Here is a 57,671-nt window from a genome sequence, read left to right as displayed (position 1 = left end):
GCCTTGCGGGCTTCCCGCTCCAGGAAGGCCACCTTGGCGCTCATCTCCGGCAAGATGTGGGGATCGGTGTCCACGAAGCGCACCTTGACCATGACCGAGGCCTTGGTGCGGTCGGCCGTCGGGACGATGGTGTGCACGACGCCGCGGAACCGGGTGTTGGGCAGCGCATCCAGGGTGACCTCGCAGGGCTGCCCCGGCTTCACCACCGCCAGGTTTGATTCGGAGACATCGGCCTCCACCTCAAGCGACCCGAGGTCCGCTATGGACACCACGGCCGCCTTGGCATTGGCCGCCGCCCCCAGGGGGGTGATGATGTCACCCACATCGGCATTCTTGGTCAAGACAACGGCATCGAACGGCGCCCGGATCAGGCTGTAATCGTAGCTTACGGTCGCCCCTTTCAGCGCGGCGAGGGCAACGTGGATGCCGGCTTCCGCCTCCGCAACGCCGGCAACGGCCTTCTTGTAGCGCGCGTAGGCCGCATCGTATTCGGACTTGGCGACGATCCCCTGGCTCAGCAACTCCTTCTCACGCAGGTACGCCTGTTTGGCGTCGACCAGCTCCGCCTTGACCTGGTCAAGTGCAGACCGGGCGCTCTGCACGGCCGCCTTGTTCTGCCGCACGGCCGCATCCAGGTCCTTGTTCTCCAGCCGGGCAATAACCTGGCCGGTCGTAACCCGGCTCCCCTCCTCGACCCCCAGCCATTCCAACCGGCCGGTGGTCTTGGCGGCCACCGCCGCCTTTCGTTGGGCCACCACATATCCACTGGCGTTCAACAGGGTAAATGACTGGGTCGGAAATACCTGGGAGACATTGGTGGTTTCGATGGAGACGGAGCGCCTCTGCACTGCCAGCAGTACGACTCCGGCGGCGATCACGACGAAAACAACGCCCCAAAGACGCGTGCGCTTGCCCGCGCCCCGTTTGTGAGAGGGGTGGCGGGATTTGTCGATGGTGAGACGATCCAGGGAATCTGACGGCATGAATGCCTTCTCCGCTAATCAGGGGGATTCCATCCGCAAACAATGGGCAGGTATTTCATACCATTATTACAACATAATGTGAATATCTGTATGCCAAACCGATGGGGATATTTCCGGGCAGCCACACATTTTTTCTCGGCATATCTGTATTTATTGAAAGTAATATGCTATAGAAATGCTGTTTTGCGTTTACGGAGACAGTGTATCTCCATACCAACTAATTCCATGCAAGGGGGCAGCAATGAGTGAAATCGTAGATGTCTATGCTCGGGAGATCCTGGATTCCCGCGGAAATCCGACACTGGAAGTGGAGGTGTTTCTCGAATCCGGGGCCTTTGGGCGGGCCGCCGTTCCCTCCGGTGCATCCACCGGCGAACGCGAGGCCCTGGAACTGCGCGACGGCGACACGTCCCGGTACCTGGGTAAAGGCGTGCTCAAGGCGGTGGACAACGTCAACAATCAGATCGCCGATGAGATTGTCGGCATGGAGTCCGACGACCAGATCGGCATCGACATGAAGATGCTGGAACTGGACGGCACCGAATACAAGAGCAACTTGGGCGCCAACGCCATCCTGGGCGTGTCCCTGGCGGTGGCAAAGGCGGCCGCCGAGGAGGCGGGACAGCCGCTGTACAAATACATCGGCGGCGCCGGCGCCCGCGAACTGCCGTTGCCGATGATGAACATCCTCAACGGCGGCGCCCATGCCGACAACAACGTGGATATCCAGGAATTCATGATAATGCCGGCTGGCGCCAAGAGCTTTGCCGAGGCCCTGCGCATGGGCGCCGAGGTCTTTCACGCCCTCAAATCCGTGCTCAAAGGCAAAGGGTACAACACCGCCGTCGGCGACGAGGGCGGTTTCGCCCCCAACCTGAAATCCAACGAAGAGGCCTTGGAAGTCATCATGGAAGCCATCGCCAAGGCCGGCTACAAGCCGGGCGAAGACGTGCTTCTGGCCCTGGACGTGGCCTCGTCGGAACTGTTCGAGGACGGCGTCTATACCCTGGAGAACGAGGCCGAGCCGAAGAAGAGCTCCGACCAGTTGATCGACTTCTACGAGAACCTGGTCAACAAGTACCCGATCATCTCCATCGAAGACGGCATGGCCGAAAACGATTGGGACGGCTGGAAAAAGATGACCGAGCGTCTGGGCAAGCGCATCCAGATCGTGGGGGACGACCTGTTCGTCACCAACCCCAAGATCCTCAAGGAAGGCATCCAGAAGGGTATCGCCAACTCGATCCTGATCAAGCTCAACCAGATCGGCACCCTGACCGAGACCCTGGAGGCCATCGAGATGGCCAAGCGGGCCGGCTACACCACGGTCATCTCCCACCGCTCGGGCGAAACCGAGGACACCACCCTAGCCGACCTGGCCGTGGCGGTCAATGCCGGCCAGATCAAGACCGGCTCCCTCTGCCGCACCGATCGTGTTGCCAAATACAACCAGTTGCTGCGTATCGAGGACGAACTGGACAACGTGGCCCTGTTCAAGGGACACGACGTATTCTACAACATCAAGAAATAATATGTAACCCATCAATAAAAAACGAAAAAGGCGGGGTTAGCCCCGCCTTTTTCGTTCCCGTTCCCCTACCCGCTCAAACCTCTATCCTGAATTCCGCGCCATCGGCGATATTGCGTGCCGTAAGCCTGCCGTTCATGTTCTTTTCTATGATGGCTTTCGACATGAACAGCCCCACCCCGGTCCCCTTATCCGGCCCCTTGGTGGTGAAATACGGCTCGAAGATCTTGCCCATGGTGTCCCCGGCGATGCCGCCGGCGTTGTCGGTGATGGTCACAATGGAGCGCCCCTCTTCCATGCCGATGGTCACCACCACCTTGGCGTCGTCGGGGCGCTTGTCCAACAAGGCATCCCTGGCGTTCAGCAGGATGTTCAGCAGAGCCTGGGAGTACTCGTTCGGATAGCCGGAGACCATGGGGTTGGCGTTCGCCTGGGTCTCAACCGCAACCTGCTGGTTTTTGAAACTCTCCTCTACCAGCGCCAGGGTCTTGACGACCACATCGCGGATCGCAAATTCGACCTTTTCCTTGTCGGGTTTGAAAAAATTTCTGAAGTCTTCGATGGTCTGGGACATGTGGTTGACCAATCCCATCGCCTTGCCGACGGTTTCGTCCAGAAACTCCTGGTTGAACTGATCCATGCCGTAAAACAGCCGTATCTGTTGAACCAGAAGCCCCAGCACGTTCAGCGGCTGGCGCCATTGGTGGGCGATGTTGTTGATCATCTCCCCCATGGCCGCCAGACGGCTCTGCTGCAGGAGCATCTGTTCCTTTTTACGCAGGGCCTCCAGGGCGTGCAGCCGTTCACTGGTCTCTTTCCGCAGGGATGAAAGCGCCGTCGCCAACTCCTCGGTGCGTTCCGCAACCCGGTGTTCCAACTCGTCGTGGGCACGGAGCAGTTCTTCCTCCGCCCGCTTGCGTTTGGTGATTTCGTGGGCATACATGCGCACGGCATTGAAACGGGGGATCAATTGGATCGTCTCGCCAAAGACCCTCTCCTGGATGGTAATCTCCCGATACAGGGTCGACTCGCTGCTCCTGTCCCACTCCGCCAGGATTTCGTCGACATCCGGGGGGAGGAAGCGAACGGCATCCTCCCCGGCCAGCCCAACGGTCTCCAGAAACCGTTGCGCGGCCGGATTGGCAAAGACAATGCCGCCCGATGCATCCGCTTCCAGGACCGGGTGCGGATTCAATTGCGGAAACGAGGCGAGATGCCGCGCCTGTTCCTCTTCTTTCTTTCTCTCCGTGATATCCCGGACGATCTGTGATGCCCCGGTGATGCTGCCCGAATCGTCCCTGACAGGCGAGGCGGTCAGGGAGACATCTATGCGCCGCCCATCCTTGGCCAGGCGCACGGTTTCCAGGTGATCAATCCGCTCGCCCGCCTTCAACCGGCCAAGTATCCGCTCCTCTTCGGCCAACAACTCAGGAGGGAAGAGCAGCGAGATCGGTTTTCCGATAACCTCTTTCGCCGGATAGCCGAACAGCCGTTCGGCGCTGCTGTTCCAGGTACTGATGCGGCCGTCCAGCCCCTTGGAGATAATGGCGTTATCCGATGATTCGACAATGGCCGCCAGCCGGGCCCGCGTCTCTTCGGCCTTCTTGTGTCCGCTGATATCCACAAAGGTGATGACGATACCATTGATGGCTCCTTCGTGGTTCCGATAGGGGAGTACCCGTTTGAGGTAACAGCGCCCCTCTTTCAGGGTGGTGACCTCCCGCTCGGCAATGGGATGCCCACCCAGCACCTTGAGGGCATCGCGGGAAAGCGCCGGCCAGTCGAGCTTTCCCGCCAGATGCTGGAAGGGCCGCCCCAGATCGGCCGGGATCAGGCTGAAGATGGCGGCCATGGCCGGGGAAAAACGCTTGATGGCAAGCTGCCGGTCAAGAAAGATGGCCGCGATCCCGGAACTGGCGAAGAGATTTTCCATGTCGCTGTTGGCCAGATTGAGCTCTTCCACCTTCTGCTGCAACTCGGTGTTGACGGCAAGCAGTTCCTCATTGAGCGCCTGCAACTCCTCCTTCGAGGTTTCCAACTCCTCATTGGTCGCCTGCAACTCTTCGTTCATCGACTGGTATTCTTCGTTGATCGTGATGAGTTCCTCGCTGGAGGACGTGAACCCCTCGCTTGAGGTGGCGAGCTGTTCGACGGTGACCTGGAGCTGTTCGTGCGTGATGCACAGCTGCTCTTCCAACTGGCGTAGCAAGGCATCCTTGGAGGAGTCGTCGCCCGGGGCGATTTCGGTTCCGGGAGCCGGCGGGGCCGTAAGTGGCGCACGTATCGGTTCAAAGATCACCATGGCCTGGGGTACGCCAAACGATGCCGTAACAAGGGGCTCCACCAGCACATTGACCGTAGATTCCCCATCGCCGTCAGCAACCCTCACCCCCCGGAAGACAACCTGCCTCTGTTCGCCGAAGGCCGTATGGATCGCTGCCCGCAGCGATGGCCGCAGGGACTTCCGTGCCATCTTCAGGATATCCCGAGACGGTTCGCCGACCGGCACTTCGAGGAAACGGCCGGCGTGGGGAGAGACATGGACCACTTCATATTTCTCGTTGACCATCACCCAGGGAGGGGCATAACGCTCCACGAGGATCTTCTCGGCCCGCTGTGCGGAGACATCCCCCGGGGCGTCGGCAGACTTCGAAGGGCGGGTTGCTCCGGCAGGTTTGGGAACGGGAACGGAAAAAGGGAAGACCGTTTCGCCGGACCGACCGCTCTCCCGACGCTGGAAGATCTTCCACTTCTTATGAACCGGGATGAACATATCGGTGTACTGGCCGATCGTTTCCGACGCTCCCAGAAACAGAAACCCCTCCGGCTTCAGGATTTGATGGAAGAGGGGAATAAGTCGCTTCTGCATGTCGGAGGTGAGATAGATGAGGCCGTTGCGGCAGACGAGCAGGTCGAGGCGGGAAAAGGGAGGATCCTTGATCAGGCTATGGTGGGCGAATACCACCATCTCACGCAGGCGCCTGACCACCTGGTAGCCGCCGTTCGTCCTGGTAAACCAGGTCGCGAGCCTCTCCGGCCCCACGGACGCTTCGATGGCCTCGGAGTACTGTCCGGCCCGGGCCTGGGCAAGCGCCTCCTCGTCCAGGTCGCTGGCAAAGATCAGCACCTCGGCGGTGCGATTCCGGCTCTCCAGATACTCCCTGATCAGAATGGCCATGGAGTATGCCTCCTCGCCCGTGGAGCAGCAGGGGTGCCAGATGCGCACCGGGTCGTCGGCATTCCGCCCCGCAAAGAGACGCGGGACCACCTCTCGGCCAAGAATTGCAAACGCCTCCGGGTCGCGGAAGAAGCCGGTCACCCCAATCAGGAACTCCCGGCAGAGGTCATGGGCTTCCCGGGGGTTAGCGTTCAGGAGGGCAAGGTAGTCCGCAACGCCACGCGCATTGTTCATCGCCATGCGCCGCTCGATGCGTCTTCGGATGGTATTGATCTTGTATGAGCTGAAATCGTGCCCGGTCCGGGACTGCACCAGATCCAGTATTGCAGTTAAGTGTTCATCTGGTTCGGCAGAACACGCCGGAAGGGAGGTATCGGTCGCGGACTTTCTACTCATAGCAGACCCCTATCCTGAATTCAATCCCGTCAGAACGGATGTGACCTCATCCTGATTGCCCTGGAGAGAGGTCGGGTGACGGGCCGCGGCCTCTCGTGCCTTGAACCTAATAAAAACCCCGTGATGTTACAAGATAAAAGTAAACATTCCCTGCATATTTTTTGTCCGGCCGCAACAAATCAGCGGGCAAACGGTCTGGCAACTTGACAAACGGTGCGGACAGGGCAAAATGGCTCTGACGTTTACGACCACAACCGGAGGTTATCATGGGCGATCTTACACTTTGGAAGCGTTATACTACCTATCTCTGCCTGTGTCCAAAGCTGGGGTTGTCTCTGGATATCAGCCGCATGGGGTTCCCTGAAGCGTTTCCGGATCACATGGAACCGTCCATGCAACGGGCCTTCACCGCCATGAAGGAATTGGAGGCCGGCGCCGTGGCCAATCCGGACGAACAGCGCATGGTGGGGCACTACTGGCTGAGAAACACCGCCCTCGCTCCGACCGGCGAGATCCGGGACCAGATTGCGTCGGCCCTCGACCAGATCAAAAACTTCAGCCAACGCATCCACTCTGGCACGATAACGTCGCAAAATAACGAGATATTTAAAAATATTCTCATCATCGGCATCGGCGGTTCGGCCCTGGGACCGCAGTTCGTGGCCGAGGCCCTCGGCACGTCCGGTGACCGGATGAAGCCCTCGTTCCTCGACAACACCGATCCCGACGGCATGGACCGGGTGTTCGCCGAACTGGGGGACGACCTGGGTCGCACCCTGGCCATCGTCATCTCCAAGAGCGGCTCTACCAAGGAGACCCGCAACGGCATGCTGGAGACCCAGGCCGCCTACCGGCGCGCAGGGTTGGAGTTTGCCCGCCACGCCGTGGCCGTGACCGGCGCCGGAAGCGAACTGGACAGGCTTGCCGCCGCAGAAGGGTGGATTGCCCGCTTCCCCATGTGGGACTGGGTCGGCGGCCGGACCTCCGTGACCTCTGCGGTCGGCCTGCTCCCGGCAGCCTTGCAGGGGCTCGACATCACGGCCCTGCTGGCCGGTGCCGCGGCCTGCGACGCCGTCACCCGCCAGACGGAGACCCGGCAGAACCCCGCCGCGCTCATGGCCCTGATGTGGCACTACGCCACAAACGGGCACGGGGAGAAGGATATGGTCATGCTCCCCTACAAGGACCGTCTGCTGCTCTTCTCCCGCTACCTGCAACAGCTGATCATGGAGTCCATCGGCAAGGAAGCGGACCTGGGGGGGAACATCGTCACCCAGGGTATGACGGTCTACGGCAACAAGGGGTCCACCGACCAGCACGCCTATGTGCAGCAGCTGCGTGAGGGGGTGGCCAATTTCTTCGTGACCTTCGTTGAGGTATTGTACGACCGGGAAAAGCCCTCGATGCAGGTGGAAGAAGGGGTTACCAGCGGAGATTTCCTGTTCGGCTTTTTCCAGGGGACCCGCCAGGCACTGTACGAGAAGGGGCGCGAATCCATGACCATCACCGTGGAGCGGATCGACGCCTTTACGGTGGGCGTCCTGATCGCCCTGTTCGAGCGCGCCGTCGGCCTGTACGCCAGTCTGATCAATGTCAACGCCTACCACCAGCCCGGGGTCGAGGCGGGGAAGAAGGCGGCCGGTGCGGTCATAGCCCTGCAAAAGGAGATCGTGGGACTGCTCGGGAAGGGGCAAAACGCCATGACTGCGGGCGAAATTGCCGCAAGCCTCGGCAAACCGGAGGCGGTGGAGCAGGTCTTCGCCATCCTGCGGCACCTGGCGGCCAATCCTGATCGGGGTGTTGCGGCGGTGTGCGAGGGGAATGTCGGCGAGTGGCGATTTAGGGCGAAGCAATAAACAAACTAACTTCTGCCACAGAGACACGGAGACACGGAGAAAGTCAAAAACATAAATTCTCGAAATAAGTTGTTCATGGACCCAAAGCCTGTGTTTTTATTTTCTCTGTGAACCTCTGTGAACCTCTGTGTCTCCGTGTCTCTGTGGCAGATTTTTGTTTTCAAATCTAGCTACCCCGTGGTTTCGTCCGCCGCGTCGGTTGGGCGCTCCAGGGGTCGTCCGGCCAGGGGTGCTTGGGATACCGCCCCTTCAACTCCTTTTTCACCTCATGGTAGGCGCCGTTCCAAAACCCCTTCAGGTCCCGCGTGACCTGTATCGGCCTCCCGGCCGGCGACAGGAGGTGCAGCAACACCCCGGCCCTCCCCCTGGCAATGGCCGGCGTATCCGCCAACCCGAACAGCTCTTGCAGCTTCACTGCCAGTACCGGCCATTCCCCGGCCGCATAATCGAGCCTGATGCGGGAGCCGCTCGGCACCTCCAGATGTGTCGGGGCCAGTTCGTCCAAAAGCCGCTGGCGGCGGTAGTCCAACAGCCCGAGCAGCAGCGGGGCGACATTCAGCGCCCGCAATTGCTGGGCGGTGCGCACCCCTGCCAGATGCGGCCCCAGCCACTCCTCCAGCGTCTCCAGCAGGTTTTCGTCCGACAGGTCCGGCCACCCCTCCTCCGGCAGGGCCTGGCGCAGAAGCGCCACCCTCCCCTGTACCCGCCGGACCGCATCATCCATGTCGAGCAATTCCAGACGGGATGCCCGCACCGCCTCCAGGATTACGGGGCATAACTCCTCATTGCCGGGGGTGTAGGGTACAGACGCAAGCCTGAGCGCCCCGATACACTCCTCCCTGGCCGCCACCACACGTTTTTCCCGCTCGTTCCAGGCGATTGTGTTCCGCTGGACGATCAGCCCGGCGCATTCCTGGCGCAGAAGGTCCTCTCCAACCTCCGAGGCCAGGTGGATGATCCCCTCACCCTGACCGCCGCCGTCCACATCCACCGCCACGATGTATTCGGCCTTCCGCGCCACACTGCGGGGCGAGAGCCGGGCGCCCCGGCCGCTCGCCAGCAGATAGCGCCCCTCCCCGTCCCCGCGGCGCCGGGCCAGCCGGTCGGGATAAGCGGCCAACAGCAGCCGGGCTGTCGCCTCATCCGCATCGACCGACCGTTCCTTGCCGGCGGCTGGCTTCAACAGGCGTTCCAACTGGCGGCTCACCCGCTCCACCGCCTTCAGACTCGCCGCGTCGGCCCGTCCTCCGCCGGAACCGCCGCTGCGCCAAGCGTGCAGGCATTCCAGGCGTTCCACCATGTCCGACGGCCCCACACGGGGTGCGCGCTCGCCTCGGGCCGTGCGGAAGATATCCCGCTCGGAGACCAGGGCCGCCAGGTCGCAGCCGAGCCGCGCGCAGCCCAGCTCCTGGGCCCGCAGCAGCAACCTGCTCAGGCGTGGGTGGAGCGGCAACCGCATCATGGACCGCCCCTGGGGGGTGATGCGCCCCTGGATATCCAGGACGCCCAGGTCGGCCAGCAGGTGTCGCCCTACGGCCAGGGACGCAGCGGGGGGCGGATCGAGCCACGCCAAGTCTTTGGGATCGTGAACGCCCCAGGCAGCCAGTTCCAATACCAGGGGCGACAGGTCGGTATCCAGAATCTCCGGCGGGGTGTGGGGCGTCATGGCGCTCAGGGTGTGGCGGCTGAACAGGCGATAACAGGCCCCCGGCCCGAGCCTGCCCGCCCTCCCCTTGCGCTGTTCGGCGGAGGAGGCGGATTCGCGCACCGTGACCAGCCGGTTCATGCCGCTGGCCGGGTCAAAGCGGAGCCTCCGCGAGAGGCCGCTGTCGATCACCGTCCGCACCCCCTCGATGGTCAGGCTGGTCTCGGCGATGCTGGTGGCCAGCACCACCTTGCGCAGCCTGCCGGGTTGAACGGCCCGCTGCTGTTCATCGAAGGGGAGATCGCCGTACAGTTGATGGACCGCAATCCCCCTCTCCCCTAAGCCGCATCCGGCAAGCAGGGAGGCGCAGATGCGGATCTCGCCGCTGCCGGGGAGAAACGCCAGCAGGTCCCCTTCGGTCTCGTGCAGCGCCCGCTGGATGGCGGCGACCATACGGTCGGGAAGCCGCGCAGGCGAGCGCTCGTCCAGGTAGACCTCCTCCACCGGAAAGGAGCGGCCGGCGGAACTCAGCACCGGGGCTTCCCCCATGAGACGCGCCAGGGGGTCCACGTCCAGGGTGGCCGACATAACCAGAATCTTCAGGTCCGGCCGCACCTGGCGCTGCACATCCAGGCAGAGCGCCAGCCCCACGTCGGCTTGAATGCTCCGTTCGTGGAACTCGTCGAAGATCACCATCCCCACCCCTTCCAGCAGGGGATCGTTCTGGATGCGGCGGGTCAGAATCCCCTCGGTGACGACCTCGACCCGGGTGGCGGACGATACCCGGCTCTCGAAGCGGATCGAATAGCCCACCGTCTGCCCCGCCTCTTCCCCCAGGGTGCGCGCCATCCAGCGGGCAGCCGATGCCGCGGCGATGCGGCGCGGTTCGAGCATGACGATGCGGCCCGCTTCGGGCGGGATGATGTCCAGCAGTGCCAGGGGAACACGGGTGGTCTTGCCGGCGCCGGGCGGGGCGTGCAAAACCATGCACGGGGACGTGCGGGCGGTCTGGAGGAGGCGGGGAAGGATGTGGTCAATGGGGAGCGGTGTCGTCGTCACAGCCTGATCAAGTCCTCATGTTCCTCGTCATGGGGGTTGATGTGGATCATCACGTCGCCCACATTGGGAAATCCCTGGAAGATGAGCTTCTTCACCAGGGTGGCCACATCGTGGGACTCCTTGACCGTCATGGCGGGGTCCATATCCAATTTGAGGTCAATGATCATGTACTGGCCGGAACGGCGGGCGCGGATGCCGTGGACATGCTCCACCCGGGCTACGCTCTCCGCCAGGCGGGTGACCTCGCTCACAAAATCCGGCGGGGCGGCGCCGTCCATCAGATCGTTGGCCGATTCCCGGAAGGTCTGAAAACCGATGTGCAGGATGAAAAACGAGGTCAGGCCGGCCGCCAGGGGGTCCATGATCCCCCAGCCGAAATAGGCCCCCCCTACGCCCGCCAGGGTCGAGATCGACGTGATGGCATCCTTGCGGTGATCCTTGGCAACCGCCAGAAGCGCGGGGCTCTCCAGGCGTGCGCCGGTTTTTTGCGAGAAGCGGTAGAGCCATTCCTTGATGATGATGGTGATAAAAGCCGCAAAAACGGCGATCAGCCCGGGCGATTTGAAGTCGCGGTCGATGACGGCATGGACCGATTCAACCAGGATCCAGGCGCCGGTTGCGACGATAACCATGGAGACAAACAGGGCCGCCAGACTTTCGGCCCGGCCATGGCCGTAGGGATGCTTCTCATCGAAGGGTTTGCGGCCCAGCTTGAGCGCCACCATGGTGGAGAAGAGGGCGACGAAATCGCAGGCACTCTCGATACCGTCGGCGAACACGGCGTCAGAACGCCCCCAGTAGCCGGCGGCCAGCTTGAAGACCATCAGCACCGCATTGACCCAAAAACCGATGCGGATGATACTTTCCGCCTGATCAAAACGCTCATTGCGCTGCATGCATCACTCCGTGGGACGTAAGTCCTTCACCCGCAACTGCAGGGTGGAGTTGCCGTTCCATTCGTTCATCTCCGGGAAAAACGCTATATCAACCATACCAGGGAGTTCCCGGGACGCAAGACGGAAGGCGATGGCGTTGAAGTGGCACCCTCCCCCGGCCAGCCGCAGCTTCAGATGCCCGTCCCCCACCACGCGATGCTCCATGACCCGCAGCCCACGCATGAGCAGCACCGGTTCGGGATTGCCGGCGCCGAACGGTTCCAGCCGTTTCAGTTCCCGTGCCAGTTCCGGTGTGATATCTCCCGGCTGCGCCTCGGCATCCACATCCAACTGCGCCACGAGATCATCCGCCGTCAAGAGCCGGGCCGCCTCGGCCTCGAAGGCGGCGGCAAAGGCGGGGACCGCGTCTGCCCGCAGACCGACCCCCGCGGCGTACCGATGACCGCCGAAACGCTCCAGGAAAGGAGAGCAGGCCGTGACGGCGTCCAGCAGGTGAAAGCCGGTGATGCTGCGGCCCGACCCCTTGGCTCCGCCCTCCTCGTCAAGACTGATCAGGATCGTCGGCCGGTGATACCGTTCCACCAGACGCGAGGCCACAATACCCACCACCCCCTGATGCCAGTTTTGGGAGGCCAGGACAATGCTGCGGCAATCGGGGTACGCCCCGGACGTCTCAACCATTTCAACCGCTTCATCCAGGATGCGCCGTTCGGTGGCCTGGCGCTCGGCATTGGCGGCATCCAGGTCCTCGGCGATTCCTTGGGACTCAGTTTGATCAATGCTCAGCAGCAGATCGACCCCCGGAACGGCGCTTTCCATACGGCCTGCGGCGTTCAGGCGTGGAGCGAGGCGGAAGCCGACCTGTCCGCAACTCACCCCGCCCGTCACCCCGGCGACCCGTTTGAGCGCCTGGATGCCAGGCTTCGTGGCTGCGGAGAGCTGTTTAAGACCGTGAAAGGCGAATATGCGGTTCTGCCCGGTGAGCGGGACCACATCGGCGATGGTGCCCAAGGCCACCAGATCGAGCCATTCCCGCAGGTCCGGCTCATGCCCCCCCGTGAAGGCTCCCTCGTCACGCAGGGCCATGCGCAGGGCCACCAGCAGGTTGAAGGCCACTCCGACCCCGGCCAGGGACTTGAAGGGGTAGGGACAGCCGGGTTGCATCGGGTTCACCACGGCAGCGGCATCCGGAAGCGTTTCCTTGGGCAGGTGGTGATCGACGACGATCAGGTCAATCCCCTGCTCACGGCAGAACAGCGCCTCTTCAACCGCCGTAATGCCGCAGTCCACCGATACGATCAGGTTAGCCCCCAGGGCAATGATCCCCTGGATGGCCTCCCGGTTCAGCCCGTAGCCGTCATCGAAACGGTTCGGAATGAAATAGCGGCAGGAAAAGCCGGTCTGCCGCAGAAAGGAGACCAGGAGGGCGGTGCCCGAGATGCCGTCCACGTCGTAATCGCCATAGATGCAGATGGTGTCCCGGTTGCGGCGCGCCGCCAACAGTCGCTTGACCGCCGCCGCCATCCCCCGCAACAGAAGCGGATCGAGCATGTCCGAGAGTGACGGTGCCAGGAACGGGCCTGCTTCCCTGGCGGTTTCGATCCCCCTGGCGGCAAGCACGGCGGCCGTAAGCCGGTGCAGGGCAAGGTCGGTGCCGAGACGCTCGACCGTTGCCGTAGCTATCTTTTTCGTATTCCATTTTTTGTGCAAATCAGGTCATCCTTGCCCGGCGCCTCGACCGATGCCGGGGTAAAAAAAAATCCCCCGTCAGGCGGGGGATTTTTTTGTCTATTTCGTGGCCGGCGGTGTTCCCTTACTGTACTGCTCGATCATGCCCTTGATCTGAATGGCGGTGGCGCTGGTCGGGTCGACCTCGATGTATTTTTTCCAGTACGGCAGCCCCTTTTCCGGCTGTTTCATGTCGACGGCGTAGACGATTCCCATATTATACAAGCTCTGGAGATGCTTGGGGTCAAGCGTCAGAGCCTTGCCGAAGTTGACAATGGCCTTGTCGTACCACCCCACCCTGCGGTACATGACCCCCTGGTCGGTAAGAACGTTGGGGTTGTTCGGGTCCAGTTCCAACGCCTTGGCGTAGGCGCCGATAGCTTTCTGCGCCTGGTCGGTATCAAAATAGTCGTTACCCAGAGAAATCCAGACCGTCACATTTTTGGGGTCCTGGGCAACGACTTTCTCCGCTTCGGCAATACGGCGGGCGTAATCGGTCGGACTGCCGGAGCCGGCCGGGATAGCCGGCATGGCCTGTTCTTGTTTATGGGTGGAGCTGATACTGAACACGAGATAACCACCTAAAAGACCGGCTATCAGCGCCACAACAGCTATGATTATATTTTCGTTTTTCAATGGCTGTTTCTCCTTCAGAATTTCAGTCCCTGAGTTGGTCAGGCCTTGCCGCCCTGTTTTGCCAGAGCGCGGTTTTCCAGCAGGACCACGATGGGGCTGGCCACGAAGACAGACGAATAGGTGCCGACCAGTACGCCGACCAGGAGGGCAAGCGAGAAGTCGTGGATCACTTCGCCGCCGAACAGGAACAGCGATGCTGCCGCGAGAAAAACGGTCGTGGAGGTAACGATGGTACGGGAAAGCACCTCGTTGATACTCTCGTTGAAGATATTCTGCATCGCCCCTTTGAGGTTTTTGTGCAGATTCTCGCGAATGCGGTCGAACACGACCACCGTGTCGGTCAGGGAATAACCGGCAATGGTCAGTACCGCGGTGATGAACAGCAGGTTTATTTCCTTGTTGAACAGGTAAAAGACCGCAAACATGGCCAGACAGTCGTGGATGGTCGCCACGGTGGCGCCGATGCCGAACTTGAAGTCAAAACGCCAGGCGATGTACAGGATGATGCCCAGAAGCGAAATGGCTACCGCCACCAGGGTGTCTTTGCGCAGCTTGTCGCCGATGGAGGGACCGATCTCGGTGGTGCTCTCCACGACAAATGGATTATCGGCAAACTCGCTGGTGAAGGAGGTCTTGACCGCATCGGCGGACTTGCCGACGGCAGCCCCGGCGTTCTTGTCGATCTTGATCAACAGCTTATTGCCTTCCTTGATCTCCTGCAGATCGACCCGGGCGATGCCGTGCTTGTGCAGCGCCGTACGCGCATCCGCCATTGCTATCGGCTTGGCGAACTTGAGCTGCATGGAGGTGCCGCCGGAGAAGTCGATCCCCATGTTGGCCGCACCGCGGGTAATCTGAATGAGGCCGATAATGCCCAGAACGGCGATGATCGACGATATGACGAAGGAAATGTTGCGTTTTCCGATAAAATCTATGTTGGTCTTGCCCAGAAGATGCAAATGCATGTGCTCCCCCTATATGCTCATATTCTTGACGGTCCCCTTGTGCAGGAACAGGTCGAAGGTCACCTTGGTGCCGATCAGCGAGGTAAACAGGTTGATGATGACACCCAGGCTGAGGGAAACGGCAAATCCCTTGACCGGACCGGTGCCGAACTGGAACAGCACCGCCGCCGTGATCAGGGTGGTGATGTGGGAGTCCATGATGGTCAGGAAGGCCTTGTCATAACCCGCATCCAGAGCCGCCTTGGGGCTTTTTCCCAACGCAAGCTCCTCGCGGATACGCTCGAAGATCAGAACGTTTGAGTCAACCGACATACCGATCAGAAGAACGATAGCGGCGATGCCCGGCAGGGTCAGGGTTGCCCCCATGGCCGCCAGCGCCCCCATCAGGTAGATCACGTTCAGCACCATGCCTATGTTGGCCACCATGCCGGACAGTTTGTAGTAGATCGCCATAAAGACGACGACCAGAACCACCCCGATCAGGCCGGCCATCAATCCCTTGTTGATGGAATCCTGTCCCAGGGAGGGGCCGACGGTCACGTTCTGAATGATCTTGACCGGCGCGGGGAGCGCCCCGGCGCGGAGCACGATGGCCAGGTCGGAGGCGGTTTTCTCGGTGAAGTTGCCCGATATCTGGGCGCTGCCGCCGGAGATGCGTTCCCGAATGACCGGGGCTGAATAGATGTTGTTGTCCAACACGATGGCAAAGCGCTTGCCCACGTTGGCGGCGGTCACCTGATCGAACAGCTTGGCGCCCAGGGCGTTGAAGTCAATGGCCACATAGGGCTGGTTGAACTGGGAGTCGATGCGTACCTGGGCGTCGGTCAGCAGGTCGCCGGTGATGAGCGATTTTTTCTGCAGCACGTAGGGCACTTCGCTGACGGCACCGGTGGCCGCGTCCACGGACTTCTCTTTCATGATTTCAGCATCGTCGGGAATGGTGACCGCGGAGGGAGGAATATCCTCACGAACCATCTTGAACTCAAGCCGCGCCGTGCGCCCGATCAGTTCGATGGCGCGCTGCGGGTCCTTGATGCCGGGAAGCTGCACGACGATATGATTGATACCCTCGCGCTGGATGATCGGCTCGGAAACGCCGAACTGGTCTATCCTGTTCCTGATGGTCTCCAGGGCCTGCTGAACCGCCTTGTCCTTGCGGTCCTGGGCGTCCTTTTCGTTCACCCGCAGACTGAGGGCGACGAAACCGCCTTCATCGTGGAGAGGGCTCTGCTCATAGGTGGGGTACTTGTCCTTGAGAAGCTTCTGCACCGCATCGGCAGTTCCCTTTTCATACAGAACCACTGTTACCGCGTCGGAGCCGGTCCGGCTGATTCGTTTGAAATGGAGGTTCTTTCCGGTCAGCGTGTCCTCCAGATCGGTGGCCACGATATCCAGGGTACCTTCGACCGCCTTCTGGGTGTCCACTTCGAGCACCAGGTGCGTCCCGCCCTGAAGGTCAAGGCCCAGATGGATCTTGTCCTTGGGAAGCACACTCCACCAGGATGGCAGTTTGGATACCAGGGTCGGGGTCAGGTAGAGAAACGACAGCAGGACGAAAATGCCTATAAGGCCAATACGCCAGCCAATTCCTTTCGGCATGAGGCTCATTCTCCCTTCGATGTAATTGCATTATATACCGTGTTGCACTTCGTGCCCTGTTACGGTTGTAACATTCTATCTAGTCTTTCTTTATGGTCGCGACATAGCTTTTGGTGATCTTGATGTTGACGCCGGGCGCAACCTCCATGGTCACAATGGTGTCGTCGACCGAGGTCACCTTGCCGTGCACCCCGCCGGCAGTGATGATAAGATCGCCCTTTTTGAGGGCCTCCAACAGGGTTCTGTGTTCCTTGGCCTTCTTCTGTTGCGGGCGGATCAGCAGGAAGTAAAAAATGCCGAACATCAAAACCAGGGGAATAGCCTGCTGAAAGGCGGCCATTCCACCCGCCTGCCCTGTTGCTCCCCCTGGGGGCCCTGCCATCGCAAACGCTAATCCTAACATCTAGCTCTCCTCCTTTTTTTGAACGTGATTATCCGTTTGGCTGCCGTAAAAGTCCCGGCGGAACTCGGTGAAGCGGTTTTCCCGAATCGCCCCGCGCATCCGGCGCATCAGGTCGAGATAATAATACAGATTGTGGTAGGTATTCAACTGGGAAGCCAAAATTTCTCCGGCCCGGTAAAGATGCCGCAGGTAGGCGCGGGAATAGGTGCGGCACACATGGCAGCCGCATGCCGGATCGAGGGGGCCCCCGTCCTCCTCGTACGCCTTGGCCTTGATGTTGATCCGCCCCTGGCTGGTAAAGAGCATGCCGTTTCTGGCATTGCGGGTCGGCATGACGCAATCGAACATATCGAAGCCGTGCCAGACCGCCTCGACCAGGTCTTCCGGCGCGCCGATCCCCATGATGTACCGGGGCGCATCCTGGGGCATGAGCGGGGCGCAAGACTCCATCACCCCGTACATCTGCTCCTTTTCCTCCCCCACCGAAAGCCCGCCCAGGGCGTAGCCGTCAAAGCCTACGGCGCAGATTTCGTTCAGGCTGCGGGCGCGCAGGTCGTGATGCATGCCCCCCTGGATAATGCCGAACAACTGCTGCCCCTCCCGGCTGTGGGCCTCCTTGCAGCGTTTCGCCCAGCGGGTCGTCATCTCCAGGGAGCGGCTGACGTAGTCGTAATCGGCAGTTGCCGCAGGGCACTCGTCGAAGCACATGATGATGTCCGCCCCCAGCGCCTCCTGGATCTTGATGGAAAGCTCCGGCGTCAGCACGTGATAGGAGCCGTCCAGGTGTGACTGGAATTTGACCCCCTCCTCGCTGATCTTGCGCAGTTCCCCCAGACTGAAGACCTGAAAGCCGCCGCTGTCGGTGAGGATCGGCCCCGACCAGTTCATGAAGCGGTGCAGGCCGCCCAGCGTCTCCACCAGCCGGTGGCCGGGGCGCAGATACAGGTGGTAGGTATTGGCCAGGATGATCTGGGCGTGAACCGCCCGCAGATCCTCGGGGGTCATGGCCTTGACGGTGGCGTTGGTGCCCACCGGCATGAAGATCGGCGTTTCAATATCACCATGGGGTGTTTTCAAAGAGCCGAGGCGCGCCCCACACGAGGCGTCGCGGTGAATAACGGAAAAAGTGCCGGACACACGCCCTCTCATATCAGTAACATTGCATCGCCGTAGCTGTAGAATCTGAAACCGCGGGTAACGGCCTCCCGGTAGGCGTCAAGAACGAACTCCCGTCCGGCAAAGGCAGACACCAGCATGAGCAGCGTCGATTCCGGAAGGTGAAAATTGGTTATCAGGCCATCTACCACCCGGAAGCGATAACCGGGGTAGATGAAGATATCGGCCTCACCGGCACCGGCCCGAATGCGACCGTCGTCATCGGCGGCAAATTCCAGCGCCCTGGCGCTGGTGGTGCCGACCGCGACCACCCTTCCCCCCCGTTCCTTCGTGGAACGGATGGCGTCGGCGGTTTCAGGGGAGATTTCATACCATTCCCGGTGGATGCGGTGTTCTTCCACCTGTTCCACCCGCACCGGTTTGAAGGTCCCAAGACCGGTATGCAGGGTCAACCGGGCGCTGCCCACCCCCGTGGCCGCCAGCGCAGCCAGCAGTTCACGGGTGAAATGGAGCCCGGCCGTGGGTGCGGCCACCGCCCCAGGGGTGGAGGCGATCACCGTCTGATAGCGCTCCCGGTCCTGCACATCGTCATCGCGCTGCAGATAGGGGGGGAGCGGAATGTGCCCCTCCCGATCGAGCCACGTATCGAAAGGCTCGGCGCCCGAAAATGCCACCCGCCACGACTCCGGCCCCTGACGGGTGATCACCCGTGCGCTCATTCCGGCGGCAAGCAGGATCGGTTGCCCCTCCCTGAAACGTTTCGAACCGCGCAGGAGGCATTCCCACTCGTCTCCCTCGGCGGTCAACCGTTTCACCAGGAAGAGTTCCACACTCCCGCCGGTTACCTTGGTTCCGAACAGCCGGGCAGGAATGACCCGCGTGTCGTTCATCACCAGCAGGTCGCCGGGACGCAGATACTGCCCCAGATGGGCGAAAACATCCTCACCGATCGTTTTTGAACTGCGGTCCAGCAGCATCAGGCGCGACGCATCACGCTTGGGAGCGGGGTAGCGGGCGATCAGTTCCTGGGGCAGATGGTAAGTAAAATCTTTGACGAGCATAGCAGTTACGACCGTTCAGCGAATGCCAGAGAGCTTTTTCAGTTCTGTGCCGGGATAGTAGTAGGAAAGGATCTCGGCGTACGAAAATCCTTCCAAGGCTCGTTGCTTGGCGCCCCACTGGCAGAGCCCCACGCCGTGTCCATTGCCTAAGCCGGAAAAGACCGCATCACCGTTAACAACCCTGACGGTGAAATTGGTGCTCTTGATGACCCCGTAACCGACAGCCTTGCGGAACTGGTCGCCGGTTATGGCGATATCGCCCCGTTGAGCCACGGCGATGACGTTTTTCAACCGGCCCCGATTGTTGCGGGCCCCGCCCCGGATATCCGTCAAGCCTGCCGCCTTGAAACCGGCAGCCCTGAGCCTGCCCTCCAGCTCTTTCAGGGGCAGCCTCTGGTCCCAGGAACTGGACGACGACAGCAGGCAGTACTGGCAATCGACACCTTTGAGATAGGGGATGCTTGCCCCCCACACATTCTCCGCCGCCTCGGTTTTGCCGCCGCAGTTGGAATGATAGAATGCCTGAATGACGGCGCCGTCGTATGTCAGCACCTCACCGGTCGTTTCGGAAACCCCTCGCCGGGCACGACTGTCCTCGATCTCGCAGCCGTTATACACTTGGTCGATAACCGATGATTCGAGATGGTACAGCGCATTGCGCCGGGCCTCTCTCCGGTTGATGGCATAGGTTCTGGCGATCACCGCCTGGGCCTTGATCGCTTCGATCGGCCAGGCGGAGGATATCTCGCAGTTGATCAACCCGACGAGGTAGTCTTCGAGGGGCAACTCGTTGACGACCACCAGCCCCTTATCGCTGAAACTTATCTCGGCTATCCCGCGGTACGGTTTCCCATTGATACGGACTGCCGAAGCTGCCGAGAAGACCAGCCGGCGATAGGTGACGCCATCCACCGCCACCTCGCCACGACTCGCCTTGACAGTCACCGGGGCTTTCACGGCAACCGCGGCGCCGTTTTCCCTCACCGCCAGGAGGCCTTCGCCGTCCACGGTGACACCTTGGGCGTTCTTGGCGATTGCGACCCTGATCGTATCTGACGAAAGCGCGGCATCACTCTTGCGCCCCGCTGAAACAACAAAGGCCGAGACAATCAAAAATCCGACCAGAAATATGCGTATCTTTATCAGTTGCAAAACTCGATGATAAGACCACATAAACGGGCTACCTGTCAATTTGTTTTAATGCCCGGCCACTGCAGTCGAAAAGTGGGGCAGTTCCGAAAATTTACCGTTGTAAAGTGGCCGGAGACTGGTTACACTGACGCCGCAATGACTCGTCACGACACCACCATATCGCCGTTTCGTCCATCACGGCCCCAGTCACCTTCCGGCAGGGGGCGATGGTGAGCACACTGCTCTCGATCAAAAACCTGAGCACCTGTTTCAGAACCCCGCACGGAGTCCTGCCGGCGGTCAACGACGTCAGCCTGGAGGTCGACAGGGGAAGCACCGTTGCCCTTGTGGGCGAATCGGGCTCGGGCAAGTCATTGACCGCCCTCTCCATCATGCGGCTCATCCCCTCGCCGGGCTTCATCCGTTCCGGCGCGATCACCTTCGACGGGACCGATCTCGTCCCGCTCCCCGAGGATGCCATGCGCTCCATCCGGGGCAGCAGGATATCCATGGTATTCCAGGAGCCCATGACCTCACTCAACCCGGTCCTGCGCATCGGGGAGCAGATTGGGGAACCGCTCCGGCTGCACCGGGGCATGTCTCGCCGCGAGGCGGCCGAATACGGCGAGGAGCTGCTGCGCAAGGTGGGGATACCGTCCTCCGGCGACCGCATGCGCGACTATCCCCACCAATTGAGCGGCGGCATGCGCCAGCGGGTGATGATCGCCATGGCCCTGGCCTGCAACCCGGCACTCCTGATAGCCGACGAGCCGACGACCGCCCTGGATGTCACCATTCAGGCCCAGATTCTTGAACTGATCGATTCTCTCCGGCAGGCGGCGGACATGGGCATCCTGCTGATCACCCACGATCTGGGCATTGTGGCCGAGCGCTCCGAGAGAACCTGCGTCATGTATGCCGGCCGTATCGTGGAATCGGCCCCGACGGCGGAACTCCTCGGCGCCCCCCGGCACCCCTATACCGCTGCACTCTTGGCATCCCTTCCCCAGAACGCGCAACCGGGACAGCCGCTTGCCACCCTTCCGGGGCAGCCTCCCGGCCTGACGAAGGAACTGCCCGGATGCGGTTTCTGCGAACGCTGTCCCGTGGCCTCCCCCCCATGCCGCACCCAGGTCCCCGGGTTGGAGGAGGTCGCTCCCGGCCACTACGTACGCTGTTGGAAACGCCTATGACACCGAATCCGCCACTTCTCAGCGGAATAAAGCTCCGCAAACAATTCCGGGTCAGTGCCGGACCCGCCTCGCAAACAGGGCTGCTCACCTCGGTTGACGGGGTTGACGTGGAGATCGCCAGGGGTGAAACCGTCGGTATTGCCGGTGAGTCCGGGTGCGGGAAATCGACCCTGGGCAAGATACTGGCCGGCCTCATGTCCCCCGACGGGGGGGAGGTCCGCTACTGCGGCAGGGCGATCCACTCGCTCCCTCCGGCGGAACGGGAACGATTCCGGCGGCGGACTCAGATGATCTTCCAGGACCCCTTCTCCTCCCTGAACCCGCGCATGCGCATCGGCGACTCCATCGCCGAGCCGTTGATCATTGACGGAGGCAGTTCGCGACAGGCGATACGCGCAACAATGCTGCGGCTCTTGGAAACCGTCGGCCTGAAGGCGGAGCACGCCAACCGCTTCCCCGACGAATTCTCCGGCGGTCAGCGCCAGCGCATCGGCATTGCGCGCGCCCTGGCCTCGTCGCCCGAGATCATCATAGCCGACGAACCGGTTTCCTCCCTGGACATCTCCATCCAGGCCCAGATCATCAATCTCCTCCAGGCCATGAAGTCCGAACACCACCTGACCATGGCCATCATCTCCCACGATCTTTCGGTCCTGCGGCATATCTGCGACCGGGTGCTGGTCATGTACCTGGGGGTGATCGTCGAGAGTGCGCCGGCAGCCCAACTCTTCCAGCAGTATCAACACCCCTACAGCGAGGCGCTGATCGCAGCCATCCCGCGCATCAGCGGCCAACCGGGACACACGGCGGTCGTCCTTGCCGGCGACCTCCCGTCTCCCCTGGCCATCCCCTCGGGATGCCGTTTCCATCCCCGCTGCCGTTATGCCGTCGAACTCTGCCGCACCACACCGCCGGCGCTGGAAGAGAAACGGGACGGCCACTTCGCGGCCTGCCATCTGAGCAGGGACATCTTCCCCGGCTGACCGGCCCTTTCTTTGGACATTATCAATGTTCTCCCTTTTGCCCTTGACAGCATAGAAATCAATATATATATTTTTTCAATATTTATTCATACGAGGCACACTGATGGAATTTAATATCAATAAGCAATTTGCCGCTGAGGCGGAGGTTTTGAAGGTACTGGGCCATCCGATCAGGCTCAAGATCGTGGCCGGCCTCTGCACCCAGGAATGTAATGTGAAACATATCTGGGAGTGTCTCAACCTGCCCCAAGCCACGGTATCCCAACACCTGGCCCTGTTGAAGCATAAGGGGATCATCGAGGGTAAACGGGAAGGGGTCGAGGTGCACTACAGCGTCATTCACCCCCTGGCCAAGAAGATCATCGCCGCACTGTAGCAACTTGGTTTCAAGCCGGTTTTAGTATGAGGTAGATCACCTCATAGGTGGCAGGGATTTTGCCGTCCACAAGGAAACGCCGCCGATAGGCCTCGGACATATCCTTGAGAATACCGCGCCACCCGAGCCCCCCGGCACCGCCCCGTGACGCCGTTCCGGCGCCGATGCCCTTGATGGACGAGAGGAGCCCCTGCACGTCGGGGTGATACTCCATCTCGATCTCGCTGGTCACCAGCGCCTCCCCGGCGCCGAACCGCTCCACCGCCTGCCGCGCCGCCTCAATCGCCATGAAACGATGCAGACGCCCCATACGCGGGTCGTCTCCCGGCGTACGCCGGGAGAGCGCCTCGCGGTAGCACTCCTGCAATTCCCACAGCGTCGTGCCGCCAAAAAAGGCCAAGGCGATCACCCCATCCCGCTTGACCACCCTCCGGCATTCTTCGAGACAGCCATCCAGGGAATCGAGCCATTGCAACGTCGATGCGGAGACCACAAGATCGAACGTCCCCCCCCGGAAAGGGAGATGCTCCGCGTCGCCATTGACAAGCAGGCACTCCTCCCCCCCCTTGGCGCCGGCGTGGACGAGCATGTTGAAAGCCAGGTCGAGCCCGCAGCACATGGCGTCTGGGTAGCGCCGCTTCAGAGCGCCCGCCAGCGCCCCGGTGCCGCACCCGATATCCAGCGCGGCGCGGGGTGCCGCTGCGATATGTGCCTCCACCAGCTCCATAAGGCGCCGCACCACCCGCTGCTGCACGGAAGCGAACCGGTCGTATGCGTCAGCATGCCGGTGAAATGATCTGCCGACCTTGCGCCTGTCAAACACGGCCCCGCACCTCCCGGCAGTAATCCGTAAGAAGGGCATTCACCGCGTCGCAACGGGTCAGGAAGGGCGCATGGCCGCAGTCGTCATACGACGCATGGCGGCAGGCGGGTATACGTTCCGCCATGTAGGCCGAAGCCGGAGCGGGACAGATCGGATCGAGTCCGCCGCTGATCACCAGGGTCGGCAGGTCGATGGCGGCAAGCTCTGACCTCACGTCGGCCTCCGCGAGCGATGTCAGGGATTGAAGCGCCACCTCCGTTTCCGGAGCCGGTATCCCCGCCACCAGGGCACGAATCTCGTCCGCGCGGTCATTCCCGGCCAGTTCGCCGGAGGCAAACATGCGTGCGGCAAACCCCTCAAGGGCCCGTTTCAGGTTGCGACGGACCTTGAGGGCCATGCCCGCGGCCTCAACCGGCGCGAGCCCATGGGGAAAATCCGCCTGGGAGGTGAAGCGGGGCGTGCCGCAGATCAGTACCAGCCCGTCCAGCCGTTCCCTGAGCAGGGGAACAGCGCTTATCGCCACCTGGGTGCCCAGGGACCAGCCCGCCAGGATGGCGCCATGCAGGTCGAGATGGCGGAAAAGCGCCGCAAGGTCGGCAACGTAGGTCTCACGGCGGCATCCGGCGGAGCCGTGCGGGGAATCCCCGTGACCGCGCAGGTCCGGGGCGATCACGCGGAAACCGGCAGAGAGCCGGTCGAGCTGGAAGCGCCATATGGCAGAGGACATGCACCAGCCATGGATCAGTACCAGGGCAGGTCCCTGCCCCTGCTCCCGATACCAGAGGCGGTCACCGCCACAACCTTCATACCACGGCATCAGATAACCCCCAAACGCCGGCCGACCGCAATGATCCGCTCCGCAGCCCAGATCAGGTCGTCGCTGCCATGGGTCGCCATGAGGGTAAAACGGAGCCGACAAGCACCGGCAGGTACGGTGGGGGGGCGTATCCCCTGAACATACACCCCTTCATCCAACAGCATCTCGGAAAACCTCATGGTGGTGTCGGCCTGCCCGGTCACAAGTGGTACGATCTGAGTTGTGCCGTCGGGGAGATTGAACCCGGCCGAACGCATGCTGTTTCTGAACAGGTCGCTCTTGCGGCGGAGCTGATCCCGCCGGTTCGCCCCTTCCGGCGACTGCACCAATTCGATGGCCGCAAGAGACGCCGCCAGCACCGACGGCGGCAGGGAGGTGGAAAAGATAAAGCTGCGGGCCCGATTGAGCAACAGCTCCCGCAACTCCTGCGAAACCGCGGCATAGGCGCCGTAGCTCCCCAGGGCCTTGCCGAAGGTCCCCATGAGGACATCCACCCCCTCCGTGACGCCCAGCATCTCGGCGGTCCCCCTCCCCTGCTCGCCGAGGACCCCGCCGCCGTGGGCGTCATCCACCATCAGGAGCGCCCCGTGGGCGGCCTTGAGCCCGGCCAGTTCCCTGAGGGGGGCAATATCGCCATCCATGCTGAAGACGCCGTCCGTAACGATCAGGGCGCGTCCTGAACCGCGCTGTTTTTCCAGCAACCGGGCCAGGGCGTTGTGGTCGTTATGGGGGTAGCGCACCAACCGGGCACCGGACAAAAGCGCGCCGTCAATGATGCTGGCATGGTTGAGCCGGTCGGAAAAGATGGTGTCGCCGCGCCCGACCAAAGCCGAAATGATGCCGGTATTTGCGGCATAGCCGCTGTTGAAGAGCAGCGCAGCCTCGGTCTGCTTGAAGCGGGCAACCGCGGCCTCCAGGCGCTCATGCAGTTCCATGGTGCCGGACACGAGCCGCGAGGCGCCGCTCGACACGCCGAACCGTTCCGCTGCGTCGGCCGCGGCCGCGATCAAGGACGGATGGTCGGCAAGCCCCAGATAGTTGTTGGAGCAGAGCAGCAGCAGCTTTTTACCGTCCATCTCCACCCACGCCGATTGGCGTCCCTGGATGAGATGCGTCGTGCGGTACAATCCCCGCTCCCGGATCTGTTCCAATTCTTGCTGAATGGAGATTTCCACAGCACCCCCGAATAGTCAACCGATGCAAGCGCATGGGTTGACAAATGTGACAAAAAAAGATGGAAAACAATGCGGCCGGTTCACCTTCCCCATGAACCGCACCGGGCTCTAACCAAGGGGCAGGGCAAACGTAAAGGTCGTCCCTTCGTCCTGACAGCTTGTGAAGGAAACCCTGCCCCTGAGATAGCGTTCTCCGAACAGCTTCATGCTGTACGTGCCGATACCGCGGCCCGACAACGATTTTGTGCTGAAGGAGCGCTTGAACAGTTGCAACTGCACCTCCGGCGGGATGACACCCCGGTTGTGCACATCAATGGTTACCCAGGCGCCGTCCGTAACCGCCGAAAGGGTCACCACGCCTCCCACCGGCGTTGCCTCAAGGGCATTCAGCGTCATGTTGCCGATGATCCGCCGCAGGATGGCCGCGTCGGTGGCAACGGTGCAATCGGGCCCGTCCTTCAGCACCAGGCTCCTGCCGGGCGTTTTGTCGTGGTAGTCGAACAGCCGGGTGGTTTCCTGCAGTACCGCCCGGATGCTCACCGGGGAGACTTCCGGTACAAACTCCCCCTGTTCCGCTTCCAACAGGTTGCGCTGTCCCCGAATCTCGTCCAGCAGATTTTCCGATAGTGCCACAAGCCAGGCGACATACTCAGTCCGCACGCGCTCCGGCACATCCTCCTGTTCCGCCAGGAGGGAGGCCAAACCGTGAATGCCACCGGTCGTATTGATGACGTCGTGGAAAAAAAGGCGCTCCAAGACCTGACGACGCTTTTCGCTGCTGATATCCTGGAGCACCACGACGGTGAACTTCTGGTCATGGATCTGCAGTGGCGTTGCCGTTGCCTGCATATCGAGGGCAAGGGTCTGGTGACCCTGCAAGGTGACCAGGCACTCCCGTACGATCTGCCCGCCGCTCTCCTGGCTGTTTAAAAGGGCGAGCACAACGCCGCATACGGAACAATAGTCCCCAGTACCGCACCCGCCGGGAAAATCGCCGGCATGGGCACAGTTAAGCGCTTCGCCGAGGCGCTTGCCTACCAGCACCGTATCGTCGGCAGTCCCGATAAGCTTGAGCACGTTACGGTTCAAAGCCACGACCTGCCGCTGTTCGTTCACCAGCATCGCGTAGCCCGGCATGGCCTGGATGAGGGCATCCACAATCCCTTCACCGAGAACGGCGCGCCGCTGTTCCGCCATAACCTCGTTGGAAGCCCGTCCGGCAGGGGCAAACCGGGTCACGGAAAGAACCGAATGTTCGTCTGTCATGAACCGCCCTCCTACAGACAGGAAGTAAGTCCGCGCTCCGCCAGTTGCTCGACGACCTTTTTCACGTCCTGAGCCCGCTGGCGGTCACACACCAACAGGGCATCGGGGGTTGAAACCACCACCAGCCCCTTGACCCCGACCGTGGCCACGACCTTGCCATCGACATAGATCAGGCAATCGGACGAATCGATCGCCACATGACCGGCGGCATTGATGCACACCGTACCGGAGGTATCCGGGGTAACCACCTCGGGCAGCGCGCTCCAGCTCCCCACATCGCTCCACCCCATTTCGACCGGCACAACCTGCACCTTGGAGGACTTTTCCATAACGGCATAATCTATGGAAACACCTTCAATCGAGTCGTACATCGCCCTGATCTGCGCTGCCAGGTCGGAGAGTTCCCACACATCGCTGGTAAACGAGATTCCCGACAAGGCCCTCCCCAAGCCGGGCAGATAAAAGGCAATTTCACTCAGTATCGTATCGCAGCGCCAGATGAACATCCCGCTGTTCCAAAAAAAATTTCCCTCTTCCAGATAGCGGATCGCCTGTGCAAGGGGCGGTTTTTCCACGAAGCGGCGCACCGGGAACGGTCCGTCGCCGCGCAGTTCCAGATCGGCCTCGATATAGCCGTAGCCGGTCTCGGGGCGGGACGGCATGATACCCAGGGTCACCAGGTAACCGTTGCGCGCCGCATGGCCGGCGTGGACCAGGGTTGCCCGGAGGCACTCCTCGTCCTTGATGAAGTGGTCCGCAGGCAAAACCGCCATGATCCCGGTCGGGTCATGGGCGGCAATGATGGCGGCGGCCAGCCCGATGGCCGGGGCGGTATTCCGTGCAGACGGCTCGGCGATGACATCGATGGGCACATCCCGGTACCGGGAGAGTTGCAGTTCGGTCTCTTCGGCCTGAATCTGGTTGGTGATCACCAGGATGCGTTTGGGAAGGAGCGGCAGCACCCGTTCCACCGTCCGCTGGAGCATGGTCCTGTCCCCGGTGAGGGAGATGAGCTGTTTGGGACGCGCAGCCCGGGACAGGGGCCAGAAACGGGTGCCGGAACCTCCGGCAAGGATCACGATGTACACGAAGAGCCCCCTCCTTACTTGTATTGAATGCGGTCTATGAAGTCGGCCACTTCCCGGGCCAGGCTGCTGAGAGTCTCGCTGGTGTCGAAGACATCCCACAGGGTTTGGCGGAAATAGGCGACCTCCTGGCCGGTTGCGCCATCGTACAGTGTTGCCGTGATGGATATGCGGAAGCGCCCGATCCTGGTAAAACGTCCCTTCAGCACCAGCGTCGTCCCGGTTACCTGACCGTCGCGAGCCACGTCCTGATAGGTATGCCGTGAGCGGACGTAACGTTCTATCTGCTCGGCAAATTCCGCCGGCATTTGGGCGTAGCGCCGTTCGCGCTCGCCCATGCGCCCTTCCGGGACGCTGGTGTACAATTCGCGATTCAGTTCAAAGTTGCGGATGACCAGGGATTTATAGGTTGCCATCGGTTGCTTGTTGGTGACCACCTCCTCGTCCACAACCGTCGTGGAGGTGGTGGCGCAGGCCGGCAGCACCAGCAACAAAACGATGGCAGCAATATATTTCGTATAGTTAGACATACATAACCGCAGCAGAGCTTTAAGATGCATCGGGCAGGGTGCAGCGATTGTAATCATCATCGAAACGGACGATATCGTCTTCGCCGAGATACTCGCCGCTCTGCACCTCGATGACTACCAAGGGAATCTTCCCCGGATTTTCCAGGCGGTGATTCTTTCCGATCGGGATAAAGGTGGATTCGTTGACATTGATGAAAAGCACATCATCGCCACAGGTGACCTTGGCAATGCCGGACACGACGATCCAATGTTCGCTGCGGTGGTGGTGTTTCTGCAACGACAAACGTTGTCCCGGCTTGACCTCGATGCGCTTGATCTTGTAGCTGGTGTTCTCGTCCAGCACGACGTATGAACCCCAAGGGCGCTCTCCCCGTTCCATATCCTCTCCCTTACCCTGGCTGTTATTTTCTCAATTTCAAATACGACCGCAGCGCATCCCGCCACGGCTGCAGCCGATAGCCGCCGTCATGGGCCAGCTTGCCGCACTCCAGCGTTGAATAGAGCGGACGCCTCGCCGGACGGTTCAACTGCTCGGTGGTCATGGCGGTGACCTTTACCGTCATACCCGCCTCCTGAAAGATGGCGCGGGCAAAATCGTTCCACGAACAGTACCCCTCGTTGGCGGCATGGTACACGCCCCGGCACCCCTTTTCCAACAGAGCCACAACGGCGTGGGCCAGGTCCACGGTCCAGGTGGGCGAGCCGATCTGGTCGTCCACCACCGAGAGTTCATCCCGTTCCGAGCCTAAGCGCAGCATGGTTTCGACGAAGTTCTTGCCGTGGAGGCCGTAGAGCCATTGAGTGCGCACGATCAGGTGATCGGGGTTGACGGCCGCGTTCATCTCGCCGGCCAGCTTGGACTCGCCATAGACGCTGAGGGGGTTGGGGGCGTCGTCTTCCCGGTAGGGTGTGCCCTTGCTGCCGTCGAAGACGTAATCGCTACTGATCTGGACCAGACGCGCTCCGATCGTGCGGCTCGCCATGGCCAGATGGCCCACCCCTTCCCCATTGACCTGCATGGCGGTTTCCTGATTGCTCTCGCAACCGTCCACGTCGGTGTATGCGGCGCAATTGATCACCACCGCCGGACGCACCGCCGTGAGAACGCGTTCCACGGACTCCAGGGAGGTGATGTCGATCCCGTCGATATCCACCCCCCGCCCCCTATCGCCGAGCAGGGTCATCAAATCCCGGCCCAGCATGCCGTTGGCTCCGACAACCAGAATCATTGTTTGCCCCCGTACTGCTGCGTGTAGTATTCGCGGTACGCGCCGGAGGTGACCTCGGCCACCCACTCCTGATTGGCCAGGTACCAGTCGATGGTCTCGGCGATGCCCTGCTCGAAGGTGTAGGCAGGCCCCCAGCCCAAATCGCGCTTCAGCTTTGAGGCGTCAATGGCATAGCGACGGTCATGGCCGGGACGATCCTTGACAAAGGCGATCAGGCTGCGATTCTCGCCGGCGGAACGGCCCAGCCGCGCATCCAGCAGGTCGCAGACCAGGTGGACGATATCGATGTTCTTCCACTCGTTGTTGCCGCCGATGTTGTAAACCGAGCCGGGGGCGGCATGTTTCAGAACCGTCTCCACCGCCGCGCCGTGATCGCGCACATGCAGCCAGTCACGCACGTTGAGACCGTCGCCGTAGACCGGCAGCGGTTTTTTAGTGATGATATTGTGGATCATGAGCGGGATCAGTTTCTCGGGGAAGTGGTAAGGGCCGTAATTATTGGAACAACGGGTATTGAGGGTCGGCATGCCGTAGGTTTCGTGATAGGCCCGCACCAGCAGATCCGCGCCGGCCTTGCTGGCCGAATAGGGAGAGTTGGCGGCCAAAGGGGTCTGTTCGGTAAAATAACCGGCGTCCCCCAGGGAGCCGTAGACCTCGTCCGTCGATATCTGGAGATAGCGGAAGTCAGGCACCGCCCCGGACTGCCAGTGCCGGCGGCTCTCCTCCAGCAGGATCTGCGTTCCCAGCACATTGGTGCGCACGAAGATCTCGGGACCGGTAATGGAGCGGTCCACATGGGATTCTGCGGCAAAATGAACTACCGCATCGACCGCCCGCTCCTTCAAGATGGTCGCCACCAGGGAGGCATCGCAGATGTCCCCCTTGATGAAACGGTAGCGGGGATTGTTCTCCACTGCGGTCAGGTTCTTCAGGTTGCCCGCATAGGTCAGGCAATCCAGGTTGGTCACATCGCAGTCGGGGTTGGCGGCAATGAAGGAATGGATGAAGTTGGAACCGATGAAACCGGCGCCACCGGTCACGAGAAGGGATGTGGGCTTGAATGGCATCTCGGCGATTCTCCTCAGGGACAAAAGGTATTAACCGAAAAAATGTACCATATTTGCCGACGGTCTGCGAATAAAAAAACGCTCGCCGGACCGGCGACAAAGTCCGATGCTTGCCCGTATGATGAAGTTGGTATATAAAACCGGAGTCACTATCTCAATAAAGGAGGAAAACATGACGACAGCAACCTGCCGTTGCGGCGCAACCACCCACAGCCACATGTGCATGCTCAGAAGCAACGGGAAAACCGAGGAGATCGCGCGCATCACCACCGATCCCAAATTCTACTGCTTCACCTGCGGCGCCGAGGCCAACTGCGCCGAGAACCTGTGCGAACCGGCTCCCATCACGGCTTAGGATTCGCTCCACTCGTTCTTGCCGCAGCAGGAAGGAAGCACTCCCGTGGCAGTCAGCAGAACGGTTACGGCGGTGCAGACCTCATCGGCCGTAATGTCGTTCATGCACCGGGCAGCGATAGGGCACGGAGGCGTGGTGCCGAAGGTCGTGCAGGGCGAACAGGGCAACCCCTTGTCGATCACCAGATGGCGATCCCCCCGCGGCGCCCATTTTTTCGCCCTTCCCGGCCCGAACAGCGACACGGTCGGCACCCCTAATCCCACGGCAATGTGCAGCACGCCGGAATCGCCGCTCACCAGCAGGGCGCTTTTCCGAATCACCGCCGCGGTCTCGGACAACGAAGTCCGGCCCGCCAGGTTTACCCCCGTCCCACCGGCAACGATCATCTCCCCCTGCCCTTCGTCCTCCTTGCCCCCCACCACGACAACCGCTACCCCCAGGGCAGCCAGCATCTCAGCCACTTTCCCGAACCTCTCCGCCCCCCAGCGCCGTTCCGGGATGCTGGCACCGGGAAAGATCGTCACAAAGGTTTTCCCTTTGATCTCTCTAAGAAGCGCGCCCCCCCGTTCCGCCGCCTCGCGGGGAATGGCGAGAAAAGGGAAAGAAACCTCGCGTTGCTCGATGCCCAACGGCGCGAGCAGCCTAAAAAAGCTGTCGATCTCATAATAGTCCTGGGAATACGCTATTGGGTGGGTGAACAGGCGCGCACGCTCGTTGGTGGCAAAGCCGATCAACACAGGCGCGCGGGTCAGGCGGGCCACCACGGCCGACAGGCGGTGCCACTGTTCGGTGTCGATGACCACGTCGTAGGTGGTACGCAGGGTGCGGAACAACTCGGCTGGCCTGTCGTAATGGAAGACACGACGAATCTGGGGGGAGAGTCTGAAGATGGCGCTGTTGCGTTTTTCGGCGAGGACATCAATGGTTGCATCCGGGTATGCGGTCTTGATGGCGCTGATTGTGGGTATCAAGTGTACGGCATCGCCGATGCCGCCGGGACGAATGAGGAGGAATGAAGCGGGAGGCCCAGCCGGCAATCGTTGTGGAATGAACGCAGCAATCCAGACGGCAATCCTGCCGACGCACGAATCAAGCCCTTTGAGAAGTCGTAACTGGCCCACCGGCTCAAGCCCTGTCAACCCTTTCCATTGATAACCTTTTCTTCTGTTCCTGCCAACAGCCGGTCAACCACTTCAACCCCCTGCATGAAGGAGTGATCCATATTGCCGACCTCGTATTTCCAGGCGCCGAAACGACCGCGAGAGTAGACATCCCGGGATTCGAGATATGGCTGGATCAGACTGAGAGCCCTGTTCCGCCCCAGCGCCGGCACTGGATATGAGTAGGGTATATCGATCAGATAACGACTGACTATATCCCTATTCTCCCGGTGCGTGATCATTCCGTTGTTGATCAGCCCCAGGACCGTCTCGTCCACAATGGTCGCCGGAGACTCCGGCTTGTGTGGCGAGTAGGTAGTCTCGCACATGACGGAAAACGAGCGTTTCGCGTCGCCGTTTGGCACGTTGTGGGGAGAATAGTTGTGGAAGTTTGTCACCCGGTAGAACGGGCTGTTGCTTTCCGGGAAGTACATCCAGCACTTTGTATCCGCCCGGCCCCCGTCAAACCCTAGCCCAACGATCAGGCCGCCGTTATGGACCAGATCATCCGTGGCGGTAACAACCGCTTCCGGCATGGAGTTGCATGACCTGACAAACACGTCCAGAGGAGCCGTGGTGATCAGCACATCGTACGACTCCACCCTGCCGTTGGTAAACCTGACCTGTTTTGCTTCCAGATCGACCGTCTGCATTTCGTGGTTCAGATGAATCCTGTCCCTGAACGGCTTGGCCGCTCCTTCGTAGATCGCCCCGGTCCCTCCCTGCTTCGGGAACTTGAAGGTATTGTTCGGCCCCCAACTCAGGTCGTCCCGCTGTTCGGCTATGTTCTTCTCGATGCGTGCCAGATCCACCACGCTGACCCGTTCGGCGATCCATTCCTTGCTCATGGTTTCCAGCGGCACGCCCCATACCTTGCGGTTGTAGGGTTCCATAAAATAATTGACGATGCCGCTGCCAAAGACCGTGTCCATCCATTCGCGGAAGTTGTTTGTGTGCGCCGGGCTCCCCTTAAGATTGCGCAGGCCCTCGACGCACGCATGCAAGGCGTCATCCGGAAGATGCCGGACATTGTTCTGGAACGGGTACGGCACCCAGGTTTGCAGGATGCGGACCCAACTCTCCCGTTGATGTTCGTAGTATGAGTCGCCCAGCGCTTCGGCGACCGCCTTGTCGAAATAGTTATAGTGGGAAAAGAGGACGTGACCGCCGATGTCCCAGGTAAAACCGGCATCGTCGAGGAATGAGGCGGAAAGGCCGCCGACGTGGTCGTTGCGCTCGAAGAGCTGCCAGTCTTTATGGCCAAGCTTGTTGAGGTGGTAGGCTGCACCCAGCCCCGTGGGACCGGCGCCGAGGATGAGGATGGTCATTTTACCAGTCCGATCCGCATGTTAATAAACCTATTTAACGTATCAATGAGCCTCTGTTTGCCCAGTTTTGGCATCCAAACACCCACGTAATATATTCTTATGATACCTACCAAGGGATACAGAAACAGCTTTATCAGAAATGGTGAGCGGACCCAACTACCAAAAAACCAGCTTGAAACTGTTGAGCGCAATGCATATGAAGATTTGATCAGATAACATAATGATGAGAACAAGGTGAGGGGGGGAGCCATCCTGTGGACATTATGTCCAGCCTGGTCAGCTGAGAAACTTATTTCGCCTAATGCCTCTGCTTCTAATCGGTCAGGGTAAAAGAAAATCTTCAGTAAGATTGAAAGAATCTGTGGTCTAATGTGCTGATAATTGCAGCATTCGAGACTTGATGCGTCAATACATCTGAGAAATTTACTTACTCCATTCCGAAGAAATTCAATAAACTTTATGTTTTGGTCATGTTCCACGGGCCGACAGACAGGCTCTACATCTCCATGGGAATTGATACCGTAGGTGCGTACCATACCATGCTGGCCGGTACATAGTATTTCCATCAAAACTCTAAAAACATGGCTATATTTCGAGCCATAACTTCCATCATATTCAAATAAATACCCGAATTTTCTATTATCACCGGTACTCGCCCGATCAATTCCAAAATAGAAACCCGTGATACAAGAATCTTCAAAACGGTCCTGAAAGCATTTTAAGAACACATCTTGAATGCTACCGTGCCATCCAAGATCAACCAAAGCGAATCGAGTTCCATCGAAAAGCCCCTCCTGTTCCAAATATCCGCCTAGACTTGACATTCTCTCAGCTCCAAGCTTTCTAAGCATACCCTTCAAAACGGGGTCAGTCAGCAGCACGTCACAGATATCTTCGACCGTATTTTTCCCAAGTGGTGCATCAGGACTTTTTGGCTGTATTCCAGCGTGAAGCAACAAAACGTAGAGAGAAGCGGGGTCAAAACCGAGTCGGTCTGCCAAAATTTTTACAGTGAGTACAACATTATCTTCTTTAAGCCATTCTATGTTTCGAGGTGTAAGTTCTTCTTTTAACAAGGCCGAAAAAGTTGAAGAACGTGAGACGTAGAGATAGCGCAACTCAATTTTGATGCCCAAACAGTCGGCGAGGAATTTGGCAACATCAAGCATGACCTCACCATCACGGGAGAGAAAGTAAAGACGTTGAATCCCCATTTTTGAAGCCCGCTCCAATACCCAGAGCATGAACCCTATCAGAATTGGGCCAAGCACATTACATCCCAGGTTGTAAAAGGCCTTTTCAAGTGGCGTCACCTCTCCTGCCAGTGCAACCCTCGCAGCCCGACTAGCTCCTGCTATGGAGCTACAATATAAACAGGAGCAAGGCTCACCTAACAAATTTTCATATATGTTGTTTCTAGCTGTTCTAAAAATTATAGACTCAATTCTCTGACTAAATTTAGGTACTAGATAATCACTTAAAAGATAATCTCCTATATGCAGTATTTGTTTTTTTGGTATTTTTAAATCTTCAACAACGTGTTTATATAATAATCCTGTAGATTTTTTGCAACCTGATAAGCTTGAAACATATAATTTATCATCATTATCAAAGGCACCAATTTTGATAAGCATTTTTTTAATCACATCATAATCAAGATACATGTCAGAAATAAATACTATTTGTGTGCCATCTGAACGTAATTTTTTCAGTAGAGACAGCGTCGGCTCAATAGGATAAGCTGCCTCGACTTCTTCTTTGATTTCATAGGCGGAAATGGAAGAAGCTGCTTCATCGTTAAGTCCAAGTTGTTGTGCCATTGTAGCCATTATTTCATTATGGGAAACCTCTTCCTTCCCCATCAGGGCCAGCCGTGCCTTTTTCTCTGCAGCAACTCTCTGTGCTGCAAAATCAGGCAACGATGTGGAAACAATATCTGTACCGGTAATCCGCTTATAAACGCGTGCAAAAACATCCTCAGGTCGATACGTGTTTCTAATAACAACTGTATCGAAAACGTCGAATGAAACAACCTTTTTTTGGGGCAAAATAGTTCGCATATGCCAGTATTTTTGGTATGTTATACTATTATTAAGATAGATTTAACGTTAACAAAATACTATTTACTGATTCTACAATATCGTCTGGATTTATTGCTTCCATGCAGGGGGCCGGTGGTTCACTGAAACATTTATCTGCACACCCAGAGCAACCTAATTCTTTTTTGACAATCTTATAATTATTTGTAAGCGGATGACAACTTTCAACGAGTCCGGCTCCATAAATAGCAACGATAGGAACCTTAACGGCAGCTGCCAAGTGCATAATTCCAGTATCTACAGTTATAATCAAACTGCAACGTGATATAAAAGCTGTAAGCTGATTGAATGTAAAAATTCCTGCTGAATTAATAGGCCAACCATCAGAAAGTGTTGCTATTTCATCTGCCAAAAACTTCTCACTTTCCGAACCAAGTAACACGATAGTTGCAGAAAATCTCTTGCGGCAATCGCTAATAACTTTTGCAAACTTTTGAGCGCTAAGAATTCTGACTGGATTTCGTGCGCCAACATTTACCGCGATAAGTACCCCTCCCATATAACCATGTGATTTCAAGAATTGATCAATAAATGAAGAAGCCTCGTTATCAATCCGAAGATCACAGGAATTATTAAAACCTCTCTCAATATTTAAAGCCCTCAATGTTTCTTCCACATAATCTTTCATATGATAAATTCGACTCTGATCAATTATAACCGGATCTGTCAAAAGTGGCTTTAGTGCTCGTGAAAGGGGAAGGCCTAAGCTTATGGCAGCAAAAATTCTTTTGCCTAAGGAAAGAAGTGCAAATGCAACCCCAGTCCCAAATATGACCGGTTGAATTACGACATCAAAATGCTTTCGCCACAATTGAGGAAGTAACCCCAACATTTCAAACAGCTCCCGAACGCCAAAAACCTGGCGAGAGGAAAAATGCCAAGGAGCATTCCATACTATCAACTCGTTATAAAGGCCTTTTACATGAAGTTTATGCTGCTCTTCGAGAAAACCAGCACCATGACGAGATGCTATTATGGTTATCTCGGCCTCCGGATAGGCATCGCGCAATGCTTTAATATAAGGTATTGTTACAATCATATCCCCCAAGACATCCAGCTTGAGAAAAAGAATTCTGGAAACGCTCCCCCCCCCTTTAACAAATAATTTTCTAAAAAACCGTATAGGGGAAATGATCGCAGCAATTACCAAGGAGAACAGAAATACCTTAAAATGTATTTCCCTTTCTTTGCGTATTGTTTGCTCTATAAGAGGCTTTATAAGTTTTCCGTCATCTGTGCTACTTTCAAAAAAATGTTGTAAATTAAGGCAATTTCTCATAACTAGATAACGTTTTTCCTCGCAAATAAACTTGGAAAGTCTATAAAGTTGGCAATCACAAGTAGAAGGAATATGGCTGAACAAAAACAGAATATTACTCTGAGTGAATCGAGATATTTGCCCAAAAGCATCTTCACAACCTAAGGGAAAGATCATGTCGTCGAACAATTTGTCAGTAAATACAGGTAGGTTAAAATCAACAAAGCGGACAAATATACCAATTATTCTTGAAGTTGGATTATTTTTTCTGATGATATCCGCAAGGGGTGTAAATCTTTCAACAAAATTAAGTGAAGCTTCAGCAACAATTACTAATTCTTTATTCATTGAATTCAACTCTAAATTATAAAAATCATCTACAATCAATTTTTTATACCTTTATCAGAGTGATTCAGGCTCTCAAATTGATGCTCCCATTTTAATAATGGAGTAACTACGCCAATTCTCTCATCTTTAAATAAAGTGGCATGATTACCTGAATCTACAACTATAAAACAGACCTCATCTATAACATCATGGTAAAGCTCTACACCTGGATTTATAGCGGCAACAATAAGGCTATAATTACCTGGTGGCAAAAAATTTGCCGGAATGGGAACCGTCATTCTATGATCACCTTTACAAACCTGCGTAAGCGTATTGGTGAAATCAGTGCTAGCAGTTGTAAACACCGCAACACCTGCGCCATTAGTCACCCTGACGGCAATCTGAACCCATTTATACATATTATTAGCAACATTAAATTCAATCGATATCTTGAAAGGTTCCGTAGATTTAATGTTTCCTGAAACATTTCCTTCCGAATTTATTAATTGTATTGAATTAATTGCTACTTTCCAATCTTTCTTCTTACTGTCAGTAACTCGCTGCCAAAATCCATTTTGTTCTAACCCACTACTTATGTAACAAGAAATAGCATGGACGGTAGTATCATCTACTGCAAGTGCACCAGATGAAAGAAATAATGCACGTTGGCAAATTTTATTGATCGCCCCCATATTATGGCTCACAAATAAAACCGTCCGCCCCTCTTTCGTAGATACATCCTCCATCTTCCCCAAACATTTCTTCTGAAACTGCGCATCCCCAACGGCCAACACTTCATCGACAACCAGAATCTCCGGTTCCAAATGCGCCGCTACGGCAAAGGCCAGCCTCACGTACATCCCTGAAGAATAGCGCTTTACCGGCGTATCCAGAAATTTCTCAATCTCCGCAAAGTCAACGATCTCATCGAACTTCTGCTTGATTTCCACCCGGCTCATCCCAAGGATAGCACCGTTAAGATAGATGTTCTCCCTGCCGGTCAATTCGGGATGAAAACCGGTCCCCACCTCCAGGAGGCTGGCCACCCTCCCCTTGATGCGGACGCTGCCGGTGGTCGGCTCGGTGATGCGGCTGAGGATTTTCAGCAGTGTCGATTTTCCGGCGCCGTTACGGCCGATGATGCCGATCCGGTCTCCCTGCTTGACCTCGAAGGAAACATCCTTGAGCGCCCAGAACTCTTCCCGTTCCGCACCACGTGTTGGTGCCGTGCCCCGCCCCAACAGTTTGTGGCCGAGGTTCCTCGCCCCGTCGCTCAGCACGTCGCGCAGGGCCACGTACGGCTGTTTGCCGGCCTGATGCTGCAGGAGGTATTTCTTGCCGAGGTTTTCAACGGTAATAACTGTAGACATCCGGCTACACCACGTCCGCGAAGCTGCGTTCCATGCGGCGGAAGTAGAAGACTCCGCCGGCAAGGATCAGGACGACCAGAACGGATGAAAGAGCGAAGCCGGGCCAGTTGACCGGAAAGGCATCGCCCAGGAGCGCCCAGCGGAAACCATCGATAACGCCGACCATGGGGTTGAGGAAGTACAGGAAACGCCACTCCTCGGGGACGATGGCGCTGGAAAAGCCGACCGGGGAGATGTAGAGCCCGAACTGCACCAGGAACGGCACCACGTAGCGGAAGTCGCGATACTGCACGTTGAGCGCCGAGAGCCACAGCCCGGCGCCGAAGGAAGCCATGAACGCCATCACGAAGAATGCAGGCAAGAAGAGAATTCTCATGTCGGGGACGAAACGGTACCAGACCATCAACCCGGCTAGGATGACGGCGGAGATAAGGAAATCCACCATGCTGACAATGACCGAGCCGGCCGGGACGATCAGGCGGGGGAAATAAACTTTGGTGAGCAGGTTTGCGTTGTCGATCAATGAATTGCTGCTCTCGGTGAGGGAGTTGGCAAAGAACTGCCACGGCAGCATGGCCGCATAGACCATGATCGGATAGGGGACGCCGTTCGAGGGAAGCTTGGCCAGTTTGCCGAAGACAATGGTGAAGACCACCATGGTCAAGAGTGGCCGCAGCACGCTCCAGGCGATACCGATAGCGGTCTGTTTGTAACGCACCAGGATATCACGCCACGCCAGAAAGAAGAAAAGCTCCCGGTAGCGCCAGATATCGCGCCAGTAGTGGAGTGCGCCCATACCGGGCTTTATAATGATTTCAGATTGATCCATCGCCTCAATTGTACTGAAAGCCTTCCTTTTTGAAAAGGGAAACAACCACCCCGGTAAAAAAGCCGATGCCGAAACGCCCCATCTCCCGGCATCGCCTCATGGGAAGCAGGTACAGGGGCGCATGGCGGGAGCAGTTGAGGATGATTATGAGCCAGATCGGCAAGGGGTATCTTGATCGCAAGCCATAGAACGAGTGTCCCACGGATCGTGGCTTGCGGAAATTGGGGACCAGGAGCGGCGGATGAAAATAGTTCAGTTCCGGGACGTTCTCGGAGCGCTTGCCCGCCATGAGAAACCTGACGACGAACTCCACGTCCTCCTGCCCCACGAAGTGGGCCATGAACCCGCCCAACTCCGCCAGGACCTCCCGGCGATAGGCGGTACAGCGGCTGGTCATGAAATAGGGATCATGGAAGCCGTAGTGGCCCCGGACCAGTGAGAAACCGGCGTGGCCATGGGGCACCACGGCATCCGGGCCGGCATCCCGCCCGAATCGGTCGTCGAGAACCGTGAGAAAATCCTGCTGCAATATGACGGTATCGTCGTCAAGGAACAGCACGATCTCGCCCCGGGTCCTCGACAGGCCGAAGTTCCTCGAATAGCCCATTTTTCCGAAATTCGCGTCGAGGGGGAGGTAGACGATCTGGAGCTGCTCTGTAAAACGTTCCGCCATGTCTCTGCCGCCATCCGTGCCGTTTTGGTCCTCCACCAGGACTACTTCGAACCGTTCCCTGGGGTAGCGCTGCTGGGCAAGGGAATGGAGAATGCCGGAAAGCAGGTCGAGCCGGCCGTAGAAATTGATAATACAGGATATTCTAATATTATCTCTTGCTGGTGGTACGGGACAGTCCCCCCGCAAATCAAACGGGAATACCTTGTACAACCATGTGAGCAAAAGCCGCCTCATGGTGCGTACACCCCCCACCCCACCATCACCGCCCAGACAAGCCCGACGATAAAGAGCTGCATATCCCGAAGCAGCGACTCGGTCGGATCGCCCCCTTTTCCTGACTGTACCCGGAGGATATAGCGCAATAAGCCGAAACAGCAGAGCGGGACCGTGTAGAGGAGCAGCGCAGAGTGGCGCGAGATGACATAGAGGGTATAGGTGACCAGCACCGCACCTCCGGTCATATACATGGTCCCGTCCAAAAAGCCCTCAGGATAGGCGACCAGCGCCCTGCGGTGGCTGGCAGCAGTCTCCCCCAGGCGGTTCTTTTCGCTGAGGCGCTTGCCGGTGCTGAGGAATACCGCCAGCAGAAACACACTCAGGAAAAGCCACTCCGAGATCGTTACCCCGAAAGCGGCGCCCCCGGCTTCGAGCCGCAGCAGGAATCCGGCCGATATGCAAAAGATATCGACCAGCGCATACTCTTTCAATTTGATGGAATAGGCGCTGGAGACAGCGCCGTAAAGCAGCAGAAACGACAGGAACGGTAGGGATACCCTCCAGGCAACGGCTATGGCGGCAACGGCAAGAGTAAAGGCAAGCACACGGGCGGAAAGAGGCGATATCCGGCCGGACGGCAACGGTCGGCATCTCTTTTCGGGATGGTTGCGATCGTTTTCCATGTCCAGAAGATCATTGAGGATGTAGGTGGCGCTTGACGCCAGACAGAAGGAGAGGAACGGGATCAGCGCGGTTGGACGAATAACGGCCAGGAAGAACGTTCCTCCCAGAAAGGGAGGAAAGAAGATCATCAGGTTTTTCAGCCATTGTGCCGGCCGAAGAAGTTTAAGATACCCCCGGAGGGTGGGTAAAGACATGGCGTGCGGCACCATCATGTGAGCGGACGCCTGAACGTCCGTTGGACGAGAGTCACTCAAACACGGCTTCCCGTGATTCTTCAAGCAACGCTTCAAGTTCTGCGATCTGGAAACTGCTGAGATCAAGGACCTCAGCCTCTTTGGTTGCGATCAACTCCAATGCAGGATCGTGCTTCAGGCCGAGGCCGATCCGGCGACAGGCCAAGTTGACGAAGCGGACAATGGTCAGCATCTTGTTGACCAGATCCCACTGTTCGAGATGATGATCCCGGACCACATCGCAGTACATGGCCGGGAAATTCCAGTGCAGCATCAGGCGGTAGCCCTGTTCAACATGCATGGCCTCGAAGATGTCGGAGATCAACTCTTCGTCGAACAGGGAACTGATCACGCCGGCATCCACCAAACGCTCGATCGCTTTGAGCAGATAGAGTTTACCGACATCGTGCAGAAGTGCGGCCAGATAGGTTTCGTCGGCAACGCCGCGCATGCCGCAACCATGGGCAAGCCAGCGCGCGCCGAGGGCCGAGCCGTGGCTGTGGAGCCAAAGCTGCTTCATGTAACGGTTGAGCGCTTCATTCTGGGACGAGTGTATGGCGGCTTGTGAGGCGGCTATGGCGAGATTGATAACCTGTTGCGCCCCCAGCCGGATAACGGCCTCTTTGATGGTGGCGACCTTGGTGCGCCCCATATACATGGGCGAATTGGCCATCTTCAGCATCTGGGTGGCCAAAGACTGGTCCTCGATGGCCACATGGGCGACTTCATCCACCGTAAAGTCATAATCGGAAAGCATGCGTTGCAGCTTGATGGCAACGGGATGAAAGATCGGCAGTTCGATAGGCTGCGAAGCAAGCAGTTTCCTGACAGTTTCCGGTATGACGGCGGTGGCCATAGACAAACTTCTCCTTCGCAGAAGGGGTCGACAGCACTCACTGTCGTTTTTCCAGCTATCTTCTCCTGCGTTTCAGGCGGGCGGACATATATCCAGATTCGTGTCCACGAGATGTGCTTGCCTTAACAAATACACCATACTATCGTTTAAAGCTACTACTTTCCGTGACTTGAACCTGCCCGGAACATCACGTGCCCCGGTCAATGGGAAGACTTTTTCCGCCTGCCGTTTTTTGTCAGCCCCAGACGCCCTTCCAGGTCATCCACAAACTGGCGGGCCGAACGCCCGCTGCGGCGCGCGGAATACAACGACCACTTCACCGCCAAATCGCACAGCTCCCCGTCTTTCACCCCAAGCCCCCGGCGAGCCGCATAATAGCGAACCACATCAAGATACTCATCCTGGTCAAGACTGTAAAACCCGAACGACAAACCAAAACGATCGGCTAACGCCAGCTTTTCACCCACAGCCTCCTCGGGATGTATCTCCAAGGCGCCGGTGTTGTCTTCCATCCGCTCCGGCATGAGGTGGCGGCGGTTCGAGGTGGCGTAGATCAGCACATTGCCTGGCCGTTCCTCGATGTCGCCGTCCAGCAGGGTCTTGAGGGCACGAAAATCCCCCTCGCCTTCATCGAAGGAAAGGTCGTCGCAGAACAGGAGAAAACGGTACGGCGCCTCCCGCAGCATGGAGGTAATGTGGGGCAAGGACATGATATCCCAGCGTTTCAGCTCCACGATCCGCAATCCCCGCGAGGCGAACGGTTTCAGGAGCCCCTTGACCAGGGACGATTTACCGCATCCCCGCTCCCCCCACAGGAGTACATTATTGGCCGGCAGCCCCTCCACGAACTGGGTGGTGTTGCGCACCACCTCTTCCTTGATATCGTCGATGCCCACCAATTCGTTCAGATCAAAGAGATGGGGACTCGTCACCGGCGCCAGCCGGCCCCGCTCGCCGGTCCGTTCCCAGCGAAACGCCAGGTAATGTTCGCAATCAGGGGGGGCAGCGGCAGCGGGCATCATCCCATCGATGAGTCGATCGACCCTTTCCAGCAATGCTTCAAATCTATCCGTAGTATTGTTCATCGGTCCTGTTTCAACACCCGCAACCGCAGTTGTGGCATACCTTTCTGAATTCGTTTGACGGTGCAACCGTTTCCGGGGCAAAGGCGATCCGCCGTACCGCCGTCCCGATATCCTCCATAATATCCAGATGTTCGCTCTTGCCGATGATGTGCCCGACACACTGGTTGCTATGGCCGTCATCGGGGGAGGAAATTTTGACACAGTTCAACAGGTCGGCATAGCTGTTGATGGTAATGGTCGTATCCCGATTGTTCACGATGCTGAGTGCAACGCCCAGCTTCTTCATCTCCCGCGACAGTTTTTCGCAAAAACGCCGGAAAAGCTCTGCCTCGAAGTCGAAGTACCAGTCCCGCCTCGCGTGCTCCTGGGCCAGGATCGTTATGGTTATCCGTTTTAAACTTCTACCAGCCATGGTCCATCGGTTCCCTTTACAGTGAAAATGTCAGCCCCGCAGGGGGCATTCCGCTTCCCAGGCAAAATAGCCGTCGCCGACAATGGCGAGAAAGCTCTCGATACGCTGGTTATAATAATCGGTCTGGGCCGCCTCTGCCTCAAGAAAATCGAGTTCTTCCCGGGAGATCAGGTGTTGTCCGTGCAGATAGCGATACAGCTCGCGGACGCCGGCCAGGTGCCGCTCCAGGATGCGCATCTCCGGATCGAGCGTGTGGGTGATGAACCATGTCGCCGCAAAGCGCCTCACGATGCCCGGTTGCGGCCGGGACACGTTCTCACGGGCAAAATCCACCACGTAGTCCCGCAGATAGAGATCGGCGCTGAAGGCCAGCTCCGATGCCTGCTCCGGCGTCATGCCCCTGCCGACCAGATGGAGGTAAAAGCGCTTGAGCAATTCCTGGCAACACCCATCCACCCGGAGTTCATCGTCGAACGACGCGCTCTCGAAATCATCATGTTCAAATTCGATCTCGGGTTGTTTCTCTTCACTCATACGGATCATTCCACCCCTGTCACGGATTCAGTTCCAACAGATCCTTATGGACAAACACGCCCTTCTTCTGGATCAGGACGCCATCGAACCAGATTTCGCCATCGGCAAGGATTCTGACCAGATCCCAATGCACGGCGGAGCGGTTGCCGTTGTCGCACTCATCGTAGGCCTGACCCGGCGTGAAATGGATCGAGCCGAAGATCTTCTCGTCAAAGAGGATGTTGCGCATGGGGCGACGGATGCCGGGATTGATTCCCAGGGAAAATTCGCCGATATAGCGGGCCCCCTCGTCCGTATCCAGGATTTTGTTGAGCGCCCCGCTCATGCCGGCATTGGCGCTGGCCTTGACGATCCTGCCGTCCTTGAACTCGAAGCGCACGCCGTTGAACTCCTTGCCCTGATAGATGCTGGGGCAGTTGTAGGTGATATGCCCTTGGACCGAATCCCGGACCGGCGCGGTGAACACCTCGCCGTCCGGCATATTGAGGCGCCCGTCGCATTTGATCCCCGGCAGGCCGTCGATACTGAACGCCAGATCCGTATCCGGCGCAACGATGCGAACCTCTTTGGTCTTGTCGATCAGCTTCTTGAGTTTGGCCTGTTTTTTCGACTCGGCATGCCAATCGATGCAACAGGCCGAAAACAGGTAATCTTCATACTCATCCAAACTCATCTTGGCTTCCTGGGCCGCGGCGTGGGTCGGGTAGCGGGTCACCACCCAGCGGGTATGCTTGACCCGTTGGTCCACCAGCGGTCTGGTGAGTTTCTGGTAGGCGACCATGGCCTGCTGGCGGGCATTGGCCATGACCATGGAGTTGTCGCCGGCCGCGATGCCGATGTAGACGGTCAGGGTCTTGAAGAAATCCAGTTTGTGCTGGGGAAAATGCTCCAACTGCTGCTTGTTGGCCAGGTTGTAGAAATTGCGGTCGATCTCGGGGACGGAAAAGGCATATTCCACATACGCGGCGCCCCGCTTGAGACAGAGGGCGTGGAGTTCCTTGACCAGGGGAAGGGCCTCGAGCCCTGCGGCGTTGATCAGCACCACGTCGCCCTTTTTCACCCGCGTAGAATAGTCTACCAATATCTCTGCAAACTGAGTAATTCTATTATCTTTCATCAGACACAACCCCTTTTTACCAGCAGATTTTGGTTGCGCTTGCCGGCCCCTCTTGGTTATGGTAGCGGCCAAACGCAGTCATTCTGAATTGCCGGGAAAGCTATCATGAACAGACACAAAATTGAAACCAAAATCATGAGCCCGCTGATGGGCTCGCGCATCCCGCTTCCCACCTATGCCACCGGCGGTTCGGCGGCCATGGACCTGCGGGCCTGCCTGGACGCCCCCCTCACGGTGCAGCCCGGAGAGACCGTGCTGGTCCCCAGCGGCATAGCCATCAGCATCCATGACCCGGGCCTGGTGGCTCTCCTGGTGCCCCGCTCGGGACTCGGCATCAAACACGGGATTGTGCTGGCCAACACGGTCGGGGTTATCGATTCGGACTATCAAGGAGAGATCGGCATCGGCATCCTGAATCGGGGCGCGACGGCCTACACCGTGGAGCCGGGCGAACGCATCTGCCAGATGCTGTTTGTGCCGGTGATCCAGACAGAGTTGAATATTGTCGAGGAGTTCAGCCAAGACAGTTCACGTGGTGCAGGAGGTTTCGGCCATACCGGCAGGGATTGACCGCAGCACTTCAGAAGACCAGACGGTCCCCGGTCACGTCAAGTCCGGCGACCTTGCCCATCACTTCCAGATTCAGCTTGCTGCCGTCGAAAAGCTCGCTCGCCAGCGCCATGATATCGTCGGCGCCGACGGCATCAAAACCGGCCAGGACCTCCTCGACCGGCTGATAACGCTGCAGGTAGATCTCGTTTCTGGCCAGGCGGGTCATCAGGCTGTCGGTACTCTCCAGGGACATGAGAATCTTTCCCTTGAGTTGCTCCCGGGCGGAATCGAGTTCGTCCGCCGGAACCGCTTCGCGCTTCAGACGCCCCATCTCCCGCAGGGCGATGTCGATCACCTCCCGGCAGTGCTTCTGTTCCGTCCCGGCGTACACCACCAGCGAGCCCGAGTCGGCGTGGGCAATGACATAGGAATAGACCGAGTAGGCCAAGCCCTTTTTCTCGCGCACCTCTTCAAAGAGACGCGAGCTCATGCCGCCCCCCAAAATGGTGTTGAGCAGAAACAAGGCATAGCGGTCGGGATGATTCTGGGGGAGTGCCCGCGTGCCCAGGCAAATCAGGGACTGTTCCAGGTCCCGCTCGATCAGGTTGACGCCCCTGCCGGAAGGACTGATCGCTCCGGCGGCGGCAGCCGGCACCCCGCGCGACGAAATCCCCGAGAAAGCCGCCTCCATGAGAGTGACCAGCTCAGCGTGGTTCACGTTGCCGGCGGCCGAGATGATGATATCCTCGGGGCGGTAATGGTTCTGTTTGTACGTGACGATGTCATTGCGGGAGAGCCGGCTGATCGTTTCTTCCGAGCCAAGCACCGACAGCCCCAGGGGATGCCCTTTCCAGAAGCTCTGGTGAAAACGGTCGTGGATGCACTCTTCCGGCGCGTCATCCCGCATCTTGATCTCCTGGAGGATCACCTTCCGCTCACGCTCGATCTCATCCGCCGGAAAATTGGAATGGAGAAAGATGTCGGTCAGGAGATCCGCCACCCTGGGGAGGAATGAAGCCAGCACCTTGGCGTAGTAGCAGACGTATTCGTGGCCGGTGAAGGCATTGAGGATGCCTCCCATGGAATCGATCTCGTGGGATATCTGGCGTGCGGTGCGCCGTTTTGTCCCTTTGAAGAGGAGATGCTCGATGAAGTGGGCGATGCCGTTATTGTCCGTGGATTCGTGGCGCGTGCCGTTGGCAACCCAGATGCCGATGGAAACGGTATGCATATGTTCGGCACGCTGACTGATGAGCCTGACGCCGTTGGGTAAAAGAGTAGAATTGATCATGCCCCCATCATAGCGCGCTTTTCAGAAAAATCCACCCTGTTTAGGGGGCGGTTCTGCAAAAAGTATCTCTTGCGGCATGCCCCCTGAATTTGCTAGAACAGGTTCACCATCCCATTTCCTGCGGAGCAGCCATGAACATTATTCCCACCACCATTCCCGACGTTATCATCCTCGAACCCAAGGTTTTCGGCGATGAACGCGGTTTTTTCTTCGAGAGTTTCAACGAACGGGTCTGGCGCCAATTGACCGGGCTCGACGCCACCTTCGTCCAGCACAACCACTCCCGTTCGACCGGCGGGGTCCTACGCGGGCTGCACTATCAGATTCAACACCCCCAGGGAAAACTGGTACGGGTCATCGTCGGTGAGGTTTTCGACGTGGCGGTGGACATCCGCCGCAGTTCGCCCACGTTCGGCGCCTGGTTCGGAGCGCACCTCACCGCAGAAAACAAGCGGCAGATGTGGGTCCCCCCCGGATTCGCCCACGGCTTCTGCGTCACCTCGGAACATGCCGAATTCCTGTACCTGACCACCGATTACTGGGCACCGGAGCACGAACGCTGCATCGCCTGGAATGACCCCGATCTGGCGATCCAGTGGCCGCTTGCCGCGGAACCGACCATCTCCGCCAAGGACCGCGAGGGAAAACGATTCAAGGAAGCGGACCTGTTTCCATGACCACGGCATCCCCCGGCACCGGCCAGGAACGGGAGGATACCCGCTGGCTCGTGCGGCTCTGCCTGTGCCAGCTCTTCATCATGCTGGTGTTTATCAACTACTCGGCCATTCTACCCATCCTGCGGCAGGAATGGAACATGAGCAACACCCGGGCGGGCATGATCTTCTCGGTCTACCAGTTGGGCTACATCGCCTCGGGGGTCATCCTCTCGACCCTGACCGATCGCATGAACACCAAACTGATCTTCGTCGGCGCCGCCCTCTGGTCTGCCGCCGCCAACCTGCTGTTTGCCCTGTACGCCCACGACTTCACCAGCGGCCTGATCCTGCGCGCCCTGACCGGCATCGGCATGGGGGGCACCTACATGCCGGGGCTCAAGCTGGTCGCTGAGCGGTTCGCCCCGGCCAGGCGCGGCCGGGCCATCGGTATCTACGTCGGTTCGCTGATGCTGGGCTCCTCGCTTTCCCTGGCCGTCACCGGGTGGCTGAGCGGGCTCTATGGCTGGCGTGTCGCCTTTATCTGCTGCTCTGCCGGGGTGTTTGCCGGGGCGCTTCTTTCCGTTCCGCTCTTCCGCGGCTGTCGCCCCGTCCCCAGGGCGCACAGCGCCAGGGGCTACACCGTGGAGGTGGTCAGGAACCGGCCGGCCCTCCTGATGATCTTAGGCTACGGCTCCCACATGTGGGAGATGTACGGCATGAGGAGTTGGCTGGCGCCGTTCTTCACGGCCGCCCTGGTCGGCTGGGGCTACGGCCAGGGGCGGGCCACCGGTCTCGCGTCGACCATTGCCGCGCTGCTGGTCGGCATCGGCGCGTTTTCGACCGCCGTGACCGGCACCCTTTCCGACCGTTTCGGCCGCACCGCCACCATCGCCATGGTCATGTTTTCCAGCGGCCTGCTCTCATTTTCCTTTGGCTGGCTGATCAACTCCAACATATGGTTGACCTTGACCATCGGTCTGCTGTACGGTTATCTGGTCGTGGCCGAATCGCCGGTTTTCTCCACCGGGCTGACGGAACTGGTCGCTCCCGGCTATCTGGGGGCTGCCATGGGGCTCCAATCCCTGGTCGGCTATTCTCTCGCCACGATCTCGCCGACGGTCTTCGGCTGGGCCCTGGATATCTTCCGGAATTGGCAACCGCTCCCCGGCGTCAACGGCGCCTGGGGCCTGGCATTCGCCAGCCTGGGAGTCGGCGGGGTGGCCGGGCCGGTCTTCATGTGGTGGCTCCGCCGCTCTCCCGAAAGCCTGAAAATGGCCAACGGCAGACGCTGAACAACTGAAACCCTTTAAACCGCTCCTCACTTTTCTGCCATGATCATTGATTGGAACACCATCGACACCGTCCTTCTGGACATGGACGGCACCCTGCTGGACCGGCACTTCGACGACCACTTCTGGCTGGAGCACGTCCCCAAACGGTGGGCCGCCCGCAACGGCACGACGGAGGAGTACGCCCGAAAGCACCTGCACGCCCTGTTCAAATCCCAGGAACAGACCCTCAACTGGACCGACCTGGACTACTGGTCCGAGCGGCTGGAACTGGACATCCCCCGGCTTAAACAGGAGGTGGAGCACCTGATCGCCGTTCACCCCTTCGTGGTGGAATTCCTGCTGTTTTTGCGGCAAAACCGCAAGAACGTCTGGCTGGTGACCAATGCCCATTCCAAGACCTTGGACCTGAAGATGAAAACCACCCGCATCGGGACATACTTCGACGGCATCGTCTCGGCGCACGAAGTCGGCCTGCCCAAGGAGGACGACCGCTTCTGGGAGACGCTCCAGAGGTTCGTCAGCTATGATCCCACCCGGACCATGCTGGGGGAAGACAGCGAAACCAACCTTGCCACGGCACAGCGATACGGCATCGGCTATCCGGTGTACATCAGCCGTTTCAGCTCCACGATTCAACCGAAACCTTCACCCGTCTTCGCCTCCATCGAGTACTTCAGTGCCCTGATACCCGAAGGCGATGAAAAAACCATAACCATTTTTAAAGGCTAAACGACATGCAACCTTACCGGACGCTCTGCATCGCTGTTATTTTTGTTTTTCTGACCGTTTTCCCCGCCTTGGCAGCCGAATCCGAATTGCGCATCGGCAAGTTCAGTTCGGCGGAACTCGCGGGATGGAAGGAACAGACCGTTTTCGGCTCGAAAAAATCGGCCTACACCTTTGTTCAGGACAATGGGAAGAGCGTTCTGATGGGGAAAAGCCACGATTCGGCTTCGGGCTTGCTCCACAAGATCGATATCGATCCCAAGGCATACCCGATCATCAAGTGGTCATGGAAGATCGACCATACGGTCAAAAAGGGGAACGAGCGGACCAAAGACGGACACGACTTTGCCGCCCGCCTCTACGTGGTGTTTCCCCGGGGATTTTTCTCCAAGACTCGGGCAATCGAGTACGTGTGGGGCAACGTCCTGCGCAAAGGTGAGAGCATCCGCAACCCCTACTCGAAGAATGTGGTCATGATTGCCGTGGATGGGGGCGATGAGCTGGCCGGACGCTGGACCTCCCACCGGCGGAATTTTGCCGAAGACTATCGCGCCGCCTTCGGCGAAGAGGCCCCCAAGGTCGGTGCCATCGCCATCATGACCGACAGCGACAACACCCATGAGTCCGCAACCGGCTACTACGGCGATATAACCGTACTTCCGGCGCCGCGGGAAGAGGAGCAGAAACCGAAGGAACCGAAGCAAAAGGAGCAACCGGCCAAAGAGCAGCCGGCAAAAACGCACCCGGCAAAGCCGAAGGAGCCGCTGCCGAAGGAGCAAACCAACGGCAACGGCTCTCACCCGGCGCCTCCGGCGGCACTTCCGCCCGCCCAAAACCAGCAATAGGGGCTGCTACATCCGGCTCAGCCTGGTCCGGAACTTCTCAAGGCGTGATGCGCCCTCTTCGATCAACCGCATCAAGTCCTTGCGGGCGCCGCTCGCCACATCCTTGCCTTTTTCGACCAGTTCGTCGGTCTTTTCGCCGATGGTTTCCACCAGGTCGTTGATATTGGTCGTAAGATCCTCCACCGCTTCATCGGCCCGGGTCTTGGCGCGCCTGGCATAGCGCGAGATATCCCGCCGCGTGCGCTGGCCGGACTGGGGCGCCCACAGCAGCGCAAGCCCTGCCCCCACGATGCCGCCAGCCACCATCAGCAATGCTGCCGCAGCAACCTTTTTATCTCTCTCCTCCATGATCGGCCTCCTTTTGTACGTACGGATCTCTATTGTTATCATTGTACCCTACCGAAAGGAAAAATCTACCGGTCGCCCCCCCTTTCTCTCCGCGTACAATTTTTCCCTAATGCGCTTTATCTTGGCCGGAAGTCATGTTATAAAAAATCGCATATATAATCATTATCTCACGATAGGGGATACGCATGAGCTCATTGTACGATGTACTCATCATAGGGGGCGGCCCGGCCGGCCTGGCCACCGCCTACCTGTGCCACAAGCATGGCCTCTCCTACCTGGTGCTTGAATCGGGTAAAGCGGTATTCCAGGGAATCGCCAATACCTATCCCGAGGGCAAGCATGTGTACGCCTCCAAACCCAAGGACGCGCCGGAACCGTTTTTGGTGGACGAACTGCGGCCGCCCGACAAGCCGGTCACGGTGGAGAGCTACATCCAGTATGTGCAGCATTTCGTGCAGCACGAGAAGATCAATGTGCAAACCGAGGTTGCCCTGGAGGATATTCGTGAAGAGCGGGACGTGCTCTCCGTGATAACCGACAAGCGCGTGTTTCGCGGACGCAAGGTCGTGCTTGCCTTCGGAAGCAGCATCCCCCGTGAACTCTCGGTATACGGCGATGCCAAGATGGTGGCCAAGAACCTGGAGGATGCCGGCAAATACGTCGGCGTCAAGACACTGGTCATCGGCGGCGGCAACACCGCGGCCGATGTGGTCATCGCCATACTCAAGGCCAAGCGGGAGGTGAACGACAACCAGCCGGTCTACTGGTCCCACACGTCGGGAAAATTCGACGTCAACAAGGAGACGGCCCAGCGTTTGGGCGAAGAAATCCTGCTGGGGGGCAATATCCGTCTGTATCCCGGCGCCACGCCGCGCATCGGCGAGGTGGATAAGGAGGGGGTGGACCGTCTGGTCATCCGCATCAACGAATTCAAGCAGGCGGATGGGATCGACCTGTACCACGCCCTGAGTTTTCCCATGGAGAACGTGATCGCCTGTATCGGTTCCCAAGGGCCGATGCCGATCTTCGACAAACTCGGCATCCAGATGATCACCTGCGCGGCCGGGGTCTGCAAGATCGCCAAGGAGGGGGATCGCCTGGCGCTTTTGACCTCTGAATTCGAATCCACCCGCAAAGGGGTCTATGTCATCGGCGGCGCCATCTCCCCTTCCTACATGAAGATCAAAGAAGGGGCCATTGCCGAGGAGCGCCATCCCAACCTGATCTACACCGCCATCAACGACGCCTACCACGTCGTGGAGGCCATCAGAAAGAAAACGGGAAATTAGAAAGCGCGCCGCTTGCGGCGTGCCGGAGCTCATTCCTGCGCACGGCGCGCCGCACGCGGCTCCCGTTTCAGACCAGTGCCCCCCTTGAAAATTATCCCTGCGATGATTATGTTGGCTTCATATCGATTCCATCCCACAAAGGAGAGTGCATAAGCATGTCCAAGACGACCAAACAGTTCCAGACCGAGGTACAGCAACTTCTCGATCTGGTCATCCATTCCCTCTACTCCAATCGCGACATTTTCCTGCGTGAACTGATCTCCAACGCATCCGACGCCATCGACAAGGTACGCTTTGAGGCCCACTCCAACGAATCGGTACTGGAAGGAAACAGCGACTGGAAGATCAAGCTCATCCCCAATAAGGATGCGGGCACCCTGACCATCCTCGACAACGGCATCGGCATGAACATCGCCGAGGTCGAGGAGAACATCGGCACCATTGCCCGTTCCGGCACCAAAGCCTTCATGCAGAGCCTCAAGGACAAGGTATCCAGCGACAACCCGGAACTGATCGGCCAGTTCGGCGTCGGTTTTTACGCATCATTCATGGTCGCCGACAAGGTTACGCTCTTCACGCGCGCGGCCGGCTCCATCGAGACGGGATGCTGCTGGGAATCCGCCGGCGATGGCTCCTACAGCATCGAACCGTGCAGCCGGGAAAAGCGCGGCACCGAGATTGTCCTGCACCTGAAGGATGAGTTCAAAGAGTATCTGGACGAGTGGAAGATCCGCTCCATCATTAAAAAGTACTCGGATTACATCCAGTACCCCGTGGTGATGGACGTTACGCGTACCGAAGTGCCCAAGGGAGTGGACGGCACGGAGATCGAGGGGGCCGGCACCATCGAGAAGACGGAAGAGGAAATCCTCAACTCCATGAAGGCCATCTGGGCGCGTTCCAAAAGCGATGTGACCGAAGAGGAGTACAACGAGTTCTACAAGCACATCTCCCATGACTTCGAGAACCCCTTCCGCACCATACACTTTTCGGCCGAAGGCACCAGTGAATTCAAGGCGCTGGTGTACCTGCCGGCCCACAAGCCGTTCGACATGTTCTTCGCCGACCGCAAAAAAGGGCTGCAGCTCTATGTCAAACGGGTCTTCATCACCGACAAGTGCGAAGAACTGATCCCCGACTACCTGCGTTTCGTCAAGGGCGTGGTGGATTCCTCCGACCTTCCCCTTAACGTTTCCCGCGAGATCCTCCAGGAGGATGTACAGATCAAGCGCATCCAGAAGAATCTGGTCGGCAAGGTCCTCTCCACCCTGGCCGAGGAAAAGGAAAAGGACTACGATTCCTACGTGACGTTCTGGAAGGAGTTCGGCCAGGTTCTCAAGGAAGGGGTCCACTTCGACTTTGCCAACAAGGAAAAACTCCAGGACCTGCTCTTGTTCGAAAGCACGCGGAGCGAGAGCGGCTCCTTCGTATCGTTGAAAGAGTACGTGGAGCGCATGCCCGAGACACAGAAGGAGATCTATTTCATCACCGGCACCAGCCGCGAAGCCCTGGAGCAATCGCCGCACCTGGAGGTGTTCCGCTCGAAGGGCTTCGAGGTGCTGTTCCTGACCGACCCGGTGGACGAATGGGTGGTCCAGGCGCTTACCGAATACGACGGCAAACAGCTCAAGGCGGTCGATCGCGGCGATATCAGCATCGATAGCGAAGAGGAAAAAAAGGAGAAGGAAAAGAAACGCGAGGAGGCCCAGAAGGAATACTCCGACCTGGTGTCCCTCATTACGGACCGGTTGAAGGACAAGATCAAGGAGGTGCGCTTCTCGAACCGCCTGACCGACAGCGCCTGCTGCCTGGTTGCCGACGAACATGGCATGAACGCCAACATGGAACGCATCATGAAAGCGCTCAACCAGAGTGTGCCCGAATCAAAACGCATCCTGGAGCTGAACCCGGACCACGCCATCCTCAAGGTAATGGCCGAGCTTCACACGGCAGACAAGGATGCCCCGGCCCTGGGCGACTATGCCGACCTGCTCTACGACCAGGCCCTCCTGACCGAGGGGTCGCCCATCAAGGACCCGCTGCGTTTTACGAAACTCGTCAGCGAACTGATGGTTAAAGCAGCAGCGAAATAACTGAGACAGCCTCCCCCGGTCCTGCCGGGGGAGGCCAACCGCCCCGCCCTGCGCCCCGCAATAAAAATTCAAATATCTCTAAAAATTTGCCTGCATTATGCCGATATTGATTAAAGCACCACTCTCACTCGAACGGTCCCCCCAGCCTATTTCCACCGCGACGTTTATACGTCAAATAACCAGGGATCGATCCAACGAACGGAGCTATATTCATGATGAGCGACACATCGGCAGGAGATGGAGCCAAGGAGAGCATCCCGGGCAAGGAATTCAAGAAGCTCGGCTACAGCCTGTTTATCGCCATTTCCAAGGACAAGCAGGAATGCCTTTGCAGCTATGTGCCGCGCCCGCAGGGGTCCATGATGACTCGGGACGACCTGAATGGCTACCTGGCGGCAGCCGGGGTGAAAGGAAACTTTAACGAAGGCGCCCTCAACACCTTTGCGGTCAATGCCGCTGCCGGACAAGCGCAGCGCAACGTGGTGGTGGCAACCGGCATCCCGCCCGTCAACGGGATCGACGGCTGGCTTTCCTATACGGTACAACCGGCCGTTGCCGCCCAAGCGGATGGCGATGACAGCGCCGCCATCGACCTGCACCAGGTTCAGACCTTTATCAACGTCATGCCGGGCGACGAGATCGCCCACGTTACGCCCCCAACCCCCGGGTCAGCCGGCAAAAGCGTGACCGGCGAGACCATCCCCCCCCTGCCCGGCAAACCCCTGGCCCTCAAAATCGGCAAAAATATCACCGTCGAGGACGATGGAGAGCGGCTTGTGGCCAGTGCCGCCGGCAGGGTATGCGTGGCCTCCGGCGAAATATCCGTTGAGGAAGAGTACGTGGTGTCCGGGGATGTCAACTTCAGGGTCGGCTCGATCGTCTTCAACGGCATCGTTGAAGTGCGCGGGGACGTGCTCGACGATTTCAGCGTCCACGCCACCAAGGGGCTGCGCGTCACCGGCAATATCGGCAACTGCAGCATCCAGAGCGGCGGCGACATTTCCCTCTGCGGCATGGATGGCCAGGGAAAGGGAAGCATCGTGTGCGGCGGCAGCATCAAGGCGCAGTTCATCCATGACTGCATCGTCGAATGCGCCGGCGATATCATCGTTGAGGTGGAGTTGCACAACTGCATCGTCAGGTCGCTGGGCAGGATCATCGTCAACAGGGGGGCGATTGCCGGAGGCTCGTATACCGCGCTGGGAGGGATTGAAGCCAAAAAGATCGGATCGATGGCCTCGGTCAGGACAAAGCTGACCGTGGGCGTCGATTATCACGATGCCGAAGAACTCGAAAGGCTTATGGAGGAGCTTGCCCTCAACCACAAGCAGAGCGGGGAGGCGGGAACGCTTCAGGAAATCGAGGAGTTGCGCCAGAAAAGGGCAGCCCTGACGGACCGGATCATGGAAATCCGCTCAAAGGTCGATGAACGGGCCAACCCGAAGGTCAATGTCAAAGGGACTCTCTACGACAACAGTCTGCTGGTGGTCGGGATGCAGAACGAAGAGATCAAGGACCCCCATGACGGGCCTCTCAGCGCAACCGAGAACACGATTGACAGCGGACTTCGCTATCTTTCCCTGACCAGCCTGGACGTCAAGGCAGGCGACATCGAGAAGGCCTTTATTCTCGAGTATCAAAAAAGGTAGCCGCCCCAGACGGGACGGCTCGTCACAAACCATCACCTCACCGGTTTCTAGTGAATCTGGAGTATGGTTTCCAGGGCCTTGCGGTAGGCCCCAGCAGCTTCCCGCGGTTTTTTCTGCCCTTCAAACATCCGCCCCTTGTACACGTACAGGTTGTAGTCCAGCGGATTGATCTTCTCCGCCGCGTCGAACATCCGCAACGCCTCCTCCGGCTTGTCCTGCTTGCCATAGGCAAAACCCGCATAGTAATAACACGGCGTGTAGGATTCGTCCGCCTTCAAGGCGCTCTCCAGCAAGTTCTGCCCTTCCGCCAGCCGGCCGTCCTCGAACAACAGCAGAGCCGATTCGCACAGGGCAATGACGTGGGTCGGCTCCTTGCCCAGGGCCTCCCGGAACTGCGCCTCGGCCAGGGCCTTGTCCCCACGTTGCATATAGAACTTGCCCAGGCTGATGTGGGGCAGGACAAACGCGGGGTCCGCCTCGATGGCCTTCTTGAACCACATCTCGGAACTCTCGGCCATGCGCCCCGACTTCAGGGTGTTCCGCCCCATGTTGTAGAAACGAAGCGCGTTCTTGGTCGGCTGATATCCCTTCTTCGCCGCTATGGCCGGTTTCGCCCCCTCCAGGGATGCGCTCACGAAATCCGCCATCTCTTCCGCGCCCACCAGGGGATAGCCGGAAAGCTCGTACCGGATGACCCGCTCCTTGTCCACAATGACCGTCGTGGGCAGGGCAATGATGCCGAGATCGTGGAAATAGTCCAGACCGCTGTCCACGAGAACCGGATAGCTCAGCTTGAGCCGCTCGACGGTCGAGCGAATCCGCGCCAGGTCGGCGGCGGAGATCTTCTGCCCGTCAGCGTTGATGGCCACGACCGCAAGTCCCTGGTCGCGGTATTTTTGATACAGCTTCTCCATCCGGGCCAGGGCCTGTTCCGATTTTTTGTCCCAGGTGGACCAGACCAGGAGGATCGTCAGCTTCTCCCCTTTCAGGTTGGCGAACGACCTCTGTTCGCCGGACAGCTGACGCAGGGAAAAATCGGGGGCCTCCATGCCGGACTGGAGCTGCTGGAGCGTCGCAGCCGCCGGGGTGAACAGGAACATGCCGTACGCGGTGAACAGTGTGGCCAGAAGCGCGGTTCTCTTCAAAAAAAGATCACGGGTTGAAACTCTTTTTCGGGACATTATTCCTTCCGCTCTGCATCTCACGCCTGAAGCGGGATCGAGTGTCATTTTCTCCCCTGCCGATACTTTGCTATGCCTTCTTGGTACTCCGCCAGGGCCTTGTGGGGATCACCCGATGCTTCGTACACGCGCCCCAATTCATAGTGGGTCCTGACCGGATTCGGATTGCGGAGCAGGGCCGCTGTCAATACCTGCTCGGCCTCCTTGAGATTCCCGGCGCGGGCCAGGAGAATCCCCTCCCCCGTCTTGCTGCCGGGGTTCAGTTGTGTGCGCCGCAGGATATCGTCGGTCTGAAAAATGGTTTCCAGGGCCTTGCGGTAGGCCCCAGCAGCTTCCTGCGGTTTTTTCTGCCCTTCAAACATCCGCCCCTTGTACACGTACAGGTTGTAGTCCAGCGGATTGATCTTCTCCGCCGCGTCGAACATCCGCAACGCATCCTCCGGCTTGTCCTGTTTGCCATAGGCAAAACCCGCATAGTAATAACACGGC

Annotated in this window: 52 protein-coding genes (2 of these 52 only partly in view); 14 read left to right on the top strand and 38 right to left on the bottom strand. The window is 58.5% G+C overall.

What is annotated here, in order from left to right:
- Positions 1 to 983: the 5' portion of an efflux RND transporter periplasmic adaptor subunit gene (locus tag F6V30_RS12375; RefSeq protein ID WP_151157258.1), read on the bottom strand. The gene continues 232 nt to the left of window position 1, outside the view; only the first 983 of its 1,215 coding nucleotides appear in the window; the start codon lies at positions 981 to 983; its stop codon lies off the left edge, out of view.
- Between the two features lie 241 nt (positions 984 to 1,224).
- Here F6V30_RS12375 and eno point away from each other — a divergent pair, with 241 nt between their 5' ends.
- Complete coding sequence (gene eno, locus F6V30_RS12370; protein ID WP_151157257.1) at positions 1,225 to 2,514, top strand: phosphopyruvate hydratase; 1,290 nt, start codon at positions 1,225 to 1,227, stop codon at positions 2,512 to 2,514.
- Between the two features lie 73 nt (positions 2,515 to 2,587).
- Here eno and F6V30_RS12365 read toward each other — a convergent pair whose 3' ends face one another.
- Positions 2,588 to 6,085 (bottom strand): CheR family methyltransferase, encoded by a 3,498-nt coding sequence (locus F6V30_RS12365; protein ID WP_151157256.1) that lies wholly within the window; start codon positions 6,083 to 6,085, stop codon positions 2,588 to 2,590.
- 266 nt (positions 6,086 to 6,351) lie between these two features.
- Between F6V30_RS12365 and F6V30_RS12360 the strand changes: the two genes are divergently transcribed.
- Entirely contained in the window at positions 6,352 to 7,941 is a 1,590-nt protein-coding gene (locus F6V30_RS12360) for a glucose-6-phosphate isomerase (protein ID WP_151157255.1), read from the top strand.
- 166 nt (positions 7,942 to 8,107) lie between these two features.
- Here F6V30_RS12360 and hrpB read toward each other — a convergent pair whose 3' ends face one another.
- From hrpB to F6V30_RS12310, 10 genes are all read right to left on the bottom strand, one after another.
- Positions 8,108 to 10,645 carry an ATP-dependent helicase HrpB gene (gene hrpB / locus F6V30_RS12355; RefSeq protein ID WP_151157254.1) on the bottom strand — a complete coding sequence of 846 codons (2,538 nt, stop codon included), beginning with the start codon at positions 10,643 to 10,645 and terminating at the stop codon, positions 8,108 to 8,110.
- The gene (locus tag F6V30_RS12350) at positions 10,642 to 11,541 is read right to left on the bottom strand and encodes a cation diffusion facilitator family transporter (protein ID WP_151157253.1); all 900 of its coding nucleotides are present in this window, start codon (positions 11,539 to 11,541) and stop codon (positions 10,642 to 10,644) included. The genes hrpB and F6V30_RS12350 overlap by 4 nt, the downstream gene beginning before the upstream one ends.
- A 3-nt stretch (positions 11,542 to 11,544) precedes the next feature.
- On the bottom strand, positions 11,545 to 13,251 hold the full coding sequence (gene recJ / locus F6V30_RS12345) for a single-stranded-DNA-specific exonuclease RecJ (RefSeq protein ID WP_151157252.1): 1,707 nt from the start codon (positions 13,249 to 13,251) through the stop codon (positions 11,545 to 11,547).
- A 78-nt stretch (positions 13,252 to 13,329) separates the two neighbouring features.
- On the bottom strand, positions 13,330 to 13,905 hold the full coding sequence (locus F6V30_RS12340; RefSeq protein WP_151157251.1) for a tetratricopeptide repeat protein: 576 nt from the start codon (positions 13,903 to 13,905) through the stop codon (positions 13,330 to 13,332).
- Positions 13,906 to 13,943: 38 nt separating this feature from the next.
- Positions 13,944 to 14,864, bottom strand: coding sequence for a protein translocase subunit SecF (gene secF, locus F6V30_RS12335; RefSeq protein WP_151157545.1), 921 nt, complete (start codon positions 14,862 to 14,864; stop codon positions 13,944 to 13,946).
- 15 nt (positions 14,865 to 14,879) lie between these two features.
- Positions 14,880 to 16,469, bottom strand: coding sequence for a protein translocase subunit SecD (secD, locus tag F6V30_RS12330; protein WP_151157250.1), 1,590 nt, complete (start codon positions 16,467 to 16,469; stop codon positions 14,880 to 14,882).
- A gap of 79 nt (positions 16,470 to 16,548) precedes the next feature.
- A complete protein-coding gene (yajC, locus tag F6V30_RS12325) occupies positions 16,549 to 16,872 on the bottom strand; it encodes a preprotein translocase subunit YajC (protein ID WP_149305859.1) in 324 nt (107 codons plus the stop codon).
- The gene (tgt, locus tag F6V30_RS12320; RefSeq protein WP_151157249.1) at positions 16,873 to 18,021 is read right to left on the bottom strand and encodes a tRNA guanosine(34) transglycosylase Tgt; all 1,149 of its coding nucleotides are present in this window, start codon (positions 18,019 to 18,021) and stop codon (positions 16,873 to 16,875) included.
- Complete coding sequence (queA, locus tag F6V30_RS12315) at positions 18,018 to 19,049, bottom strand: tRNA preQ1(34) S-adenosylmethionine ribosyltransferase-isomerase QueA (RefSeq protein ID WP_151157248.1); 1,032 nt, start codon at positions 19,047 to 19,049, stop codon at positions 18,018 to 18,020. The genes tgt and queA overlap by 4 nt, the downstream gene beginning before the upstream one ends.
- A 15-nt stretch (positions 19,050 to 19,064) precedes the next feature.
- Positions 19,065 to 20,057 (bottom strand): SpoIID/LytB domain-containing protein, encoded by a 993-nt coding sequence (locus F6V30_RS12310; protein WP_246163485.1) that lies wholly within the window; start codon positions 20,055 to 20,057, stop codon positions 19,065 to 19,067.
- A gap of 353 nt (positions 20,058 to 20,410) precedes the next feature.
- Between F6V30_RS12310 and F6V30_RS12305 the strand changes: the two genes are divergently transcribed.
- From F6V30_RS12305 to F6V30_RS12295, 3 genes are all read left to right on the top strand, one after another.
- Entirely contained in the window at positions 20,411 to 21,373 is a 963-nt protein-coding gene (locus tag F6V30_RS12305; RefSeq protein WP_151157246.1) for an ABC transporter ATP-binding protein, read from the top strand.
- Complete coding sequence (locus F6V30_RS12300) at positions 21,370 to 22,356, top strand: ABC transporter ATP-binding protein (protein WP_151157245.1); 987 nt, start codon at positions 21,370 to 21,372, stop codon at positions 22,354 to 22,356. The genes F6V30_RS12305 and F6V30_RS12300 overlap by 4 nt, the downstream gene beginning before the upstream one ends.
- A 103-nt stretch (positions 22,357 to 22,459) precedes the next feature.
- Entirely contained in the window at positions 22,460 to 22,732 is a 273-nt protein-coding gene (locus F6V30_RS12295) for an ArsR/SmtB family transcription factor (protein WP_149305865.1), read from the top strand.
- A gap of 10 nt (positions 22,733 to 22,742) precedes the next feature.
- Here F6V30_RS12295 and F6V30_RS12290 read toward each other — a convergent pair whose 3' ends face one another.
- The 9 genes from F6V30_RS12290 to rfbB form a co-directional block, all read right to left on the bottom strand.
- Entirely contained in the window at positions 22,743 to 23,555 is an 813-nt protein-coding gene (locus tag F6V30_RS12290; protein WP_151157244.1) for a methyltransferase domain-containing protein, read from the bottom strand.
- The gene (locus F6V30_RS12285; RefSeq protein WP_218043329.1) at positions 23,548 to 24,372 is read right to left on the bottom strand and encodes an alpha/beta fold hydrolase; all 825 of its coding nucleotides are present in this window, start codon (positions 24,370 to 24,372) and stop codon (positions 23,548 to 23,550) included. Before F6V30_RS12285 ends, F6V30_RS12290 begins: the two co-directional genes overlap by 8 nt.
- Positions 24,372 to 25,547, bottom strand: coding sequence for an 8-amino-7-oxononanoate synthase (gene bioF / locus F6V30_RS12280; protein WP_151157243.1), 1,176 nt, complete (start codon positions 25,545 to 25,547; stop codon positions 24,372 to 24,374). The genes F6V30_RS12285 and bioF overlap by 1 nt, the downstream gene beginning before the upstream one ends.
- A 108-nt stretch (positions 25,548 to 25,655) precedes the next feature.
- A complete protein-coding gene (locus F6V30_RS12275; RefSeq protein ID WP_151157242.1) occupies positions 25,656 to 26,813 on the bottom strand; it encodes a sensor histidine kinase in 1,158 nt (385 codons plus the stop codon).
- Between the two features lie 11 nt (positions 26,814 to 26,824).
- Entirely contained in the window at positions 26,825 to 27,901 is a 1,077-nt protein-coding gene (locus F6V30_RS12270) for a mannose-1-phosphate guanylyltransferase (protein ID WP_151157241.1), read from the bottom strand.
- A 14-nt stretch (positions 27,902 to 27,915) separates the two neighbouring features.
- A complete protein-coding gene (locus F6V30_RS12265; protein WP_151157240.1) occupies positions 27,916 to 28,428 on the bottom strand; it encodes a hypothetical protein in 513 nt (170 codons plus the stop codon).
- Positions 28,429 to 28,447: 19 nt separating this feature from the next.
- Positions 28,448 to 28,807: a phosphomannose isomerase type II C-terminal cupin domain gene (locus F6V30_RS12260; RefSeq protein ID WP_151157239.1), complete on the bottom strand. Its 360-nt coding sequence runs from the start codon at positions 28,805 to 28,807 to the stop codon at positions 28,448 to 28,450.
- Positions 28,808 to 28,829: 22 nt separating this feature from the next.
- Positions 28,830 to 29,657 (bottom strand): dTDP-4-dehydrorhamnose reductase, encoded by an 828-nt coding sequence (gene rfbD / locus F6V30_RS12255; RefSeq protein ID WP_151157238.1) that lies wholly within the window; start codon positions 29,655 to 29,657, stop codon positions 28,830 to 28,832.
- Positions 29,654 to 30,724, bottom strand: coding sequence for a dTDP-glucose 4,6-dehydratase (gene rfbB, locus F6V30_RS12250; RefSeq protein ID WP_151157237.1), 1,071 nt, complete (start codon positions 30,722 to 30,724; stop codon positions 29,654 to 29,656). The genes rfbD and rfbB overlap by 4 nt, the downstream gene beginning before the upstream one ends.
- A 172-nt stretch (positions 30,725 to 30,896) precedes the next feature.
- On the opposite strand from rfbB, the gene F6V30_RS12245 reads away from it, so the two are divergent.
- The gene (locus F6V30_RS12245) at positions 30,897 to 31,079 is read left to right on the top strand and encodes a hypothetical protein (RefSeq protein ID WP_151157236.1); all 183 of its coding nucleotides are present in this window, start codon (positions 30,897 to 30,899) and stop codon (positions 31,077 to 31,079) included.
- Here the strand turns inward: F6V30_RS12245 and F6V30_RS12240 are convergent.
- The 13 genes from F6V30_RS12240 to F6V30_RS12180 form a co-directional block, all read right to left on the bottom strand.
- Entirely contained in the window at positions 31,076 to 32,050 is a 975-nt protein-coding gene (locus F6V30_RS12240; RefSeq protein WP_246163483.1) for a glycosyltransferase family 9 protein, read from the bottom strand. The genes F6V30_RS12245 and F6V30_RS12240 overlap by 4 nt on opposite strands.
- Before the next feature lie 164 nt (positions 32,051 to 32,214).
- Entirely contained in the window at positions 32,215 to 33,567 is a 1,353-nt protein-coding gene (locus F6V30_RS12235; protein ID WP_151157235.1) for a protoporphyrinogen/coproporphyrinogen oxidase, read from the bottom strand.
- Entirely contained in the window at positions 33,564 to 35,627 is a 2,064-nt protein-coding gene (locus tag F6V30_RS12230) for an HAD family hydrolase (protein ID WP_151157234.1), read from the bottom strand. Before F6V30_RS12230 ends, F6V30_RS12235 begins: the two co-directional genes overlap by 4 nt.
- Positions 35,628 to 35,658: 31 nt before the next feature.
- A complete protein-coding gene (locus tag F6V30_RS12225) occupies positions 35,659 to 37,272 on the bottom strand; it encodes a glycosyltransferase family 9 protein (RefSeq protein WP_151157233.1) in 1,614 nt (537 codons plus the stop codon).
- A 35-nt stretch (positions 37,273 to 37,307) separates the two neighbouring features.
- On the bottom strand, positions 37,308 to 38,621 hold the full coding sequence (locus F6V30_RS12220) for an ABC transporter ATP-binding protein (protein WP_151157232.1): 1,314 nt from the start codon (positions 38,619 to 38,621) through the stop codon (positions 37,308 to 37,310).
- A gap of 4 nt (positions 38,622 to 38,625) precedes the next feature.
- Entirely contained in the window at positions 38,626 to 39,417 is a 792-nt protein-coding gene (locus F6V30_RS12215; protein WP_151157231.1) for an ABC transporter permease, read from the bottom strand.
- Between the two features lie 37 nt (positions 39,418 to 39,454).
- Positions 39,455 to 40,357: a glycosyltransferase family 2 protein gene (locus F6V30_RS12210; RefSeq protein WP_151157230.1), complete on the bottom strand. Its 903-nt coding sequence runs from the start codon at positions 40,355 to 40,357 to the stop codon at positions 39,455 to 39,457.
- Positions 40,354 to 41,277 (bottom strand): decaprenyl-phosphate phosphoribosyltransferase, encoded by a 924-nt coding sequence (locus F6V30_RS12205; RefSeq protein ID WP_275938142.1) that lies wholly within the window; start codon positions 41,275 to 41,277, stop codon positions 40,354 to 40,356. The genes F6V30_RS12210 and F6V30_RS12205 overlap by 4 nt, the downstream gene beginning before the upstream one ends.
- Positions 41,270 to 42,112: an HDOD domain-containing protein gene (locus F6V30_RS12200; RefSeq protein WP_151157228.1), complete on the bottom strand. Its 843-nt coding sequence runs from the start codon at positions 42,110 to 42,112 to the stop codon at positions 41,270 to 41,272. The genes F6V30_RS12205 and F6V30_RS12200 overlap by 8 nt, the downstream gene beginning before the upstream one ends.
- Positions 42,113 to 42,312: 200 nt before the next feature.
- The gene (locus F6V30_RS12195) at positions 42,313 to 43,197 is read right to left on the bottom strand and encodes an ATP-binding protein (RefSeq protein WP_151157227.1); all 885 of its coding nucleotides are present in this window, start codon (positions 43,195 to 43,197) and stop codon (positions 42,313 to 42,315) included.
- A gap of 10 nt (positions 43,198 to 43,207) precedes the next feature.
- Positions 43,208 to 43,609: a hypothetical protein gene (locus F6V30_RS12190; RefSeq protein WP_151157226.1), complete on the bottom strand. Its 402-nt coding sequence runs from the start codon at positions 43,607 to 43,609 to the stop codon at positions 43,208 to 43,210.
- Positions 43,610 to 43,639: 30 nt separating this feature from the next.
- Complete coding sequence (locus F6V30_RS12185; RefSeq protein WP_151157225.1) at positions 43,640 to 44,143, bottom strand: hypothetical protein; 504 nt, start codon at positions 44,141 to 44,143, stop codon at positions 43,640 to 43,642.
- A 19-nt stretch (positions 44,144 to 44,162) separates the two neighbouring features.
- Positions 44,163 to 45,260: an aminopeptidase gene (locus tag F6V30_RS12180; protein WP_151157224.1), complete on the bottom strand. Its 1,098-nt coding sequence runs from the start codon at positions 45,258 to 45,260 to the stop codon at positions 44,163 to 44,165.
- A gap of 105 nt (positions 45,261 to 45,365) precedes the next feature.
- On the opposite strand from F6V30_RS12180, the gene dut reads away from it, so the two are divergent.
- On the top strand, positions 45,366 to 45,830 hold the full coding sequence (dut, locus tag F6V30_RS12175) for a dUTP diphosphatase (protein ID WP_151157223.1): 465 nt from the start codon (positions 45,366 to 45,368) through the stop codon (positions 45,828 to 45,830).
- Positions 45,831 to 45,840: 10 nt separating this feature from the next.
- On the opposite strand, the gene F6V30_RS12170 is transcribed toward dut, so the two are convergent.
- Positions 45,841 to 47,103: a M16 family metallopeptidase gene (locus F6V30_RS12170; protein WP_151157222.1), complete on the bottom strand. Its 1,263-nt coding sequence runs from the start codon at positions 47,101 to 47,103 to the stop codon at positions 45,841 to 45,843.
- Between the two features lie 131 nt (positions 47,104 to 47,234).
- Here F6V30_RS12170 and rfbC point away from each other — a divergent pair, with 131 nt between their 5' ends.
- Genes rfbC through F6V30_RS12150 form a run of 4 tightly spaced genes read left to right on the top strand, consistent with a single transcriptional unit; the run spans position 47,235 to position 50,622 of the window.
- Positions 47,235 to 47,780, top strand: a complete 546-nt coding sequence (rfbC, locus tag F6V30_RS12165; protein ID WP_151157221.1) for a dTDP-4-dehydrorhamnose 3,5-epimerase — start codon at positions 47,235 to 47,237, stop codon at positions 47,778 to 47,780.
- Positions 47,777 to 49,051: an MFS transporter gene (locus F6V30_RS12160; protein WP_151157220.1), complete on the top strand. Its 1,275-nt coding sequence runs from the start codon at positions 47,777 to 47,779 to the stop codon at positions 49,049 to 49,051. The genes rfbC and F6V30_RS12160 overlap by 4 nt, the downstream gene beginning before the upstream one ends.
- Positions 49,052 to 49,090: 39 nt before the next feature.
- A complete protein-coding gene (yrfG, locus tag F6V30_RS12155) occupies positions 49,091 to 49,780 on the top strand; it encodes a GMP/IMP nucleotidase (RefSeq protein WP_151157219.1) in 690 nt (229 codons plus the stop codon).
- 5 nt (positions 49,781 to 49,785) lie between these two features.
- The gene (locus F6V30_RS12150) at positions 49,786 to 50,622 is read left to right on the top strand and encodes a DUF3047 domain-containing protein (protein WP_151157218.1); all 837 of its coding nucleotides are present in this window, start codon (positions 49,786 to 49,788) and stop codon (positions 50,620 to 50,622) included.
- A gap of 6 nt (positions 50,623 to 50,628) precedes the next feature.
- On the opposite strand, the gene F6V30_RS12145 is transcribed toward F6V30_RS12150, so the two are convergent.
- Positions 50,629 to 50,970 (bottom strand): YtxH domain-containing protein, encoded by a 342-nt coding sequence (locus F6V30_RS12145; protein WP_151157217.1) that lies wholly within the window; start codon positions 50,968 to 50,970, stop codon positions 50,629 to 50,631.
- A gap of 185 nt (positions 50,971 to 51,155) precedes the next feature.
- On the opposite strand from F6V30_RS12145, the gene F6V30_RS12140 reads away from it, so the two are divergent.
- From F6V30_RS12140 to F6V30_RS12130, 3 genes are all read left to right on the top strand, one after another.
- Positions 51,156 to 52,259, top strand: a complete 1,104-nt coding sequence (locus F6V30_RS12140) for an NAD(P)-binding domain-containing protein (RefSeq protein WP_149305897.1) — start codon at positions 51,156 to 51,158, stop codon at positions 52,257 to 52,259.
- Positions 52,260 to 52,414: 155 nt separating this feature from the next.
- Entirely contained in the window at positions 52,415 to 54,352 is a 1,938-nt protein-coding gene (gene htpG, locus F6V30_RS12135) for a molecular chaperone HtpG (RefSeq protein ID WP_151157216.1), read from the top strand.
- A gap of 212 nt (positions 54,353 to 54,564) precedes the next feature.
- Positions 54,565 to 56,001, top strand: a complete 1,437-nt coding sequence (locus tag F6V30_RS12130; RefSeq protein ID WP_151157215.1) for a DUF342 domain-containing protein — start codon at positions 54,565 to 54,567, stop codon at positions 55,999 to 56,001.
- 47 nt (positions 56,002 to 56,048) lie between these two features.
- Here the strand turns inward: F6V30_RS12130 and F6V30_RS12125 are convergent, their stop codons facing one another.
- Both F6V30_RS12125 and F6V30_RS12120 read right to left on the bottom strand, forming a co-directional pair.
- Positions 56,049 to 57,182 carry a TlpA disulfide reductase family protein gene (locus tag F6V30_RS12125; RefSeq protein WP_191965678.1) on the bottom strand — a complete coding sequence of 378 codons (1,134 nt, stop codon included), beginning with the start codon at positions 57,180 to 57,182 and terminating at the stop codon, positions 56,049 to 56,051.
- Between the two features lie 44 nt (positions 57,183 to 57,226).
- Positions 57,227 to 57,671 carry the end of a tetratricopeptide repeat protein gene (locus F6V30_RS12120; protein WP_476739155.1) on the bottom strand. 791 nt of this gene lie beyond the right edge of the window, so only the last 445 of its 1,236 coding nucleotides appear in the window; its start codon lies off the right edge, out of view — the gene reads right to left on this strand; its stop codon occupies positions 57,227 to 57,229.

Origin of the sequence: Oryzomonas sagensis (assembly GCF_008802355.1) — a bacterium.
Taxonomy (GTDB): domain Bacteria; phylum Desulfobacterota; class Desulfuromonadia; order Geobacterales; family Pseudopelobacteraceae; genus Oryzomonas; species Oryzomonas sagensis.
Note: the sequence above shows the minus strand (reverse complement) of the source record. Positions and strands in the feature narration are given on the sequence as shown.

Coding starts and splice junctions, on each gene's coding strand:
- eno (WP_151157257.1), top strand. CDS start 1,225: ATGAGTGAAATCGTAGATGTCTATGCTCGGGAGATCCTGGATTCCCGC.
- F6V30_RS12365 (WP_151157256.1), bottom strand. CDS start 6,085: ATGAGTAGAAAGTCCGCGACCGATACCTCCCTTCCGGCGTGTTCTGCC.
- F6V30_RS12360 (WP_151157255.1), top strand. CDS start 6,352: ATGGGCGATCTTACACTTTGGAAGCGTTATACTACCTATCTCTGCCTG.
- F6V30_RS12350 (WP_151157253.1), bottom strand. CDS start 11,541: ATGCAGCGCAATGAGCGTTTTGATCAGGCGGAAAGTATCATCCGCATC.
- secD (WP_151157250.1), bottom strand. CDS start 16,469: ATGCCGAAAGGAATTGGCTGGCGTATTGGCCTTATAGGCATTTTCGTC.
- yajC (WP_149305859.1), bottom strand. CDS start 16,872: ATGTTAGGATTAGCGTTTGCGATGGCAGGGCCCCCAGGGGGAGCAACA.
- tgt (WP_151157249.1), bottom strand. CDS start 18,021: ATGAGAGGGCGTGTGTCCGGCACTTTTTCCGTTATTCACCGCGACGCC.
- queA (WP_151157248.1), bottom strand. CDS start 19,049: ATGCTCGTCAAAGATTTTACTTACCATCTGCCCCAGGAACTGATCGCC.
- F6V30_RS12300 (WP_151157245.1), top strand. CDS start 21,370: ATGACACCGAATCCGCCACTTCTCAGCGGAATAAAGCTCCGCAAACAA.
- F6V30_RS12295 (WP_149305865.1), top strand. CDS start 22,460: ATGGAATTTAATATCAATAAGCAATTTGCCGCTGAGGCGGAGGTTTTG.
- F6V30_RS12285 (WP_218043329.1), bottom strand. CDS start 24,372: ATGCCGTGGTATGAAGGTTGTGGCGGTGACCGCCTCTGGTATCGGGAG.
- F6V30_RS12275 (WP_151157242.1), bottom strand. CDS start 26,813: ATGACAGACGAACATTCGGTTCTTTCCGTGACCCGGTTTGCCCCTGCC.
- F6V30_RS12265 (WP_151157240.1), bottom strand. CDS start 28,428: ATGTCTAACTATACGAAATATATTGCTGCCATCGTTTTGTTGCTGGTG.
- F6V30_RS12260 (WP_151157239.1), bottom strand. CDS start 28,807: ATGGAACGGGGAGAGCGCCCTTGGGGTTCATACGTCGTGCTGGACGAG.
- rfbD (WP_151157238.1), bottom strand. CDS start 29,657: ATGATTCTGGTTGTCGGAGCCAACGGCATGCTGGGCCGGGATTTGATG.
- rfbB (WP_151157237.1), bottom strand. CDS start 30,724: ATGCCATTCAAGCCCACATCCCTTCTCGTGACCGGTGGCGCCGGTTTC.
- F6V30_RS12245 (WP_151157236.1), top strand. CDS start 30,897: ATGACGACAGCAACCTGCCGTTGCGGCGCAACCACCCACAGCCACATG.
- F6V30_RS12235 (WP_151157235.1), bottom strand. CDS start 33,567: ATGACCATCCTCATCCTCGGCGCCGGTCCCACGGGGCTGGGTGCAGCC.
- F6V30_RS12230 (WP_151157234.1), bottom strand. CDS start 35,627: ATGCGAACTATTTTGCCCCAAAAAAAGGTTGTTTCATTCGACGTTTTC.
- F6V30_RS12225 (WP_151157233.1), bottom strand. CDS start 37,272: ATGAATAAAGAATTAGTAATTGTTGCTGAAGCTTCACTTAATTTTGTT.
- F6V30_RS12220 (WP_151157232.1), bottom strand. CDS start 38,621: ATGTCTACAGTTATTACCGTTGAAAACCTCGGCAAGAAATACCTCCTG.
- F6V30_RS12215 (WP_151157231.1), bottom strand. CDS start 39,417: ATGGGCGCACTCCACTACTGGCGCGATATCTGGCGCTACCGGGAGCTT.
- F6V30_RS12210 (WP_151157230.1), bottom strand. CDS start 40,357: ATGAGGCGGCTTTTGCTCACATGGTTGTACAAGGTATTCCCGTTTGAT.
- F6V30_RS12200 (WP_151157228.1), bottom strand. CDS start 42,112: ATGGCCACCGCCGTCATACCGGAAACTGTCAGGAAACTGCTTGCTTCG.
- F6V30_RS12195 (WP_151157227.1), bottom strand. CDS start 43,197: ATGAACAATACTACGGATAGATTTGAAGCATTGCTGGAAAGGGTCGAT.
- F6V30_RS12190 (WP_151157226.1), bottom strand. CDS start 43,609: ATGGCTGGTAGAAGTTTAAAACGGATAACCATAACGATCCTGGCCCAG.
- F6V30_RS12185 (WP_151157225.1), bottom strand. CDS start 44,143: ATGAGTGAAGAGAAACAACCCGAGATCGAATTTGAACATGATGATTTC.
- F6V30_RS12180 (WP_151157224.1), bottom strand. CDS start 45,260: ATGAAAGATAATAGAATTACTCAGTTTGCAGAGATATTGGTAGACTAT.
- dut (WP_151157223.1), top strand. CDS start 45,366: ATGAACAGACACAAAATTGAAACCAAAATCATGAGCCCGCTGATGGGC.
- F6V30_RS12170 (WP_151157222.1), bottom strand. CDS start 47,103: ATGATCAATTCTACTCTTTTACCCAACGGCGTCAGGCTCATCAGTCAG.
- rfbC (WP_151157221.1), top strand. CDS start 47,235: ATGAACATTATTCCCACCACCATTCCCGACGTTATCATCCTCGAACCC.
- F6V30_RS12160 (WP_151157220.1), top strand. CDS start 47,777: ATGACCACGGCATCCCCCGGCACCGGCCAGGAACGGGAGGATACCCGC.
- yrfG (WP_151157219.1), top strand. CDS start 49,091: ATGATCATTGATTGGAACACCATCGACACCGTCCTTCTGGACATGGAC.
- F6V30_RS12150 (WP_151157218.1), top strand. CDS start 49,786: ATGCAACCTTACCGGACGCTCTGCATCGCTGTTATTTTTGTTTTTCTG.
- F6V30_RS12145 (WP_151157217.1), bottom strand. CDS start 50,970: ATGGAGGAGAGAGATAAAAAGGTTGCTGCGGCAGCATTGCTGATGGTG.
- F6V30_RS12140 (WP_149305897.1), top strand. CDS start 51,156: ATGAGCTCATTGTACGATGTACTCATCATAGGGGGCGGCCCGGCCGGC.
- htpG (WP_151157216.1), top strand. CDS start 52,415: ATGTCCAAGACGACCAAACAGTTCCAGACCGAGGTACAGCAACTTCTC.
- F6V30_RS12130 (WP_151157215.1), top strand. CDS start 54,565: ATGATGAGCGACACATCGGCAGGAGATGGAGCCAAGGAGAGCATCCCG.
- F6V30_RS12125 (WP_191965678.1), bottom strand. CDS start 57,182: ATGTCCCGAAAAAGAGTTTCAACCCGTGATCTTTTTTTGAAGAGAACC.